Here is a 43081-nt window from a genome sequence, read left to right as displayed (position 1 = left end):
CGCCCGGTTACATTTCGAACCCGGAAGCTAAGCCTTACAGCGCCGATGGTACTGCAGGGGGGACCCTGTGGGAGAGTAGGACGCCGCCGAACAATTATTAGAAGGGTTGGTCCCGGAACTTCGGTTCCGGGACCAACCCTTTTTTGTTTTCCGTCACTTCGAGTTCACGTTGCGCCCCGACCATCCGACGTATGGGTACTGCAGCAATGCTCAGGGCCGCCGGCGTGGGCGTCGGTGACGAGGTCGTCGTGCCTGCCTTCGGGAACGTGGAAGTCGCCGAAGCCGTGGCCCTGGCGGGCGCGTTGCCGGTGTTCGCCGACATAGATCCGGCTTCGTACTGCCTGGACGCCTCTCTGGTGGAGGCCGCGCTGACGCCCCGGACCGCGGCCATCGTCGTCGTGCACCGGTTCGGTCGGCCGGCGGACATGGGCTCTCTGCACCGGATCGGGGAACGGCACGGGCTGCTCGTGCTGGAGCGGGGCGAGTCCGAGGCGCCGTACGACGAGATAGCGCGGCGCAGGCAGCGGGCAGCCTATCTCGACGGGAAGTTGAGAGGCGTGCGGACACCCGACGGGGGCGACGGGCACACCTATCAGCAGTACGTGGTGCGGGTGCCGGGGAACGGGCGACCGGACCGTGACGCGTTCGCCCGCGCGCTGCGGGGGAGGGGCATCGAATGCCGGGTGCCGGTGAAGACACCCGTGCACCGCATGCCTGGATTCCGGCGATGTGTGTCGCTGCCGGAGACGGAGCGAGCCGTCGACGAGACGCTCGCGCTGCCGGTCGAGGCCGCGTTGACCAAGCGGGACATGCAGCGGATCGTGTCCGCCTGCAATGCGCTCGGTGGGCTGCTGCAACCCGCGCGTTGAGGGCAAGTCCGTGGTTGGGAGCACCGGCTTGTTCGGGGTATGATCTATTCCGTTGCCGCGAGGGAAACCTCGAAAGCGACAGGCCCCTATAGCTCAGTCGGTAGAGCGTCTCCATGGTAAGGAGAAGGTCAACGGTTCGATTCCGTTTGGGGGCTCCAGTACGAAGGCCCCGCCCGATTGGGCGGGGCCTTTCGCATGCCTTGGTCAGTCCGCGTGGGGCTCCGGGACGCGCATCGCGAGGATCGCCATGTCGTCGGACGGGGCGTCGGAGGCGAAGCGCTCCACCGCGCGCATGATGCGGGCGGCCACCGCGCCCGCCGTCAGGCCCGTGCAGGTGGTCAGGACGTCGGCGAGGCCGTCGTCGCCCAGCATCCGTGTGCCCTCGCGGCGTTCGGTGACGCCGTCCGTGACACAGAGCAGGACGTCGCCCGGGTCGAGGGTGACCGTCTGCTCGTAGAGCTCCAGGTCCTCGATGACGCCGAGGAGGGGCTGGGGTTCGGCGGCAGGCTCGACCGTGCCGTCCTGGCGGAGGCGCAGCGGGAGCGGGTGGCCGGCGCAGACCACCTTGAGCTCGGCGCTGCCGTCCTCCTGCGGGCGCATCTCGCCGTACAGCAGCGTGAGGAAGCGGCTGCGGGCGCCCTCGTCGAGGATGGCGGAGTTGAGGCGCTGGAGCACCTCCGGGCCGCTGAGGCCCTCGCGGGCCAGCAGGCGCAGGGCGTGCCGGGCGAGGCCCGTGACGGCCGCCGCGTTGGGGCCCGTACCGCAGACGTCGCCGATGGCGAAGCCGTACGCGTCGTCGCTGATGGGGAAGAGGTCGTAGAAGTCGCCGCCGACCTCGTTGCCCTCGCCCGCGGCGCGGTAGATGACGTCGACCTCGACGCCGTCCACGACGGGGAGTTCCGGGGGCAGGAGGCTGCGCTGGAGGGACTGGCTGATGGCCGTGCGCTCCGAGTACAGGCGGGCGTTGTCCAGGGCCAGGGCGGCCCTGCGGGACAGGTCCTCGGCGAGTTCGAGGATCTCCTGGCGGAAGTGGTCGTCGGTGGGCTTGCCGAGGGTGAGCATGCCGATGACGCGGTTGCGGGCGACCAGGGGCAGGACGACGGTCTCGCCGCCGACGGCGGAGGCGGTGGCGAGGGTCGGGCCGATGCCGGTGCTCAGCTGGGGGGTCGGGCCGCCGCTGAGGCCGAGGTCGCGCATGGAGGTGCGCAGTGCCGCCTGGTGGGCCATCTCGGCGGGGGCCGTCCACACGCGGGCGCCCGGGGTGGGCACCGGGTCGGGCGGGGCGATCTTCGACAGCAGGGACTTGATGCCGTCGATGAGCTCCTCGTCCTCGTGCAGGACGTAGGAGAGGTACGGGTCCGAGGCCTGGTCGGCGATCGTGTAGACGGCGCACCAGGTGGCCAGGGTCGGGACCGTCATCTGGGCCATCAGGGCCAGCGTCTGGTCGCGGTCGAGGGTGCCGGCGAGGAGGTCGGAGGCCTCGACGAGGAAGCTGAGCGAGCCGCGGCGCAGCCGCTCAAGCTCGCCGAGGCGTGCCGACTCGACGGCCAGGGCGATGCGGTCGGCCGCGAACTGGAGGCGCAGCGCCTCCTCGTTGGAGTACCGGCCGGCGGCCTCGGCCGCGACGCCGAGGGAACCGGTGAGGCGGCCCTCGACCTTGAGCGGGACGGTGACGACCGAGCGCATGCCCGTGCTGTTGAGCAGCGGGACCGCGCCGGGGACGGCCTCCAGGTCGTCGTGGACGGCGGGCATGCGCGCCGAGCCGTAGCGGCCGGGTCCCGCCTCGACGGGGACGCGGGCGAAACGCTGACGCGCGGAGGGCAGGCCGGTGGAGGCGCGGACCTCCAACTCCGTTTCGTCGTCGGTCGCCAGGAGCAGGAAGGCGGCGTCGGCGTCGAGCATGTCGCGGGCGCGTTCGACCGTGCGCTGGAGGAGTCCGTCGAGGTCGTCCGGGGCGGGGGAGCCGATGAACACCTCGAAGGGGTCCGCGCTCTGCCCCTCGGAGGACGGGGAGTCGGAGGCCGGCACGCGCAACGGGGTCTGCAGTACCGCGCGTTCGTGGTCGCGGACGAGGAGGCAGACCGTGGAGGGCTCGCCGTCGGCGTCGCGGACGCGCAGGTGGGAGGCGTAGACCGGGGTGACGCGGCCGTTGGCGCCGCGCATGCCGTAGCTGCCCTCCCAGCGGGAGAGCTGGAGCGCCTCGGCGATGCCGGTGCTGGTGCCGGGGGTGTGCGGCCAGGCGGCGAGGTCGGTGAGCGGCTTGCCGGTGACCTGGTCGGCGGAGTAGCCGAAGAGGTCCTCGGCGTCCTCGTTCCACGATGTGACGGCGCCGGTGCGGTCGATCTGGACGACCGCGACGCGGACGCGGCCGTCGGCGAGCGGCAGCAGGGCGGCCGGGAGGGAGGGACCGGCGGCGCGGGTGCCGACCGGACGCTCGGGCAGATGGAGGTGGAACCAGACGTTCTTCAGCGTGGGCGTGTACTCAACGCCCCAGCGGTCGGCCAGGGCCGCGCACAGCTGGAGGCCGCGGCCGCCCTCGCGGTCGAGGCTGCCCATGGTGGCGGGGGAGCCCTGGAGGGGGACCTCGCGCTCCGGATAGTGGTCGGCGACCTCGATCCGTACGCCGTCGTCGCTGCGCAGGCACACGACGTCGGCGGTCGTGCCGGCGTGGACCACGGCATTGGTCACCAGTTCGCTGGTGAGCACCACGGCGTCGTCGACGATGTCCGCATGGCCCCAGCCCTGGAGCGTGTCGCGGACGAAGGACCGGGCGCTCGCCACGGATCGTCCGACGGGCTCGAAGCTGGCGGCCGCGCGCGCGGTGATCACAGAACTCCTCGACCCTCTCTCCCCGTGCACGGCCTCATGGCCGACCGGCTCGTGCCGCTGCTGCGGCAGCCCACCCGTCGGCCCGGGATCCGGGGGCTGCTCCCCCGGGATCAGTCCGGTGGTCATTCCGGCCGCCCCTCCGATGCCCGCTCGTCTCCGTGCCACCGCCCAGACCGGACGGACCGGTTTGGCTGGACAGCCGTATGCAAGGTTACTTACCTTCGCCGTCCATCCGAATGCCGGTCTGCAGTGTTTCCGCCCAGAGGGTGTGCGGACGATGTGCGAAGCTGCCGAACTGTTATGGCCTGGTTCGGCCGGGGTGAAACACTGGGCAAGCTGCTTATGAAGGTCCGGGCAGGTGAATGCGCGCCGAGTCGGGTGGGCAGCAGCCCTGGAAGCGGTCCGGCGCGCGCCGGACCGGATCGCCCGGCAGTACGGGAAGTAAGCGGCAGGAACCGGTCCGCCGAGCGTGGGCGGCCGGGCACAGCGGTATCGGTCGACCCCTGCGGGAGGGACACAGTGGAGTCTGGCGCAGCGACGCGGACCACGAAGACGCGCGCGAAAGGCGGACAGTCCCTGAGTAACCAGGGCAAATCGCGGGGTGGCGGTGCACGGACCGGCAGTACGACGGTGGACACGGCCGCGCTGAACCGGCTGCTCGCGGCGCTGGTGTCCATGCGCGAGGGGAACTTCCGCAGGCGGCTCACGGTGTCCGGCGACGGCGTGATGTCGGAGATCGCGGCGGTCTTCAACGAGGTGGCCGACCGCAATCTGCACCTCACGGGAGAGCTGGCGCGGGTGCGGCGCGTGGTCGGGCGTGAGGGAAAACTCACGGAGCGGCTGGAGACCGGCGCCTGCGAGGGCTCCTGGGCGGCCGCGATCGACCACTCGAACGCGCTGGTGGACGACCTCGTACGGCCCGTCTCCGAGGTCAGCCGGGTGCTGTCGGCGGTCGCGGACGGCGATCTGTCGCCCCGCATGGAGCTGCGCACGCAGAACGACGAGGGCACCGGGCAGCCGCTGCGCGGTGAGTTCCTGAAGGTCGGCCGGACCGTGAACAACCTGGTCGACCAGTTGTCGACTTTCACGGACGAGGTCACGCGGGTGGCCAGCGAGGTCGGCACCGAGGGCAAGCTGGGCGGTCAGGCCCGGGTGCGGGGCATGTCCGGGTCGTGGAAGGACCTGACGGACTCCGTCAACACGATGGCGTACCGGCTCACCGCCCAGGTGCGGGACATCGCGCTGGTCACGACGGCGGTGGCCAAGGGCGACCTGTCCCGGAAGGTCACGGTGCACGTGGCCGGCGAGATGCTGGAGCTGAAGAACACCGTCAACACGATGGTGGACCAGCTCTCCGCGTTCTCGTCCGAGGTGACGCGCGTCGCCCGCGAGGTGGGCACCGAGGGCGCCCTGGGCGGGCAGGCGCAGGTGCCGGGCGTGGCCGGGGTGTGGAAGGAGCTGACCGACTCCGTCAACACCATGGCCGGGAACCTGACGGCCCAGGTGCGGGAGATCTCGCACGTGACGACGGCGGTCGCCAACGGCGACCTGTCGAAGAAGGTGACGGTCCCGGCCCGGGGCGAGGTCGCGCAGCTCGCCGAGACGATCAACCAGATGACCGAGACGCTGCGGATCTTCGCGGACGAGGTCACGCGCGTCGCGAACGAGACGGGCGGTGAGGGGCAGCTCGGCGGGCAGGCGAACGTGCCGGGCGCGGCCGGGATCTGGAAGGACCTGACGGACTCCGTCAACACGGTCTTCCGGAACCTGACCACGCAGGTGCGGGACATCGCCGCCGTGACGACGGCCGTGGCCAGCGGCGACCTGTCGCAGAAGGTCACGGTGGACGTGGCCGGCGAGATGCTGGAGCTGAAGAACACCGTCAACACGATGGTGGACCAGCTGTCCGCCTTCGGTGCCGAGGTCACGCGGGTGGCCCGGGAGGTCGGTGTCGAGGGCGAGCTGGGCGGGCAGGCGCAGGTGCCGGGGGCGGCGGGGACGTGGAAGGACCTGACGGACTCCGTCAACACCGCGTTCCGCAACCTCACCGGTCAGGTGCGGAACATCGCCCAGGTGACGACGGCGGTGGCCAACGGCGACCTGTCGCAGAAGGTCACCGTGGACGTCTCCGGCGAGATGCTCCAGCTGAAGAACACCGTGAACACGATGGTGGACCAGCTCTCCAGCTTCGCCGACCAGGTGACGCGGATGGCCCGGGACGTGGGCACGGAGGGCCGCCTCGGCGGTCAGGCCCGCGTCGACGGCGTGTCGGGGACCTGGAAGGAGCTGACGGACTCCGTCAACTCCATGGCCGGCAATCTGACCTCCCAGGTGCGCAACATCGCGCAGGTGACGACGGCCGTGGCGCGCGGCGACCTGTCCCAGAAGATCGACGTCGACGCGCGCGGCGAGATCCTGGAGCTGAAGAACACCATCAACACGATGGTGGACCAGCTGTCGTCGTTCGCGGAGCAGGTCACGCGCGTGGCCCGCGAGGTGGGCACGGAGGGCCGCCTCGGCGGTCAGGCGCAGGTGCCAGGGGTCGCCGGTGTGTGGCGGGACCTGACGGACTCGGTGAACGGCATGGCCGGCAACCTCACCGCCCAGGTCCGCAACATCGCGCAGGTCGCCACGGCGGTCGCGCGCGGTGACCTGTCCCAGAAGATCACCGTCGACGCGCGCGGGGAGATCCTGGAGCTGAAGAACACGCTGAACACGATGGTGGACCAGCTGTCGTCGTTCGCCCAGGAGGTCACGCGCGTCGCCCGCGAGGTGGGTACCGAGGGCATCCTCGGCGGCCAGGCGGAGGTGCAGGGCGTCTCCGGCACCTGGAAGGACCTCACGCAGTCCGTGAACGGCATGGCCAACAACCTGACCATGCAGGTGCGCAACATCGCCGAGGTGACGACGGCGGTCGCCAAGGGCGACCTGTCGAAGAAGATCACCGTCGACGCCAAGGGCGAGATCCTCGAGCTGGTCACCACCGTGAACACCATGGTCGACCAGCTGTCGTCCTTCGCCGAGCAGGTCACGCGGGTGGCCCGTGAGGTGGGTACGGAGGGCATCCTCGGCGGCCAGGCGAGCGTGCCCGGCGTGGTGGGTATCTGGAAGGACCTCAACGACAACGTCAACCTGATGGCCAAGAACCTCACCGTCCAGGTGCGGAACATCTCCCAGGTGGCCGCGGCCGTCGCCAACGGCGACCTGACGCGGACGGTGACGATCGAGGCGCGCGGCGAGGTCGCGCAGCTCGCCGACACCTTCAACACCATGGTGCGGACGCTGCGGTCCTTCGCCGACCAGGTGACCAAGGTGGCCCGCGAGGTGGGCACCGACGGCATCCTGGGCGGCCAGGCGCAGGTGCCGGGCGTGTCGGGGACGTGGAAGGACCTCACCGAGTCGGTGAACCAGATGGCGTCGAATCTGACCGGTCAGGTGCGTAACATCGCCATGGTCACCACGGCGATCGCGAAGGGCGACCTGACCAAGAAGATCGACATCGACGCGCGCGGCGAGATCCTGGAGCTGAAGACGACCATCAACACGATGGTCGACCAGCTGTCGTCCTTCGCCGAGGAGGTCACCCGTGTCGCCCGTGAGGTGGGTACGGAGGGGCAGCTCGGCGGCCAGGCACGCGTGCGGGACGTCGACGGCACCTGGCGCGACCTGACGGAGTCCGTGAACGAGATGGCCGGGAACCTCACCCGGCAGGTGCGGGCCATCGCGCGCGTGGCGACCGCGGTGACCCGCGGCGACCTGAACCTGAAGATCGACGTGGACGCCTCCGGGGAGATCTCCGAGCTGCAGGACTACATCAACAAGATGATCGCCAACCTGCGCGACACCACGATCGCCAACAAGGAGCAGGACTGGCTGAAGGGCAATCTGGCCCGGATCTCCGGCCTCATGCAGGGCCGCCGCGACCTCCAGGACGTGGCCTCGCTGATCATGAGCGAACTGACACCGGTGGTCTCCGCCCAGCACGGGGCGTTCTTCCTGGCGATGCCCCTGGTCGACGGGCAGGAGCAGGCGGGCGCCGAGGGCGACGCGTACGAGCTGCGCATGCTCGGGTCGTACGGCTACTCGATGGGGTCCATGCCCACGTCCTTCCGGCCGGGTGAGGCGCTGGTCGGCACGGCCGCCGAGGAGAAGCGCACGATCCTGGTGGAGAACGCGCCGAGCGGTTACCTGAAGATCTCCTCCGGGCTCGGCGAGGCCCCGCCCGCGCAGGTGATCGTGCTGCCGGTGCTGTTCGAGGGGCAGGTGCTCGGCGTCATCGAGCTGGCGTCGTTCACGCCGTTCACGCACATCCAGAAGGACTTCCTGAACCAGATCGCCGAGATGATCGCGACCAGCGTCAACACCATCTCCGTGAACACCAAGACGGAGGTCCTGCTGAGCCAGTCGCAGGAGCTTACCGAGCAACTGCGGGAGCGGTCGGAGGAGTTGGAGCAGCGGCAGAAGGCGCTCCAGTCGTCCAACGCCGAACTGGAGGAGAAGGCCGAGCTGCTGGCGCAGCAGAACCGCGACATCGAGGTGAAGAACACCGAGATCGAGGAGGCGCGGCAGGTCCTGGAGGAGCGTGCCGAACAGCTCGCGGTCTCCATGCGGTACAAGAGCGAGTTCCTGGCCAACATGTCGCACGAGCTGCGTACGCCGCTCAACTCACTGCTGATTCTGGCCAAGTTGCTCGCGGACAACGCCGACGCGAACCTGACCCCGAAGCAGGTCGAGTTCGCCGAGACGATCCACGGCGCGGGCTCCGACCTGCTCCAGCTCATCAACGACATCCTCGACCTGTCGAAGGTCGACGCGGGGAAGATGGACGTCTCCCCGACGCGCATCGCGCTCGTCCAGCTCGTGGACTACGTGGAGGCGACCTTCCGGCCGCTGAGCGCGGAGAAGGGCCTGGACCTGTCGGTGCGGGTGTCGCCGGGACTGCCCGCCACCATGCACACCGACGAGCAGCGGCTGCTCCAGGTGCTGCGCAACCTGCTGTCCAACGCGGTGAAGTTCACCGACTCGGGCTCCGTCGAGCTGGTCATCCGGCCGGCCCGGGACGAGGTTCCGAAGGCCATCCGGGAGCAGTTGCTGGAGGCCGGTTCGATGAATGACCCGGACGCCGAGCTGATCGCGTTCTCCGTGAGCGACACGGGCATCGGGATCGCGGCCAGCAAGATGCAGGTGATCTTCGAGGCGTTCAAGCAGGCCGACGGCACCACGAGTCGCAAGTACGGCGGGACGGGCCTCGGGCTGTCCATCTCGCGGGAGATCGCGCAGCTGCTCGGCGGCGAGATCCACGCACAGAGCGAGCCGGGCCGCGGGTCGACCTTCACGCTCTACCTGCCGCTGCACCCCAGCGAGCTGCCCCCGCACGGCTACCAGCAGCCGCTGCCGTCCGTGGAGGCCGGTGAGCTGTCGGCGTCCTCGGGCGCCGTGGCCGAGCTGCCGGGTGCCGAGGCCGATACGCCGGCCGAGGTGAAGTCGTACCAGGCCTCGCAGAACGGCGCGGCCGCGCTGTTCCGGCGCCGTCGCAAGTCGGCCGCGGACACCGAGGACCGGCCCGGGGCGCAGGAGCGGCAGCCGGGCGCCGGGCAGGAGGCGGCACCGCAGGCGCACCGGGGGGTCCGGTTCGGCGGGCAGAAGGTGCTGATCGTCGACGACGACATCCGCAACGTCTTCGCCCTCACCAGCGTTCTGGAGCAGCACGGGCTGTCCGTGCTGTACGCCGAGAACGGGCGCGAGGGCATCGAGGTGCTGGAGCAGCACGAGGACGTGGCGGTCGTCCTGATGGACATCATGATGCCCGAGATGGACGGATACGCGACGACCACGGCGATCCGGCGGATGCCCCAGTTCGCCGGGCTGCCGATCATCGCGCTGACCGCGAAGGCGATGAAGGGCGACCGGGAGAAGGCGATCGAGTCGGGCGCCTCCGACTACGTGACCAAGCCGGTCGACCCCGACCACCTGTTGACGGTGATGCAGCAGTGGATGCGCGAGGAGTGAGTCCGGGGAGTCCGGCGGGTCCGGCGAATTGGGTGAGCCGGTGGCGCCGGCGGGGCGGGGCGGGAAGTGATCGGTACGCCCGGCCCCCGGGCCCGTAGTACGTTCGGGCAGGCTCTTCCCGTACGTACGGGCACCTTCCGTGCGGCTCGCTCGGGCGGTGTGCGAACGTGGGGTGTGTGTAAACGGCGGGAACCTTCGGGTGTCGCGCGAAGTCGCTGACCCAGCGTGCCCGAAGCCGTGTAGAAGTACGGGTTTCGGGGAACCTTCTGGTCTCCCGCCGCGTTTCTGCTACGAGCACAGTGACATCACGGTGACAGGGTGTGGCGACAGGCGGGGTGCGGCTACGATGACCGGCACAAGGACGGGCGGCGCAAGGGAGTCGTCCCCCGGGGCGGCACCCGCCGGTGCCGTGCCAAGTCCTGTGGACAGGGGAGGCCCCACGCCGGGGCGAGGAGGGCGGGCCATGGTGCAGAAGGCCAAGATCCTCCTGGTCGATGACCGGCCGGAGAATCTGCTTGCGCTGGAGGCGATCCTCTCGGCGCTCGATCAGACGCTGGTGCGGGCATCGTCCGGGGAGGAAGCGCTCAAAGCGCTGCTCACGGACGACTTCGCGGTCATTCTGCTGGACGTCCAGATGCCGGGCATGGACGGATTCGAAACCGCCGCGCACATCAAGCGCCGGGAGCGGACCCGGGACATTCCGATCATCTTCCTCACGGCGATCAACCACGGGCCCCACCACACCTTCCGCGGGTACGCGGCAGGCGCGGTGGACTACATCTCCAAGCCGTTCGACCCCTGGGTGCTGCGCGCCAAGGTCTCGGTCTTCGTCGAGCTGTACATGAAGAACTGCCAGCTGCGGGAACAGGCGGCCCTGCTGCGCCTCCAGTTGGAGGGCAACGACAAGGCCGCGGTGGGCGAGGCCAAGGAGCCCGCGGGGCTGCTCGCCGAGCTGTCGGCGCGGCTGGCGGCCGTGGAGGAGCAGGCGGAGGCGCTGTCCAAGCAGCTCGGCGACGAGTCGACGGACGCGGCCGCGGTGGCGACGGCGGCCCACCTGGAGCGCAAGCTCACCGGGCTGCGGCGGGCGCTGGACGCCCTGGAGCCGGGCTCGTCCGGCGGTCAGGCCGCCGTCAACTGACGCCGGGAGTGCCCCTGCTGCCCGTGATACTCGACGCGGTGGCCCGCGCGGCCGTCCGTGAAGTGGCCCGTGAGAGGGTCTGTGAGGACTTGTCAGGGGCTGTACCGGAGGCGTCAGTTCCGCCCCCATGGAGGGGCGACACGAAAGGGTGAAGCGGTAGGCACACGTGTCGACCGCCGTCTCCCCCGGTAACCTCACACCTATGGCCTCACGTCCCTCCGCAGCCAAGAAGCAGCCCGCGAAGAAGGCGGCCGCTCCCGCGAAGGGTCCGGCCAAGAAGGCCCCCGCGAAGAAGGCACCGGCGAAAAAGGCGCCCGCCAAGAAGGCCGCGGCGAAGAAGCCCGCGCCCAAACCGGCTCCGAACCCCACCGGCGGTGTCTACCGGCTGGTGCGGGCGCTCTGGCTGGGCCTCGCGCACGGAGTGGGCGCCGTCTTCCGCGGCATAGGGCACGGCGCCAAGAACCTCGACCCGGCCCACCGCAAGGACGGCGTCGCCCTGCTGCTGCTCGGCGTCGCGCTGATCGTCGCCGCGGGCACCTGGGCCGACCTCAAGGGCCCCGTCGGCGACCTCGTCGAGATCCTCGTGACCGGTGCCTTCGGCCGGCTCGACCTGCTCGTGCCGATCCTGCTCGGCGCCATCGCCGTACGCCTCATCCGGCACCCCGAGAAGCCCGAGGCCAACGGGCGGATCGTGATCGGCCTGTCCGCGCTCGTCGTCGGCGTGCTCGGCCAGGTGCACATCGCGTGCGGATCACCGGCCCGCAGCGAGGGCATGCAGGCCATAAGGGACGCCGGCGGCCTCATCGGCTGGGGCGCGGCCACCCCGCTGTCGTACACGATGACCGACATGCTGGCCGTGCCGCTGCTCGTGCTGCTCACCGTCTTCGGGCTGCTCGTCGTCACGGCCACCCCGGTCAACGCGATCCCGCAGCGGCTGCGGCAGCTCGGGGTGCGGCTCGGCGTGGTTCACGAGCCGGAGACGGACGAGTTCGCCGACGACGACGAGCGGTACGACGAGCAGTGGCGCGAGGCGCTGCCCGCCCGGTCCCGCAAGCGCGCCCAACCGGCCGCCGCCGAGCCGTACGACCCCGACGCGGCCGAGCAGGAGGCGCTCAGCCGGCGCCGCGGCAGGCCCCGGCGGTCCGCAGTGCCGCAGCCCGAGATGAACCGTCCGATGGACGCCGTGGACGTCGCCGCCGCTGCCGCCGCCGCGCTCGACGGCGCCGTGCTGCACGGGATGCCGCCCTCCCCGTTGGTCGCCGACCTCACCCAGGGCGTGAGCACCGGGGACCGCGAGTCCACGACCCCGACGCCCACCCCCGTGCCGGCCGCGCGGCCGCAGCCGGGGAAGCTCAAGAAGGACGCCGCGAAGGCGACCGGACGGGAATCGGAGGGCGGCGCGGTCCCCGACCTCACGAAGACGCCGCTGCCCAAGGAGCGGGACCTGCCGCCGCGCGCCGAGCAGCTCCAGCTCTCCGGTGACATCACCTACTCCCTGCCGTCCCTCGACTCCCTCACGCGCGGCGGACCCGGCAAGGCGCGCAGCGCAGCCAACGACGCCATAGTCGCGTCGCTGACCACCGTCTTCACCGAGTTCAAGGTCGACGCCGCCGTCACCGGCTTCACCCGCGGCCCGACGGTCACGCGCTACGAGGTCGAGCTGGGCCCCGCCGTGAAGGTGGAGCGGATCACCGCGCTGACCAAGAACATCGCGTACGCCGTCGCCAGCCCCGACGTGCGGATCATCAGCCCGATCCCCGGCAAGTCCGCGGTCGGCATCGAGATCCCCAACACCGACCGGGAGATGGTCAACCTCGGCGACGTGCTGCGCCTCGCGGAGTCCGCCGAGGACGACGACCCGATGCTGGTCGCCTTCGGCAAGGACGTCGAGGGCGGCTACGTCATGCACTCGCTGGCGAAGATGCCGCACATGCTGGTCGCCGGTGCCACCGGCTCCGGCAAGTCGTCCTGCATCAACTGCCTGATCACCTCGATCATGATGCGGGCGACCCCGGAGGACGTCCGGATGATCCTGGTCGACCCCAAGCGCGTCGAGCTGACCGCGTACGAGGGCATCCCGCACCTGATCACGCCGATCATCACCAACCCGAAGCGGGCCGCCGAGGCGCTCCAGTGGGTCGTGCGCGAGATGGACCTGCGCTACGACGACCTCGCCGCCTACGGCTACCGGCACATCGACGACTTCAACCGCGCGGTGCGCGAGGGCAAGGTCAAGCCGCCCGAGGGCAGCGAGCGCGAGCTCCAGCCGTACCCGTACCTGCTGGTGATCGTGGACGAGCTGGCCGACCTGATGATGGTCGCACCGCGCGACGTCGAGGACGCGATCGTCAGGATCACGCAGCTCGCGCGCGCGGCCGGTATCCACCTGGTGCTCGCCACCCAGCGCCCCTCCGTGGACGTCGTCACCGGCCTGATCAAGGCCAACGTGCCCTCCCGGCTCGCCTTCGCCACCTCCTCGCTCGCCGACTCCCGGGTCATCCTCGACCAGCCCGGCGCCGAGAAGCTGATCGGCAAGGGCGACGGCCTCTTCCTGCCGATGGGCGCGAACAAGCCGACCCGCATGCAGGGCGCGTTCGTGACCGAGGAGGAGGTGGCGACCGTCGTCCAGCACTGCAAGGACCAGATGGCGCCGGTCTTCCGCGAGGACGTCACGGTCGGCACCAAGCAGAAGAAGGAGATCGACGAGGACATCGGGGACGACCTCGACCTGCTGTGCCAGGCGGCCGAGCTGGTCGTCTCCACCCAGTTCGGGTCCACCTCGATGCTCCAGCGCAAGCTGCGGGTCGGCTTCGCGAAGGCCGGGCGGCTGATGGACCTGATGGAGTCGCGGAGCATCGTCGGGCCGAGCGAGGGTTCGAAGGCTCGTGACGTTCTTGTGAAGCCTGATGAGCTGGACGGCGTGCTCGCGGTGATCCGTGGGGAGTCTGAAGGGTAGGGACGGGTAGGAGAAGGGTTCCGCCGACGATCCGCCGACGTTTCGCCGACGGAGGGTCACGACGGACGTGCGGCGTCATGACGGCCGGGCGGCCGATCGTGACTCACCCGTTAGGGATCATTGAGCAACCGTTTCCCCAGGCCCTACGTCAAGTTGAGGGAAGTGACAAACAGGTAGTCCACCATCGGGGTGCCGGGCCATTCCGATGGCGTAAAGGTCGTACCGCCCGGTTGCCCCACCCGTTTGCACCCCCCCTAGACTGAACGCCCAGCACAGGCGGCTAAACGCTCGAAAGGCGCCCCCGTGTCCAACGGCAACTCCCCTGAAGACGAGCGTCCGATCGAAGACGTGTCCCAGGACGCCCCTGACGACGTTTCCGAGGAAGCCCGCCCCTCCGTCGGCCACGCCCTCAAGCAGGCCCGGATCGCCGCCGGGCTGACCGTCGACGACATCACCACCGCCACCCGGGTCCGCATCGCCATCGTGCACGCCATCGAGGCGGACGACTTCGCGCCCTGCGGCGGCGACGTCTACGCGCGCGGGCACATCCGCACCCTGGCCAAGGCCGTCGGGCTCGACCCGGCCGAGCTGCTCGCGCAGTTCGACGCCGAGCACGGCGGACGCCCGGCGCCGACCCCCGCCGCGCCCCTGTTCGAGGCGGAGCGCATCCGTCCCGAGCGGCGCGGACCCAACTGGACCGCCGCCATGGTCGCCGCGATCGTCGCGGTGATCGGTTTCGTGGGTTTCACCTTCGTCAAGGGCGGCGACGACGGCGGCAACGAGGCGAGCGTCGCCGAGGGCGCCCAGCCCTCGTCCGGCGAGTCCGCCTCGTCGAGCGCCAAGCCCAAGAAGCCCGCCGACCCCAAGCCCGAACCGAGCGACAGCGCCATCGCCGCCGCGCCCGCGGACAAGGTGACCGTCAAGGTCAGCGCCACCGAGGGCCGCAGCTGGATCTCCGCCCAGGACCACAACGGCCGGCTGCTCTTCGACGGACTGCTCAAGCAGGGCGACTCCAAGACCTTCCAGGACAACGAGAAGGTCAAGCTCGTCCTCGGCGACGCCGGAGCCATCCAGCTCTACGTCAACGGCAAGAAGATCGAGGACGACTTCCAGCCCGGCGCCGTCGAGCGCCTGACGTACACGAAGGGCGACCCGCAGGTCGGATAGGGGACGCGGAGGACGAGTCTCCACGGGGTTGGCCAAGATCGGCCAACCCCGTCGACGTGGGCTGTCGGCGGGACGAAGTAGTCTTGAGCCCATGCCTGAAAGCCGTACCGTCGCACTCGTCACCCTTGGCTGCGCCCGTAACGAGGTGGACTCGGAGGAGCTCGCAGGCCGTCTGGAGGCGGACGGCTGGAAGCTCGTCGACGACGCCGAGGAAGCGGACGTCGCCGTCGTGAACACGTGCGGCTTCGTCGAGGCCGCCAAGAAGGACTCCGTCGACGCCCTCCTGGAGGCCAACGACCTCAAGGGCCACGGAAGAACGCAGGCCGTCGTGGCGGTGGGCTGCATGGCCGAGCGGTACGGCAAGGAGCTGGCCGACGCCCTCCCGGAGGCCGACGGCGTCCTCGGCTTCGACGACTACGCCGACATCTCCGACCGCCTGCAGACCATCCTGAACGGCGGCATCCACGCCGCCCACACCCCGCGCGACCGGCGCAAGCTGCTGCCGATCAGCCCCGCCGAGCGGCAGGAGGCCGGCGCCTCGGTCGCCCTGCCGGGACACGGTCCGACCGACCTCCCCGAGGGCGTCGCCCCGGCCTCCGGGCCCCGCGCGCCCCTGCGCCGCCGCCTGGACGGCTCCCCGGTCGCCTCGGTGAAGCTGGCCTCCGGCTGCGACCGGCGCTGCTCCTTCTGCGCCATCCCGTCCTTCCGCGGCTCCTTCATCTCGCGCCGCCCCAGCGACGTGCTGAACGAGACGCGGTGGCTGGCCGAGCAGGGCGTCAAGGAGATCATGCTGGTCTCCGAGAACAACACCTCCTACGGCAAGGACCTCGGCGACATCCGCCTGCTGGAGTCGCTGCTGCCGAACCTGGCCGAGGTCGACGGCATCGAGCGGGTGCGCGTCAGCTACCTCCAGCCCGCCGAGATGCGCCCCGGCCTCATCGACGTGCTGACCTCCACCGAGAAGGTCGTGCCCTACTTCGACCTCTCCTTCCAGCACTCCGCGCCGAACGTGTTGCGCGCGATGCGCCGCTTCGGCGACACCGACCGCTTCCTGGAGCTGCTCGACACCATCCGGAGCAAGGCACCCGAGGCCGGTGTGCGCTCCAACTTCATCGTCGGCTTCCCCGGCGAGTCCGAGGCGGACCTCGCCGAGCTGGAGCGGTTCCTGAACCACGCCCGCCTCGACGCCATCGGCGTCTTCGGATACTCCGACGAGGAGGGCACCGAGGCGGCGACCTACGGCGACAAGCTGGACGAGGACGTCGTCGCCGAGCGACTGGCACGTGTCTCCCGCCTGGCCGAGGAACTGGTCTCGCAGCGGGCCGACGAGCGCGTCGGCGCGACCGTGCGGGTACTCGTCGAGTCCGTGGACCCGGCCGACGAGGGGGAGGGCGTCCGCGGCCGCGCCGAGCACCAGGCGCCGGAGACGGACGGCCAGGTGCTGCTCACGAGCGGCGCGGGCCTGAGTGTCGGTCGTATGGTCGACGCGAAGGTGGTCGGTACGGAGGGTGTCGACCTGGTGGCCGAACCGCTGCCGGGCGCGCCCGAGTGGAGTGAGGAGGCCGGCAGATGACCGGAGTCCCGGCGTCCGCGGCGGGCGGCTCCTCCAGTGCGCGCAGGACCGGCCCGCGCGGCGCCACGGGCGCGGCACAGGAACCGGCCGGGCGCACGACTTTGGGGGGCGCCGTGGAACGGGATGCGGGAGAGCGGCGAGGGGCCACCGAGGGTGGCGTCGGCGCGCGCGGCGGCAAGATCGCGGCGGCCGCCGTCAACCAGGCGAGTGTCTGGAACGTCGCCAATCTGCTGACGATGCTCCGGCTGCTCCTGGTGCCGGCCTTCGTCGCGCTCATGCTCGGCAACGGCGGGTACGACCCGGCCTGGCGCTCCTTCGCCTGGGCCGCCTTCGCCATCGCCATGATCACCGACCTCTTCGACGGGCACCTGGCGCGCACCTACAACCTCGTCACCGACTTCGGGAAGATCGCCGACCCCATCGCCGACAAGGCGATCATGGGTGCGGCGCTCATCTGCCTGTCCGCGCTCGGCGACCTGCCGTGGTGGGTGACGGCCGTCATCCTCGGCCGGGAACTCGGGATCACCGTCCTGCGTTTCGTGGTCATCCGGTACGGCGTCATCCCCGCCAGCCGGGGCGGCAAGCTCAAGACGCTCACCCAGGGCATCGCCGTCGGCATGTACGTCCTGGCGCTGACGGGGCCCCTGGCCACCCTGAGGTTCTGGGTGATGGCGGCGGCGGTCGTCCTGACCGTCGCGACCGGCCTGGACTATGTGAAGCAAGCCATTGTGCTGCGCCGCCGGGGAATCGCCGAACGCAGAGCGGCGTTGAAGGGGACGGAAGTTTGAGTTCCACGGCCGCCGACGTGGTGCGACTACTGACGGTCAGGGGCGAGACCCTCGCGGTCGCCGAGTCACTGACCGGTGGAATGGTCGCCGCTGCGCTCACGGCGGTCCCCGGAGCGTCCAAGGCCTTCCGGGGCTCAGTCACCGCGTACGCGACGGAGCTGAAGCGGGAGGTGCTCGGCGTCGACGGCGAGCTGCTCGCGGCGCGCGGAGCGGTGGATGCGCAGGTCGCCGCCCAGATGGCGGCAGGCGTACGCACGGCGCTGGGCGCCGACTGGGGCATCGCGACGACGGGCGTCGCCGGTCCGGACCCGCAGGACGGGCAGCCCGTGGGGACGGTTTTCGTGGCCGTGGACGGGCCCTTGGGGGCGGAGCAGGGTTGCGCCGATGGCGGAAAAGTGGAGGCGCTGCGGTTGAACGGCGACCGCGCGGAAATTCGTATGGAGAGTGTACGGAGCGTACTCGCACTTCTTTTGAGGGAGCTTGCGAGCGAACAGACCGGGAATGAGCGGGCACAGGATACGGAACGGAACGGGGGGTTTTGATGTTTGCAGCCCTGAGTGAACACGACATCGCTCCCCGCACGGCCGCGGCGCGAGGCGGTACGGTGGGGCGTGAAGGATGCGGTTACACGGTCCGAGGAGGGAGCCACCGATGATTCTGCTCCGTCGCCTGCTGGGTGACGTGCTGCGTCGGCAGCGCCAGCGCCAGGGCCGTACTCTGCGCGAAGTCTCCTCGTCCGCCCGAGTCTCACTCGGCTATCTCTCCGAGGTGGAGCGGGGGCAGAAGGAGGCTTCTTCCGAGCTGCTCTCCGCCATCTGCGACGCGCTGGACGTACGGATGTCCGAGCTCATGCGTGAAGTGAGCGACGAACTCGCCCTTGCCGAGCTGGCCCGGTCCGCCGCGGCGACGCCCAGCGAGACCGTTCCGGCACCGGTGCGCCCGATGCTGGGTTCCGTCTCGGTGACCGGTGTGCCGCCGGAACGGGTCACCATCAAGGCGCCCGCCGAGGCAGTGGACGTCGTCGCCGCCTGAGCGCCCGAGAACGTGTGCGTGTGAGGCCCCGGCCAGGGGTCGCTCCGGAGACCCGGAGCGACGAGGTCGGGGTTTTCGCATGCCCGGGGGCGTCCGGCGGGCGGGCGTGAGTGCCCTCGGCGGTGCCGCCGCCGGTTTGCCGGTCCGTGTGGGGGCGGTCATCGTGGAGGGAGATGGCCGGGGGGCGAACCGACGGAGGCGTGGATGTACGTCGTGAAGAGCCCGTTGTCCGACGCGGACCTGAAGACCGTCTCCGAGGCGTTGCAGGGCGCCCTCGTCGACCTGGTCGACCTGGCCCTGGTGGCGAAGCAGATCCACTGGAACGTGGTCGGCCCGCGCTTCCGCTCCGTACACCTCCAGCTGGACGAACTCGTCGGCACCGCCCGCACGCACTCGGACACCGTGGCGGAACGTGCCTCGGCGCTCGGCGTCTCCCCGGACGGGCGGGCCGCGACGGTCGCCGTCGGCAGCGGAATCGACGTGACCCCCGAGGGCTGGGTCGACGACACCACCGCCGTGCAGACCGTCGTGGACGCGCTGGGCGCCGTGATCGGGCGGATGCGCGAGCGGATCGCGGCGAGCGGTGAGCCCGATCCGGTGAGCCAGGACATCTTCATCCAGATCACGGCCGACCTCGAGAAGCAGCACTGGATGTTCCAGGCCGAAAACGGATGACGCGGGATGGTCGCGGCGCGGACGGCTCGCCGGGCGGCCGCGCTGGGCGTCGGCGTGCTGTGGTGGTGGGCCGTGCTGCGTCTGGCGCTGGAGCCCGGGGCCGGGGTGCTCGAAGGGGCGGTCGCGGTCGGCGGCTGGGGGCTGAGTGTGCTGCCGGTGCACTGCGTGCCACGGCGCCGGGCCGCGGGGGCGCTGGGAGCCGGGCGGTGGCGACGGGCCCTGCGCGGGACGCGGACGCGGGCAGCGGCCACGCGACCCGCCCGGACGGGCACTGACCTTTACGAGGGGCGCCTGGGGGAGTAATGTACAACCAAATGGTTGTAGATGAAGTGGTTGAAGAGGCGGAAGCGGGCAGGGACCGCCTGTTCCAGGCCCTGGCCGACCTGACCCGCCGCGACATCCTGCGTCGCTGTGTGCGGGACGACCTGTCGGTGTCACGGCTGGCCGAGGCCTATCCGATGAGCTTCGCCGCGGTGCAGAAGCACGTCGCGGTACTGGAGCGGGCCGGTCTGGTGGTCAAGGAGCGCCGTGGACGGGAGCAGCTCGTGCGGACCGATCCCGACGCCCTGGGCCGGGCCCGCCGTGCTCTGGACGAACTGGAGGCCGCCTGGCGCGGACGGGTGGAGCGGATGTCCGGCCTGTTCGCCGAGGCGCCGGAGGCCGGATCCGAAGCGCAGCAACCGACGGAAGGACAGAGCCGATGAGTGTCACCAGCCTGGACAGGGATCTCGACAACCTGACCCTCACCCTGGTCGCCGACTTCGCCGCTCCGGTGGAACGGGTGTGGCAGCTGTGGTCCGATCCGCGGCAGCTGGAGCGCTGGTGGGGACCGCCGGCCTACCCGGCGACGGTGGAGGAGCACGACCTGACCCCGGGCGGGGACGTCACGTACTTCATGACCGGCCCGGAGGGCGAGAAGTTCCGCGGCTGGTGGCGGGTGGCCACGGTCGACGCCCCCAGGTCGCTGGAGTTCACCGACGGATTCGCCGACGAGGACGGGGTGCCGAACGCCGCGATGCCGACGACCGCGAACCGGGTGACGCTCACCGAGCGCGACGGCGGCACCCGCATGGAGATGCGGGCGGTCTTCGACACCCGGGAGCAGATGGAGCAGCTCATGACGATGGGCATGGCGGAGGGCCTGCGCGAGGCGGCCGGCCAGATGGACGCTCTGCTCGCCGCCTAGAGGTGTCCGTCCTGCGGCCTCCCGCCCCCCCCGGCCGCTCGCTCAGCGCCGTGTCCGGGCACCCGTGCGGCCGCCCGGACGCGGCGCGGGCCCGGCCTGGCAGGTCGGGCACCAGTACGTGGGGCGCTCACGGGAGCCGTCGCCCTGGTCGGCCACCCGGACCGACGTGCCGCAGCGCAGGCAGGGGCGGGGCGCCCGGCCGTACACGAACAGGTCCTGGCCGCGCAGGCCCGTCGTGCGGCGGACCGGGCGGTCGCGGTTGGCCTCCAGGAGCTTCTTCGCGAGGGTGGGCAGCAGCGTGGCCCGGTCGGCGGGCAGCTCGCCGACCGGCAGCCAGGGGGTGACGCCGAGCAGGAAGCACAGCTCGCTCTTGTAGACGTTGCCGATACCGGCGAGATTGCGCTGGTCGAGCAGGGCCTCGCCGAGCGCGCGTGACGGGTCCGCGCGCAGGTGGTCCAGGGCCAGCCCCGGGTCCCAGTCGGGGCCGAGCAGGTCGGGGCCCAGATGGCCGACGGCGCGTTGCTCGTCGGCGGTGCGCAGGATGTCGAGCACCGGGAGGCGGTAGCCGACGGCCGTGCGGTCGGCGGTGCCGAGGATCACCCTGATCTGGTGCGCCGGGCCGCCGCTCCAGCGCTGACCGGGCGCGAACACCTTCCAGGAGCCGTCCATCCGCAGGTGCGAGTGGACCGTCAGACCGCCCTCGACACGGGCCAGCAGATGCTTGCCGCGCGGGGTGACGTCCAGGACGGTGCGGCCGGTGAGGTCGACCGTGGCGTACCGGGGGACGCGGAAGTCGCTGCGGGTCAGCACCCGGCCCGCGAGGGCGTCGTGCAGCCGTCGCGCCGCCTGCCAGACCGTGTCTCCTTCGGGCATGGCTCAAGGGTGACAGGGTCACGCCCTGATGCGCAGGCCGCGCGGGGTGGCGATGAACCCCGCGCCCTCCAGGAGAGGGCCGAACGGGGACGTCAGGGCCGCCGTGCCGTTGACCCGCTCCACCGTGACCGTGCCGAGGGAACCGGCGCGGGCGGCCTCCGCGAGCGCTTCGGCGGCGGCGCGCAGCCGTGGGTCCTCGGTCGGCAGCCGGTCGTGGTCGGAGGGCCACAGCAGGAGGGTCTTGCCGCCGCGCTCCATGTAGAGCGCCGGTTCGCCCTCGACGAGCACCACCAGGGAGCCCGCCTTGCGGCCGGGCTTGTGCGTGGCACCGGCCGGCGGTTCGGGCCAGCCCAGGGCCGCACCGTACGCGTTCGCCGGGTCGGCGGCGGCCAGCACGACGGCCCGCGGCCCGACGGAGGTGCGGTCGCGACGGCCGGGGAAACCGGTGTCGTACGCCCCGCGCGGGCCCTCGGAGCGGCCGTGCGCGCCGCCCCCGCGCGGACCGCCGGCGCCCGGCTCGGCGTAGTCGCGAGGTGAGATGTAGTCGCCCCGGGAGGGGGAACGGCCCAGACGGTCGGGGTCGGCGAAGACGTCGTCGAGGGGGCGGCCGGGCCCGATGTCGCCGAAGGCGTCCTGGGGGTCGAAGGGGGCGAAGGGGTCGAGGGAGGAGTCGTCGGCGGGGCCGGAGGAGTCGTGAGGTCCGGCGGGGCCGTCGGTCCCGGGCCGGGGCCCGGAACCAACGGGCCCGCCCTCGGGCCCCGCCCCGTTCGCCGAGCCAACGGTCCCGCGGCGGTTCGCCGAGCCGTCGCGCGGGAAGTCCTCCGGCCTGGCCGGGCCGTCACCGCGCTCGCGTGCGTTCGCGACCGCGCGCAACCGGTCCACGGCGCCCTCCATGGCGAACTGTGCCGCCCCGAGCCCCTCCACCACGTACCCGCGCCGGGCCTGACCGCTCTCCTCGAACGCGGCCAGGATCCGGTACACCGCCGAGAAGCCGCCCTCGACGCCCTCCGCGGCGACGGCGCCGCGGGTCACCACGCCGTGCCGGTCGAGAAGTGTGCGGGCCAGCGCATGGGCCCGTACGGTGCCGTCGGCCTCGCGGTCGGGCAGCAGCGACCAGCGGCCCGCGACCGTCGGCGGGCCCGTGCGGGACGCCGGACGGGCGGCGGCCGACAACGAGCCGTACCGGCCGCGGGGCACCGCGCGCTTGGCACGGTGGGCCGTGGAACCCGCGGTGCGGCCGGAGCCCAGCAGGGAGCGCAGGGGCGCCAGCGTGTCGTTGGTCAGCCGTCCGGACCAGGCCAGGTCCCACAGGGCGTCGGCCAGTTGCGGATCGGTGGCCTCGGGATGGGTGGTGGCGCGGACCTGGTCGGCGATCTGGCGGAAGAACAGGCCGTACCCGCCCGAGAGCGTGCTCAGGACGGACTCGTGCAGGGCGGTCGTCTCCAGGGGGTGCGGGGGCGGCAGGAGCAGCGGGGCCGCGTCCGCGAGGTAGAGCGAGACCCAGCCGTCCTTGCCCGGCAGCGAACCCGCTCCGGCCCACACCACCTCGCCGGCGGCCGTCAGCTCGTCCAGCATGGCCGGGTTGTAGTGCGCCACGCGGGAGGGCAGGACCAGCTTCTCCAGGGCGGAGGCGGGCACGGAGGCGCCCTGCAACTGCTCGACGGCGCGGACCAGCCCGTCGATGCCGCGCAGCGTGTGCCCCTTGCCGATGTGCTGCCACTGGGGGAGGAACTGGCCGAGGGCGGCCGGTGCCACCGGCTCCAGCTCGTGCCGGAGCGCGGCCAGGGAACGGCGGCGCAGCCTGCGCAGGACGGTCGCGTCGCACCACTCCTGGCCGATACCGGCCGGATGGAACTCGCCCTGCACGACCCGCCCCGTGCCCGCGAGCCGCTGGAGGGCGCCCTCGGTGACCGCGACGCCCAGACCGAAGCGGGCCGCCGCGGTGACCGACGTGAAGGGACCGTGGGTGCGGGCATGGCGGGCCAGGAGGTCGCCGAGCGGGTCCTTGACCGGCTCGGTGAATGCCTCCGGCACACCGACCGGCAGCGCCGTGCCCAGCGCGTCGCGCAGGCGGCCCGCGTCCTCGATCGCCGCCCAGTGGTCGGCGCCGGCGATCCGCACCCTGATCGCGCGGCGGGAGGCGGCCAGCTCGGGCGCCCACTGCGGCTCGGCACCCCGCTCGACCAGCTCCGCGTCCGTCAGCGGGCCGAGCACCCGCAGCAGGTCGGCGACGCCCTCGGGATCCTTGATGCGACGGTCCTCGGTGAGCCACCGCAGCTCGCGCTCCAGCTCGGTGAGCACCTCCGCGTCGAGCAGCTCGCGCAGCTCCGCCTGGCCGAGCAGCTCGGCCAGCAGCCGCGAGTCCAGGGACAGGGCGGCGGCCCGGCGCTCGGCGAGCGGCGAGTCGCCCTCGTACAGGAACTGGGCGACGTAGCCGAAGAGCAGGGAGCGGGCGAAGGGGGACGGCTCCGGGGTGGTGACCTCGACCAGGCGGACCTTGCGGGCCTCCACGTCACCCATCAGCTCGACCAGGCCGGGGACGTCGAAGACGTCCTGGAGGCACTCGCGGACCGCCTCCAGGACGATCGGGAACGAGCCGTACTCGCTCGCCACCTCCAGCAACTGCGCGGCCCGCTGGCGCTGCTGCCACAGCGGGGTGCGCTTGCCGGGGCTGCGGCGCGGCAGCAGCAGCGCACGGGCCGCGCACTCGCGGAAGCGGGACGCGAACAGGGCCGAGCCGCCCACCTGGTCGGTGACGACCCGGTCGACCTCGCCCTTGTCGAAGACGACGTCGGCCGCGCCGACGGGAGCCTTCTCCGCGTCGTACTCGAGGCCCGGCTTCGCGGGGTCCTGGTCGAGGAAGTCCAGACCCATCAGGTCGGCGTCCGGCAGCCGCAGCACGATGCCGTCGTCGGCGTGCATGACCTGGGCGTCCATGCCGTACCGCTCGGACAGGCGGGCGCCCAGGGCGAGGGCCCAGGGGGCGTGGACCTGGGCGCCGAAGGGGGAGTGGACCACGACCCGCCAGTCGCCCAGCTCGTCGCGGAAGCGCTCGACGACGATGGTGCGGTCGTCGGGGACGTGGCCGCAGGCCTCGCGCTGCTCGTCGAGGTACGACAGCACGTTGTCCGCGGCCCAGGCGTCAAGGCCCGCGGTGACCAGGCGCAGCCGGGCGTCCTCCTTGGACAGGGAGCCGACCTCGCGCAGGAACGCGCCCAGCGCGCGGCCCAGCTCCAGGGGGCGGCCCAGCTGGTCGCCCTTCCAGAACGGCAGCCTGCCCGGCACCCCCGGCGCCGGGGAGACCAGGACCCGGTCGCGGGTGATGTCCTCGATCCGCCAGGAGCTGGTGCCGAGCGTGAAGACGTCCCCCACGCGGGACTCGTACACCATCTCCTCGTCCAGCTCGCCGACCCGGCCGCCACCCTTCTTCGGGTCGGCACCGGCGAGGAACACCCCGAAGAGTCCGCGGTCGGGAATCGTGCCCCCGGACGTCACGGCGAGCCGCTGCGCGCCCGGGCGACCGGTGACCGTGCCCGCGATCCGGTCCCACACCACGCGCGGGCGCAGCTCGGCGAAGGCGTCGGAGGGATAGCGGCCCGCGAGCATGTCCAGGACGGCGGTGAAGGCCGACTCCGGCAGCGAGGCGAAGGGTGCGGCGCGGCGGACGGTGGCGAGGAGGTCGTCGACCTGCCAGGTGTCCAGCGCCGTCATCGCCACCAGCTGCTGGGCCAGCACGTCCAGCGGGTTGGCGGGGATCCGCAGCGCCTCGATGGCGCCGCTGCGCATCCGCTCGGTGACCACGGCGGACTGCACCAGGTCGCCGCGGTACTTCGGGAAGACCACACCCGTGGAGACCGCGCCGACCTGGTGTCCCGCGCGGCCCACGCGCTGGAGGCCGGAGGCGACGGAGGGCGGCGACTCGACCTGGACCACCAGGTCGACGGCGCCCATGTCGATGCCCAGCTCCAGGCTGGAGGTCGCGACGACGGCGGGCAGGCGGCCCGCCTTCAGGTCCTCCTCGACGAGGGCACGCTGCTCCTTGGAGACCGAGCCGTGGTGGGCGCGGGCGATCACGGGCGGGGCACCCTGGGCGGCGCCCGAGCCGCCCATCAGCTCGGCGGGGGAGTGGTGCTCGTCCAGGGGCTCACCGGTCGCGCGTTCGTACGCGATCTCGTTGAGCCGGTTGCACAGGCGCTCGGCGAGCCGCCGGGAGTTGGCGAAGACGATCGTGGAGCGGTGCGACTGGACCAGGTCGGTGATCCGCTCCTCGACGTGCGGCCAGATCGACGGGCGCTCGGCGCCCTCGTTGCCGTCCGCGACCGGGGAGCCGCCCAGCTCGCCGAGATCCTCGACGGGGACGACGACGGACAGGTCGAACTCCTTGCCCGACTCCGGCTGGACGATCTCGACCCGGCCGCGCGGGGCGAGGAACCGGGCGACCTCGTCCACCGGGCGGACCGTCGCCGACAGGCCGATGCGGCGGGCCGGCTTCGGCAGCAGCTCGTCCAGCCGCTCCAGGGTGAGCGCGAGATGGGCGCCGCGCTTGGTGCCCGCGACCGCGTGCACCTCGTCCAGGATCACCGTCTCGATGCCGGTCAGCGCGTCGCGCGTGGCCGACGTCAGCATCAGGAAGAGGGACTCAGGGGTGGTGATCAGGATGTCCGGCGGCCGGGTGGACAGGGCGCGGCGCTCTGCGGCCGGGGTGTCGCCCGAGCGGATGCCGACCTTGACCTCGGGCTCGGGCAGGCCGAGGCGCACGGACTCCTGGCGGATGCCGGTCAGCGGGCTGCGGAGATTGCGCTCGACGTCGACGGCCAGGGCCTTCAGCGGGGAGACGTACAGGACGCGGCAGCGCTTCTTGGGGTCGGCGGGCGGGGGTGTCGAGGTCAGCTGGTCCAGCGCGGCGAGGAAGGCGGCCAGCGTCTTGCCGGAACCGGTGGGGGCGACCACCAGGACGTCCGAGCCCTGCGAGATGGCCTGCCACGCGCCTGCCTGCGCGGAGGTGGGCGCGGAGAAGGCCCCCGTGAACCAGCCGCGGGTCGCGGGTGAGAAGCCGTCCAGTGCTCGGTGTGCGGAGCTGACCATGGCTCCATCGTGCACCCGGCCACTGACAATCGGCCCGGGCCGGGCACGGGGCCCGGCGCCTTCGCCACCGGTGTCCCCCGGTCGCCCGCCGGGACCGCCCGCCCGAGCCAGGGGCTGAGCCGTGGCCGGAGCCGGGAGCGGCGGGTGTGGAGGCGGGTGTGTCCCAGCGGGGCCAGGAGCCGGGTGTCCGCGGGGAGGGGCGTGGCCTGGGCCGGGTGTCCGAGGGGAGGGGCGTGGCCCCGGGCCGGGTGTCCGAGGGGAGGGGCGTGGCCCCGGGCCGGGTGTCCGAGGGGAGGGGCGTGGCCCCGGGCCGGGTGTCCGAGACGTCGGTCGTGGCTGCGCCCGAGACGTCGGTCGTGCCCGTCGTGTCCGGCGTGCGGGGCGGTGGGCGAGGTGGTCCGGGGCGTCTCCGGAGTCCGCTGCGGGTGACGGAGAATGGGGGCATGGCGGGATCGGGCGAGCGGGCGAGGCACTGGCGGTACGCGGAGCTGCCCGACGTCGACCTTCTCCGCGCCCAGTACATACGCAAGACCTTCGTGCGCCACACGCACGAGCACTTCGTCATCGCCGCCATCGCCGACGGTGTGGAGGTCTTCCACCACGGCGGGAGCGACCAGTACGCCGGGGCCGGCTCCCTCGCCCTGGTCAACCCGGACACCCCGCACACGGGGCGGGCCGGGGTGCCGGAGGGGTGGCGGTACGGGGCCGTCTACCCGGCGCCCGAGCTGGTGGCCGGGATCGCGGCGGAGACGACGACGCTGCGCGGGACGCCGGGGTTCGTCCGGCCGGTGCTCGACGACCCGTACACCGTCGAGCTGGTGCACCGCGTGCTGCGGGCCGCCGACGACGGGAACGCGCTCGCCGCCGACACCCTGCTGCGGGTGGCCGTCACCCGGCTGCTGCGGCTGAACGGCGGTCCGCTGCCCCCGCGCCGGGTGCGTACCGCAGGGGCCAGGACGGCGGCACGCGCGCGTGCCGTGCTGGAGGAACGGATGGCCGACCCGCCGAGCCTGGAGCGGCTCGCCGGGGAACTCGGGAGCAGCCCGTTCGCGCTGTTGCGGGCCTTCAGGGACGCCTATGGCATGCCGCCCCACACCTGGCTGACGGACGCCCGGGTGCGTCGGGCGCGTCGGCTGCTGGACACCGGGACCCCTCCGGCCGAGGCCGCCGTCGCCGTGGGGTTCACCGACCAGCCGCACCTGAACCGGCACTTCGCGCGGATCGTCGGTGTGCCGCCCGGTTCCTACCAGCGCGAGCGCAAGAACGTACAAGACGCACGGCAGGGGCCGCTCCTACCGTTCGAGGCGTGACAGAACAGACAGCCCTCCCCGACGCCCCCGGCACAGCAGGCGCCGGTGCCAAGCCGGACGCCGCCGTCGTACGGGACGCCCTCGGGGTCGGAGTCGCCGTCGGACTGTCGGGGTTCGCCTTCGGGGTGACCTCGGCCGGCAGCGGACTCACCCTGGCCCAGACCTGCGCCCTCAGCCTCCTGGTGTTCACCGGGGCGTCCCAGTTCGCGCTCGTCGGCGCGCTCGCGGCCGGCGGCAACCCGCTCACCGCGGCGGCGGGGGCCTTCTTCCTGGGCGTCCGCAACGCCTTCTACGGGCTGCGCCTGTCGCAGTTGCTGGCCCTCCCGCGCGCGGTGCGGCCGCTGGCCGCGCAGTGGGTCATCGACGAGACGACGGCCGTGGCGCTCGCACAGCCCACGCGGCGCGGCGTCCGTATCGGCTTCACCGTCACCGGACTCACCCTGTACGTCCTGTGGAACCTCACCACCCTGCTCGGCGCGCTGGGTGCCGAGGCCATCGGGGACACCGACGCCTGGGGCCTCGACGCGGCCGGTCCGGCGGTCTTCCTCGCGCTGCTCGCGCCGATGCTGAAGAACACCACCGAGCGCGCGGTCGCCGCCCTGGCCGTCCTCCTGGGGCTCGGCCTGCTGCCCGTGCTGCCCGCCGGCGTGCCCGTCCTGGTGGCCGCGCTCGCGGCGCCGCTCGTCCTGTGGGCGCGCGGACGCCGCACGGGCGACGCCGAGGACGGCGCGGTCCGCGCGGCCGCCGAGGGGGAGGGCGAGCGATGAGTGTGTGGATCGCGATCGGCGTGACCGCGGTGGGCTGCTACGCGGTCAAGCTCCTCGGGCTGCTGGTGCCCGCGGGCGCCCTGGAACGGCCTCTGGTCCGGCGGCTCGCCGCGCTGCTGCCCGTCGCCCTCCTCGCGGCGCTCACCGCCCAGCAGACCTTCGCCGACGGGCAGCAGCTCGTGCTGGACGCGCGGGCCGCCGGAGTCGCCGCGGCCGCCGTCGCACTGCTGCTGCGCGCCCCGTTCCTGCTCGTCGTCGCCGCGGCCGTCGTGGTCACCGCGGGCGTACGGGCCATGGGCGGCTGAGCCGACGGATCAGCCCAGGGGACGGCCGTACGCCCGGAGTGTGCGCAGGGCCTCCAGCGTCACCCGGCCGCGGGCCTCCAACGCTGGGACGGGCGCCCACCGACGTCGGCGCACGGGCCAGCCGCCGTCGTCCTCCTGCCCGGCCGCGAGGAAGTCGAGGGAACGGGCCATCTCGTCGTCCGTGAACCACGCGCGCGCGAGCGAACGCGGATCCCGCGCGTAGTCGTGCGGGAAGCGGTGCTCGCCCGGGGCGTGGCCGGGAGGGACCGGACACGCGTCGAGATCGTCCGGGTCCAGCACGGCGAGCCGCCGCTCGCGCACCAGGCGGCCCAGCCGGTCGGCCGCCGCCTGCGCGCGCGGACGGTCCGGAGCGGTGTCCAGGAAGGCCACGGCGGCTTCGACCTCGTACGGGTGCGAGGGGCCCAGCGACTCGACCGCCTGCCAGCAGAAGTCCGTGGCCCGGAACAGCCAGGCGTGCCAGACCTCGTTGCGGTGCAGCAGGCCGACCACCGGCCCGGTGACGAGCAGCTCGCCGGGCGGGTCGGCCACGACCGGCAGGAAAGGCGCGGCCGGATACCCGTCCCGGCCCGCACGGGTCACCGGCAGGGCACCGTCCGGGGTGGACACGGCGGTCAGATAGCGGCAGACCCGCTCGGCCCGCTGCCCGCCGCAGCGGCCGACGGCGTCCAGGACGCGCAGCGCGTGCGCGGTGTGCAGCGGCTGACTGACCGGGCCGCGCAGATCGGGCTCCAGCGCGTGGCCGTACCCGCCGTCCTCGTTGCGGTAGGCCTCCAGCGCGGTCTCCACCGGGCCGGGGTCCCCGCCGCGGAAGTGGTACGCGAACAGCCGCTGCTCCAGTACGCGCGCGGTGAGCCAGACGAAGTGCTCCGCGCGCGCGAGCGGTGAGCGCGGGCCCGGGGTGCGGGGGGACGCGGGCGGTGGGATCGCGGGGAGTGGGGACGCTCCGGTTTCGGCCATGGGACAGACCGTAGGCCGAAAGGCGGTTCCGGCAGGTGGTCCCGGCTCGGGGCCCACTCTCAGGGGCGGGATACTGGGGGCATGCGGTTGACGGTCTTCTGGGAGCGGATGACGGATCACTTCGGTCCGGGGTACGCCGACACCTTCGCGCGTGATCACGTGATGGCGGAGCTGGGCGGGCGTACGGTGCACGAGGCGCTGGACGCCGGCTGGGACGCGAAGGACGTGTGGCGCGTGGTGTGCACCGTCATGAACGTGCCGCGGGAACAGCGGTGAGGGTTCACGAAGATCGCCGTACCGGGCTCCCCTGTCGGTGGCGTGGGCGAGACTTGCTCCGTGGCATCCACTGACGAGACCGGGCAGGCCGCCCGGCACGCAACCCCGGCCGGCACCGCGCCGCCCGCCGGCCCCCCGGCCGACGGCTCCGTGGCGGGGCCGGGCGCCCGCATGCCGCGCTGGCTGCCGCGCGCCATGGTGCTGGCCCTCGCGCTCATCGCCGCCTTCCAGCTGGGCAGCTGGGCCTTCCACCAGCTCACCGGGCTGCTGATCAACGTCCTCATCGCGTTCTTCCTGGCCCTGGCCATCGAACCCGCGGTGAGCTGGATGGCCGGACGCGGCATGCGCCGGGGACTCGCCACCTTCCTCGTCTTCCTCGCCGTGCTGATCGCCGCCGCCGGGTTCGTCACCCTGCTCGGCTCCATGCTCGCGGGCCAGATCGTCAAGATGGTCGAGGAGTTCCCGGACTATCTCGACTCCGTCATCAACTGGGTCAACGGCCACTTCCACACCGAGCTGAGACGGGTCGACATCCAGGAGGGCCTGCTCCGCTCCGACTGGCTGCGCAACTACGTGCAGAACAGCGCGACGGGCGTCCTGGACGTGTCGGCACAGGTCCTCGGTGGCCTCTTCCAGCTGCTGACGGTGCTGCTGTTCTCGTTCTACTTCGCCGCCGACGGCCCCCGGCTGCGGCGCGGGCTCTGCTCCGTCCTGCCGCCCGCCCGCCAGGCGGAGGTCCTGCGCGCGTGGGAGATCGCCGTGGACAAGACCGGCGGCTACCTGTACTCACGCGGGTTGATGGCGCTGGTCTCCGGCGTCGCGCACTACATCCTCCTGGAGATCCTCGAGGTGCCCTACGCGCCCGCGCTCGCCGTGTGGGTCGGTCTGGTGTCGCAGTTCATCCCGACCATCGGCACCTACCTCGCGGGCGCCCTGCCCATGCTGATCGCGTTCACGGTCAACCCCTGGTACGCGCTGTGGGTGCTGATCTTCGTGGTGATCTACCAGCAGTTCGAGAACTACGTGCTGCAGCCCAAACTGACGTCGAAGACCGTGGACATCCACCCCGCGGTCGCCTTCGGCTCCGTCATCGCGGGCACCGCCCTCCTCGGCGCCGTCGGCGCGCTGATCGCCATCCCGGCGGTCGCCACGCTGCAGGCGTTCCTCGGCGCGTACGTCAAGCGCTACGACGTCACGGACGATCCCCGCGTCCACGGGCGCCGGGACCGCCGGTCGGTGTCCGGGACGTCCATGCGTCTGCGCAAACTGTGGGCCCGGCGCCCGGAGCCGGGGCGCCCGGGGCCGGAGGGAACGGAGCACAGGGAGGGCACGGAGGGCACGGAGGGCACGGAGGGCACCGGGGACGGTAGTTCCTCCTGAGGCGCGGCGCACCCTCCTGAGGGATGCCCCGCGGGCTCAGTAGGTGAGACCGGCCCAGACACCGGCGCCGGCGACGGCCGCCGCGTAGCAGCACACCGCCCCGGTCACCGCCCGCCGCCGTACCGTCTCGCTCCACGGGGTGAGGGCCAGCAGGCGGGCCAGCACCGGCAGTACCAGCACGGCGTGCAGGGACACGCCGTGCAGCGGCTTGAGCCACGCCGTGGAGTGGTAGGCGGCCTCCTGGTGACCGGTGCGGGTGAGCACCACACCGCGCGCGATCATCGCGGCGCCCGAGGCGAGCCCGACGAGCAGCACCGCGAAACCGGAGCGCACCGCCAGGGCCATGCCCGCCGGTCCCGTGGGACGACGGAGGAAGGAGGCGAGGGCGAACGCGGTGAGCAGCACGACCAGGACACCTCCGCCCACCGCGAGCGTCATGGACACGGCGGTGTCGAAGGGGGTCTCCATGTTGAGGTGAGAGGGCACCTCGCGCCATGCCTGGAGGGTGATCCCGGCCACCTCGACGACGCAGTCGGCCGCGAACACCGTGAGCAGCACCGCGCGCAGCCGCGGCCGGAGGTCCAGGTGCGAGGTGACCCAGGTGACCGCGATCAGCGTCACCCCGAAGGACAGCCCGAACGTCACCGGCTTCCGCCAGGACACCGGCCCGTCCCAGGGCCCGCCGTCCACCGTGAACACCGCCAGGTGCGCGAGGCCGGAGAGGATGAGCACGAGACCCGTCGCGCGGCACAGGCGTGGTACGGCGGAGCGGTCGGTGGGGGCGGTCTGCATGGGAGGAGCCTGGCAACGGCCGCCCGCCCCGTCGTCGTCCGGCTGGAGGCACCCGCCGTACGCCGACGGGAGCAGGGTCAGCCCTGCGGTTCCTGCGGCTTGGCGTCGATCTCCCGCAGGTTGCGGTCCTTGAACTCGGTACGGGTCTCGGTGCGGTGACCGCGGGCGATGTAGTCCCGCACCACCGCCTCGACGGCGTCCTGGGGTGAGCCGATACCGGCCAGGACCATCACTTCCACCACGAGTTCGGCGTCGAGATCGATGGTGATCCTGGCCATGGTGTCCCCTCTCCGACCTCTCCCGGTGTCGCATCCGCATCCAACCACCTGGCTCGCCGGCCCGGGGACGTACGCTCGGAAGTGCCGCGTGGTGCGCTTGACACAAAAATCGAACATCCATTCTTATGGAGGCTCCGGCGGGGCTCGTGACGGGTGATTCGAGTGGGTTCGGGTGGAGATGCACCCGAGTTGTCCACAGGCCGGACCCGCATCGGGGCCCATTGTCAGTGGCAGGCATTAGCGTCTTTGACGTGAAGCGATCGAATCAAGCAAACCGGGTGGAACCCATGGCAGGAACCGACCGCGAGAAGGCCCTCGACGCCGCGCTCGCACAGATTGAACGGCAATTCGGCAAGGGCGCGGTCATGCGCATGGGTGACCGGACCAACGAGCCCATCGAGGTCATCCCGACCGGGTCCACCGCGCTCGACGTGGCCCTCGGCGTCGGAGGCATCCCGCGTGGCCGCGTCGTGGAGGTCTACGGCCCCGAGTCCTCGGGCAAGACGACCCTGACCCTGCACGCGGTGGCGAACGCGCAGAAGGCCGGCGGCCAGGTCGCGTTCGTGGACGCCGAGCACGCCCTCGACCCCGAGTACGCGAAGAAGCTCGGCGTCGACATCGACAACCTGATCCTGTCCCAGCCGGACAACGGCGAGCAGGCCCTGGAGATCGTGGACATGCTGGTCCGCTCCGGTGCCCTCGACCTCATCGTCATCGACTCCGTCGCCGCGCTCGTCCCGCGCGCGGAGATCGAGGGCGAGATGGGCGACAGCCACGTCGGCCTGCAGGCCCGGCTGATGAGCCAGGCCCTGCGGAAGATCACCAGCGCGCTGAACCAGTCCAAGACCACCGCGATCTTCATCAACCAGCTTCGCGAGAAGATCGGCGTGATGTTCGGCTCCCCGGAGACCACGACCGGTGGCCGGGCGCTGAAGTTCTACGCCTCGGTGCGACTCGACATCCGGCGCATCGAGACGCTGAAGGACGGCACCGACGCGGTCGGCAACCGCACCCGCGTCAAGGTCGTCAAGAACAAGGTCGCGCCGCCCTTCAAGCAGGCCGAGTTCGACATCCTCTACGGCCAGGGCATCAGCCGCGAGGGCGGCCTGATCGACATGGGCGTGGAGAACGGCTTCGTCCGCAAGGCCGGCGCCTGGTACACGTACGAGGGCGACCAGCTCGGCCAGGGCAAGGAGAACGCGCGCAACTTCCTGAAGGACAACCCCGACCTGGCCAACGAGATCGAGAAGAAGATCAAGGAGAAGCTGGGCGTCGGCGTGCGTCCCGAGGAGTCGGCCACCGAGCCCGGCGCGGACGCCGCCTCCGCCACCCCGGCCGACGCCGCGCCGGCGGTGCCCGCACCCACGACCGCCAAGGCCACCAAGTCCAAGGCCGCGGCAGCCAAGAGCTGACCCGTGACCCGACGAACCGACTGGGCCGAGTACACCGACGGCTCCGCCGGACCGGGCGACGACGCGTACGGGGCGGCTGCGGCCCCGTACGAGACGGACCCCTCCGCCGTCGGTCCCCGCGAGGACGGCGCGGCACGCCACGGTGACGGCGAGGTGCGCCGCGGAGGCGGGCGGAGCCGTGGCGCGGGCGGCGCGCGCGGGCGCCGGAGGCGCGAGCACGCGGAGCCGTCCGCCGAGGACGGAGGTGCCACTTCCTCGTCGAGGGCCGAGAAGGGGGAGCCTCCGCGGGACCCGGTCGAGCAGGCACGGGCGATCTGCCTGCGCCTGCTCACCGGGACCCCGCGCACCCGCAGACAACTGGCCGACGCCCTGCGCAAGCGGGAGATCCCCGACGAGGCCGCGGAGGAGGTGCTGTCCCGGTTCGAGGAGGTCGGCCTGATCAACGACGGCGCCTTCGCCCAGGCCTGGGTGGAGTCCCGGCACCACGCCCGCGGGCTGGCCGGGCGCGCCCTCGCCAGAGAACTGCGCACCAAGGGCGTCGACGCGACGCTCATCGACGCGGCGGTGTCCCAACTGGACACCGAGCAGGAGGAGGAGACCGCGCGCGACCTGGTCGCCCGCAAGCTGCGCGCCACCCGGGGCCTCGACCGCGACAAGAGACTGCGCCGCCTCGCCGGCATGCTGGCCCGCAAGGGCTACCCCGAGGGCATGGCCCTGCGGGTGGTCCGCCAGGCGCTGGAGGAGGAGGGCGAGGACCCGGAATACCTCGGCGACGAGGGGTTCTGAGCAGGCGTCCGGCCCGAGGATGCTCCGGGGCGGACCGGGAAGGCGGGCAGGCGCAGACCGCGCGGGATCACCTTCCACTCCCGGAAGGGTGAATGCCCGCCGCACGGCGGTACCGTCTGCGCCGTCGCGTGGCCGCACGTGCCGCGGCCACCGCGCCTACACCGCTGCCGGAAGACCGCGGCGGACGGACCCGCGTGGACACCCCTCCAGCACGCCTCGGAAGGGCGGCCCCGCCATGCCCCCGCCCGCCCGCCACCGAAGAGCCGCCCGTCTTCTGCTCCTGGGCACCGGCCTGTCGCTGAGCGGCTGCGGCCCCCACCCGGCCGACTCCGGTCCATCCGGTTCGGCAGACGACGAACCGCTCACCCTCGCTCGGGAACACCGCAACGCGGACACGGCGCCCCTGTACCGCCCCGCCGACTACTGACCCCGTGCGGTCACCGGGAGGCCCGCCGACCGCCAGGCCTGGAAGCCGCCGATCAGGTCGGTGGCCCGGTGCAGTCCCAGACGGTGCAGCGACTCCGCCGCCAGGCTGGAGGCGTAACCCTCGTCGCACACCACGACCACCCGCACGTCGTGGTCCGTCGCCTCGGGGACGCGGTGGCTGCCCAGCGGGTCCAGCCGCCACTCCAGTTCGTTGCGCTCGATCACCAGCGCGCCGGGAATCACACCGTCCCGCTCGCGCAGGGCGGCGTACCGGATGTCGACCAGCAGTGCCGTGCCCGCCTCGGCGGCGTCGTACGCCTCGTCCGGCGCGATCCGCCGATACCCCGCGCGTACCCGCTCCAGCAGGGCGTCGATTCCGGTGGGCCCGCTCACTGCCAGTCCTGCGGGCGCTCGACCTGCTCCAGGCGCAGGGTCTGTCCGCTGCGGCTGTAGCGGCGGATCTGCGGCAGGGGCGGGTAGTAGGCGTGCACGGACACCGCGTGGCGGTCGGACGACTCGTTGAGGACCTCGTGCACGTGGTGCCGGCCGAAGGCGCGCCCCTCGCCGACGGGCAGCCGGCGCTCCCGGTCCACACCGTCGCTGAGTTCGAGCGTCTTCCAGCCGTCGGTGGGCAGGCGGGCGGCGAGCGCGTTCTCCCTGAGCTCGCCCGCGGCCGTGACGAAGGCGCCCACGGAGTCGGCGTGATCGTGCCAGCCGGTGCCCGTGCCGGGCGGCCAGCCGATCAGCCAGGCCTCGCTGCCACCCGGCCCGGCCAGCCGCATCCAGGTGCGGCCCTCGGGGTCGAGCGGCAGGGAGGCGATCAGTTCGGCGTCGGCCGCCGCCCGCCGTACGAAGTCGAGGAGCCGGCCCTGCGTCGGGGCGGGCGTGGACGTGGACGCGGGAGAAGGAGAAGCAGGAGAAACGGAGGGGAGGGACACGGGTACCGTCCTGGGAGTTCGCGAGGGAGCGCGCGGCGGCACGTCGGACCGGCGGCGCGCGCGAAGGAAAGGGGAGGCGAATTCAGCAGGACGGACGACACACGCAGCCCGCATAGCGGACGAGGTCCATATGGACCCTCCGCCACAGGCGCACACAGGTGTCGGTCACGATCCGGAGTAGACCATGACGGTGCGGGCCGGTCAACTCAGCGTCACCATGCGGACAGTGACCGCGTCTCCGGCGTCCGGCCGGGCGGCGGGACCGGCACCCGGCCGGACGCACCGACCGACGCGCCCGCTCACCGCGACCCGGCCGCCGCCCCCGCCCCCTCCTCCGCCTCGGTCGCCGCCCTGGCCGTCGCCCCGCCCAGCGCGCTCTCGGCAGCCGCGTAGAGGTCGGCCGGGCGCACCCCGTTCAGCGCCGTGACCAGGTGGCCGTCGGGCCGCACGAGCAGCACCGTGTGGGCCGCGGCACCCGGGTAGCTCTCGGCGACCAGCAGCTCGGCGTGGTGGGGCAGTGCCGTCACCGCGGCCGCCAGCCGCGGCATGATCCCGGCCGTCACCCAGTGCTTGCGGTCCCACACCCCGGTGCCCGGCGCGATCAGCACCACCAGCAGCGCCCCGCGCCCCAGCCGGTCGCCCAGCCGTACGAAGGTGCCGTCCTCCGCCGTGACCCGCACATCGGTGACGGGTGTCCCCGGCGGTGTGCCCACGGACACCTCCCCGACGAGGTCCTCGGGGGCGAGCGGCGAGTCGGCGTACGTCCCCTGCGCGCCCAGCGTGCCGCGGCCGAGGTGACCGTCCGTCAGCAGCGCGTCGTTGCCGCGGGCGGAGCCGGGTACGTAGGAGCGCAGTCCGCCGCCGCCCCGCACCAGCGGGAGCAACTGGTCGGCGGCGCGCAGCCGCGCGGAGATCGCCGCCCGCCGTTCCTGCTGGTAGCTGTCGAGCAGTGCTTCGCGGGGCCCGTGGTGCCAGGCCACGGCCAGCTTCCAGGCGAGGTTGTCGGCGTCCAGCAGCCCCTCCTCCAGGCCCTGCGTGCCCAGCGCGCCCAGCAGGTGCGCCGCGTCCCCGGCCAGCAGCACGCGGCCCACCCGCCAGCGGCGGGCGAGGCGGTGGTGGACCGTGTGGACGCCGGTGTCGAGGAGTTCGTATGCCGGGGTCGAACCGTCGGCCGCCCATCCGGTGAGGGTCTCGCGGACCCGGTTCACCAGCAGTTCGGGCGTGACCAGGTCCTTGCCGGGCGGCAGCAGCCAGTCCAGGCGCCACACGCCGTCCGGCAGCGGGCGGCCGACCACCTCGCCGGCCGACGGCCCGGTCGTCCGCCACGGCGGCATGCGGTGGAGCAGCGCCTCGTCGGTCCACGGGAGTTCGGTGCGCAGTGCGGCGACGGCGTATCGTTCCACCGCCGTACGGCCGGGGAAGCGGATGTCCTGGAGCTTGCGGACGGTGGAGCGCGGGCCGTCGCAGCCGACCAGGTAACTGCCGCGCCACCACGTGCCTGCGGGGCCCCGGGTGTGGGCCGTGACGCCGGACTTCTCCTGCTCGATGCCGTCCAGTCGGCTGTCCACGGCGATCTTGACCAGCCGCTCGCGGGCGAGCGCCGTGCGCAGGACCCCGGCCAGCTCGTGCTGGGCGATGTGCAGGGGGGCCGGGTCGGCGTCGCCGAACACGACCTCGCGCGTCACCTGCTTGCGCCGCATCGACCGCCATCCGGCCCAACGCGAACCCAGTCCCGCCAGCGGTGCGCCGGTCAGCCGCTCGACGAGTGCGACGGCCTCCTCGCGCAGGACGACGGTGCGCGCGGGGCGCGGTTCTTCCTTGCCCGGTCCCTCGTCGAGGACGACACAGGGCACCTCCTGCCGCGCCAGCGCCAGGGCGAGCGTGAGCCCGACGGGCCCCGCTCCGGTGATGATCACCGGGTCCACGGTGCGGCGCCCCCTGCCCGTGGCGGTGTCCCGGGGGACGTGGGTGAACAGGACATTGGAGCAGGGTGCACGGTCACAGAACGTATGCAACCTATTGCCGCTGCTTGCGTCAAGTGATGGAGGCCGTGGCGATCATGCCACGGCCTCCGTTGATGGTCATACGAGATGACCGAGTGTCAGGTGTGCTAGACCTTGCCGACCGTTCCGGCGTCGGCGGTCTCCACGTCGTCCGCGCTGAGCACCGCACCGGTCGACTTCTTCGCCCGCCGCAGCCGGCGCTCCAGCCAGCTCGCGAAGGTGGTGAGGGAGAAGTTGAGCGCGATGTAGAGCACCGCGACCACGGTGAAGCTGGCGATCACGTTGGCGCCGTAGTAGCCGCTCATCGTGTTGGCCGAGGCGAGCAGCTCGGGGAAGGTGAGGACGGCACCACCGAGCGCGGTGTCCTTCAGGATCACGACGAGCTGGCTGACGATGGCCGGGAGCATCGTCGTGACCGCCTGCGGCAGCAGGATCAACCGCATCGACTGCCCCTTGCGCAGCCCGATCGCCATCGCTCCCTCGGCCTGGCCCTTGGGCAGCGCGAGGATGCCCGCACGGACGATCTCCGCGAGGACCGAGGCGTTGTACAGCACCAGACCGGTGACGACGGCGTAGAGCGGACGGTCGTCCGAGCTGACGTTGGTGTACTCGGCGAACAGGGCCAGGCCGAAGATCATCAGCACCAGCACCGGGATGGAGCGGAAGAACTCCACCACGACCGCGACCGGGATCCGTACCCACGCGTGGTCCGACAGCCGGGCGATACCGAGCACGGCACCGAGCGGCAGGGCGATGACCATCGCGAGGGCCGCTGCCTTGAGGGTGTTCTGCAGACCGGGCCAGATGTACGTCGACCAGGGCTCGCTGCTGGTGAAGAACATCTTCCACTTGTCCCAGTCGAGCTGCCCCTTCTCGTCCAGGGTCGTGTACACCCACCACAGCAGGGCCGCGATGGCCACCACGAAGACGGCCGTGAACACGACGTTGCGTCGCTTGGCGCGTGGCCCCTGCGCGTCGTAGAGAACGGAACTCATCGCTTCACCGCCACCTTCTTGCCCACCCAGCCGAGGATCAGACCGGTCGGCAGCGTCAGGATCACGAAGCCGACGGCGATGATCGCGGAGATCAGCAGCAGCTGCGCCTCGTTCTCGATCATGTCCTTCATCAGCGCGGCGGCTTCGGCGACGCCGATGGCCGCGGCGACCGTGGTGTTCTTGATGAGCGCGATCAGTACGTTCGCCAGCGGGCCGACCGTGGAGCGGAACGCCTGCGGCAGCACCACCAGGCGCAGCACCTGACCGAAGCTGAGCCCGATCGCCCGGGCCGCCTCCGCCTGACCGACGGGCACGGTGTTGATGCCGGAGCGCAGGGCCTCACACACGAATGCCGAGGTGTAGAGGATCAGACCCAGGACGGCGAGCCGGAAGTTGATCGTCTCGAAGTTGTCGCCGCCGCCGAGTGTGACGCCGAGGGTCTGGTTGAGACCGAGGGACGCGAACAAGATGATGACGGTGAGCGGGATGTTCCGCACGGTGTTCACGTACGCGGTCCCGAGGCCGCGCATCAACGGCACCGGGCCGACGCGCATGGCGGCCAGTATGGTGCCCCAGATCAGGGAGCCGACGGCTGAGAGTACAGCGAGCTGCACTGTCGTCCAGAAGGCTCCCAACAGGTCGTAATCCTGAAGAAAGTCGAACACGATCTCCCGCGCTTCCGCGTGTAGGGATGCCCGCCCCGGTGCGCGGCCCCTTCCGGAGGGCGGCGCACCGGGGCGGGCCCGGCCTCAGCTCTTGACGTCGCCGATCTTCGGCGCCGGCTCGTTCTTGTAGTTGGCCGGACCGAAGTTGTCCTTCACGGCCTTGTCCCAGGCTCCGTCGGTGGCCATGGCCTCGAGCGCGTCGTTGATCTTGGCCTTGAGGTCACTGCCCTTCTTGACGCCGATGCCGTAGTTCTCGTTGGTCATCTTGAAGCCGCCGAGCTTGAACTTGCCCTTGAACTGCGACTGGGCGGCGTAACCGGCGAGGATCGAGTCGTCCGTGGTCAGCGCGTCGATGGCGCCGGTCTGCAGGCCGTTCAGACAGGCGGAGTACGTCGGGTACTTCTGCAGCTGGGCCTTGGGCGCGAGCTTGTCCTTGACGTTCTGCGCCGAGGTCGAACCGGTGACCGAGCAGAGCTTCGCGTCGTTCAGGTCCTCCGGCGACTTGATCTTGTCGTCGTCGGCGCGGATCAGCACGTCCTGGTGGGCCAGCAGGTACGGGCCGGCGAAGTCGACCTTCTCCGAGCGCTCGGGAGTGATCGAGTACGTGGCGGCGATGAAGTCGACGTCACCGCGCTGCAGCATCGTCTCGCGGTCGGCGCTCTTCGACTCCTTCCACTCGATCTGGTCCTCGGTGTAGCCGAGCTTCTTGGCGACGTACGTGGCGACGTCCACGTCGAAGCCCGCGTAGCCGTCCGGGGTCTTCTGGCCGAGGCCGGGCTGGTCGAACTTGATGCCGATGGTGATCTTCTTGCCGTCACCACCGGACGAGCCGCTGTCCTTGTCGTCGCCGCCGCAGGCGGTGGCGGTCAGGGCGAGGGCGAGCACGGCGGCCGAGGCGGCGGAGACCTTGCGAAGCTTCATGGTGGACATCCTTTGGCTGTGATCGAGCTGCGATCGGACGATCAGAGGATCAGGCGATCAGGTGCGGCTCCGGGGAACGGGCCGCCGGTGCGGCCGGCGCGGGGCGCCGGAGCCGCTCCGAAATCTCAGTGGTGCAGGATCTTCGACAGGAAGTCCTTGGCACGGTCGCTGCGCGGATTGCTGAAGAACTGGTCCGGCGTGGCCTCTTCGACGATGCGGCCGTCCGCCATGAACACCACGCGGTTGGCGGCGGAGCGCGCGAAGCCCATCTCGTGCGTGACCACGACCATGGTCATGCCGTCCTGCGCGAGCTGCTTCATCACCTCGAGCACCTCGTTGATCATCTCGGGGTCGAGGGCCGAGGTCGGCTCGTCGAAGAGCATGACCTTCGGGTCCATGGCCAGCGCACGCGCGATGGCGACACGCTGCTGCTGACCGCCGGAGAGCTGCGCGGGGTACTTGTCCGCCTGGGCGCCCACGCCGACCCGGTCGAGCAGGGCGCGGGCCTTCTCGTCGGCCTTCTTGGCGTCGACCTTGCGGACCTTGACCTGGCCCAGGGTCACGTTCTCGAGCACCGTCTTGTGCGCGAAGAGGTTGAACGACTGGAAGACCATGCCGACGTCGGCACGCAGCCGGGCCAGCTCCTTGCCCTCGGCGGGCAGCGGCTTGCCGTCGATCGTGATCGAACCGTCGTCGATGGTCTCCAGACGGTTGACGGTGCGGCACAGGGTGGACTTGCCGGACCCAGAGGGTCCGATGACCACGACGACCTCGCCGCGGTGAATCGTCAGGTCGATGTCCTGGAGCACGTGCAACGCGCCGAAGTGCTTGTTGACACTCTTCAGGACGACCAGTTCGCCGGTCCCAGCCTTGTCTTCCTTGGCCACCGATACTTCGGTCATCGCTCTCGGGCTCCGTCCTCCTGGGTTTCGCAGGACAGTAGTGACCCGGGCCACGTCACGTCTCTACATCTGAGCGAGATCTGAGCATCACGATCCGATAGCAATCGGACACGAGTCGTAGCACTTGTGAGCTGGGCGCATATCGGCCGGATAACTTCGAGCGGCCGCAACCGGAAGCCTCTTGACGCCGTCCCCCTCCATCGGCGTCACTGCACAGGGCGCACGCGCGCGTGCCCGTCCATGAGCCCGTCCCGATTTCTACCCGCCCCGAGCGTACGGCCGATGAACCGAAGGGAGCCCGGATGAGACTGCTGCTCGTCGAGGACGACAACCACGTGGCCGCCGCCCTGTCCGCGATCCTGGCACGGCACGGCTTCGACGTCACCCACGCGCGCAGCGGCGAGGAGGCGCTCCAGGCGCTCGTCCCCGAGGTCGACGGCTTCGGCGTCGTCCTGCTCGACCTGGGCCTGCCCGACCAGGACGGGTACGAGGTCTGCGGAAAGATCCGCAAGCGCACCAGCACCCCGGTCATCATGGTCACCGCGCGTGCCGACGTGCGCTCCCGCATCCACGGCCTCAACCTCGGAGCCGACGACTACGTGGTCAAGCCGTACGACACGGGGGAACTGCTCGCCCGGATCCACGCCGTCAGCCGGCGCACCGCCCACGAGGACGCCACCGGGAGCACCGAGACCGTGGTCCGCCTCGGCGCGGTCCGCATCGAGCTGCCGACACGCCAGGTGAGCGTGGACGGTTCGGTTGTCCAACTCACCCGCAAGGAGTTCGATCTGCTCGCCCTGCTCGCCCAGCGCCCCGGTGTGGTCTTCCGCCGCGAGCAGATCATCAGCGAGGTGTGGCGCACCAGCTGGGAGGGGACCGGGCGCACCCTGGAGGTGCACGTCGCCTCCCTGCGCTCCAAGCTGCACATGCCCGCGCTGATCGAGACCGTCCGCGGCGTCGGCTACCGCCTCGTCGCCCCCACCGCCTAGCGGGGCCGGGTGAGCACCCGCCTGCTCCCGCTGCTCATCGTCCTGATGGCATCCGTCCTGCTCGCGCTCGGCGTGCCGCTCGGCGTCAGCGTCGCCCGCGCGGAGCAGCAGAAGGTCGTCATCGACCGCATCGACGACACGGCGCGCTTCGCCGCGCTCGCCCAGTTCGTCACGGAGGACGGGTCGGGCGGCTCACGCCGGACGGACACGGACGAGCGCCTGGAGACCCTGCAGACCGAGCTGACCAGCTACTACGAGGTCTACGGCATCAAGGCCGGGGTCTTCTACCGCAACCACATCCCGATGGCCAACGCGCCCACGACCTGGTTCCTGCCCCAGACCGGTGAGGTCCGCGACTCCTTCGACGAGGCGCTGCTCAGCCGCCGCAGCCACGACCCCGAGCAGGTGTGGCCCTGGCAGGACGGCCGGCTCGTGGTGGCCTCGCCGGTCATCCGGGACGGCGACGTGGTCGCGGTCGTGGTCACCGAGTCGCCGACCGACTCGATGCGGTCGAGCACCCTGCGCGGCTGGCTCGTCATCGGCGCCGGGGAGTTCGCCGCGATGCTGCTCGCCGTCGGCGCGGCGCTGCGGCTGACCGGCTGGGTGCTCAGGCCGGTGCGGGTACTCGACGCCACCACCCACGACATCGCCACCGGGAGGCTGAAGTCCCGGGTCGCGCCGTCCGGGGGACCGCCGGAGCTCAGACGCCTGGCCCGGTCGTTCAACGAGATGGCCGACCACGTGGAGGACGTGCTGGAGCAGCAGCGGGCCTTCGTCG

General features: G+C 71.8%; 37 protein-coding genes, 1 tRNA gene and 1 rRNA gene (1 of these 39 only partly in view). 25 read left to right on the top strand and 14 right to left on the bottom strand.

The window, feature by feature from the left end; all coding sequences use genetic code 11:
- The 3 genes from rrf to ACFYZ3_RS33140 all read left to right on the top strand — a co-directional run.
- Positions 1 to 92, top strand: a 5S ribosomal RNA gene (gene rrf / locus ACFYZ3_RS33150); the annotation flags it as partial.
- Positions 93 to 206: 114 nt separating this feature from the next.
- Positions 207 to 869 carry a DegT/DnrJ/EryC1/StrS family aminotransferase gene (locus ACFYZ3_RS33145; protein ID WP_388525572.1) on the top strand — a complete coding sequence of 221 codons (663 nt, stop codon included), beginning with the start codon at positions 207 to 209 and terminating at the stop codon, positions 867 to 869.
- 82 nt (positions 870 to 951) lie between these two features.
- Positions 952 to 1027: transfer RNA gene (locus ACFYZ3_RS33140), tRNA-Thr, on the top strand.
- Between the two features lie 46 nt (positions 1028 to 1073).
- Here the strand turns inward: ACFYZ3_RS33140 and ACFYZ3_RS33135 are convergent.
- Complete coding sequence (locus ACFYZ3_RS33135; protein WP_388525568.1) at positions 1074 to 3824, bottom strand: SpoIIE family protein phosphatase; 2751 nt, start codon at positions 3822 to 3824, stop codon at positions 1074 to 1076.
- A 393-nt stretch (positions 3825 to 4217) separates the two neighbouring features.
- Between ACFYZ3_RS33135 and ACFYZ3_RS33130 the strand changes: the two genes are divergently transcribed.
- From ACFYZ3_RS33130 to ACFYZ3_RS33075, 12 genes are all read left to right on the top strand, one after another.
- Entirely contained in the window at positions 4218 to 9707 is a 5490-nt protein-coding gene (locus ACFYZ3_RS33130) for a HAMP domain-containing protein (protein WP_388525565.1), read from the top strand.
- 463 nt (positions 9708 to 10170) lie between these two features.
- Positions 10171 to 10845 (top strand): two-component system response regulator, encoded by a 675-nt coding sequence (locus ACFYZ3_RS33125; protein WP_003973275.1) that lies wholly within the window; start codon positions 10171 to 10173, stop codon positions 10843 to 10845.
- A 202-nt stretch (positions 10846 to 11047) separates the two neighbouring features.
- Positions 11048 to 13801, top strand: coding sequence for a DNA translocase FtsK (locus ACFYZ3_RS33120; protein WP_388525561.1), 2754 nt, complete (start codon positions 11048 to 11050; stop codon positions 13799 to 13801).
- Positions 13802 to 14104: 303 nt separating this feature from the next.
- Entirely contained in the window at positions 14105 to 14968 is an 864-nt protein-coding gene (locus ACFYZ3_RS33115; protein ID WP_361007139.1) for a helix-turn-helix domain-containing protein, read from the top strand.
- Positions 14969 to 15059: 91 nt separating this feature from the next.
- A complete protein-coding gene (gene rimO / locus ACFYZ3_RS33110; RefSeq protein WP_388525556.1) occupies positions 15060 to 16541 on the top strand; it encodes a 30S ribosomal protein S12 methylthiotransferase RimO in 1482 nt (493 codons plus the stop codon).
- Entirely contained in the window at positions 16538 to 17329 is a 792-nt protein-coding gene (pgsA, locus tag ACFYZ3_RS33105; RefSeq protein ID WP_388525553.1) for a CDP-diacylglycerol--glycerol-3-phosphate 3-phosphatidyltransferase, read from the top strand. Before rimO ends, pgsA begins: the two co-directional genes overlap by 4 nt.
- Positions 17326 to 17871 carry a CinA family protein gene (locus ACFYZ3_RS33100; protein WP_388525550.1) on the top strand — a complete coding sequence of 182 codons (546 nt, stop codon included), beginning with the start codon at positions 17326 to 17328 and terminating at the stop codon, positions 17869 to 17871. Before pgsA ends, ACFYZ3_RS33100 begins: the two co-directional genes overlap by 4 nt.
- Positions 17872 to 17980: 109 nt before the next feature.
- Positions 17981 to 18361 carry a helix-turn-helix domain-containing protein gene (locus ACFYZ3_RS33095; RefSeq protein WP_003973269.1) on the top strand — a complete coding sequence of 127 codons (381 nt, stop codon included), beginning with the start codon at positions 17981 to 17983 and terminating at the stop codon, positions 18359 to 18361.
- Positions 18362 to 18565: 204 nt separating this feature from the next.
- Positions 18566 to 19036 carry a Dps family protein gene (locus tag ACFYZ3_RS33090; RefSeq protein ID WP_003973268.1) on the top strand — a complete coding sequence of 157 codons (471 nt, stop codon included), beginning with the start codon at positions 18566 to 18568 and terminating at the stop codon, positions 19034 to 19036.
- 6 nt (positions 19037 to 19042) lie between these two features.
- Entirely contained in the window at positions 19043 to 19339 is a 297-nt protein-coding gene (locus ACFYZ3_RS33085; RefSeq protein WP_388525547.1) for a hypothetical protein, read from the top strand.
- Between the two features lie 11 nt (positions 19340 to 19350).
- Positions 19351 to 19740: an ArsR/SmtB family transcription factor gene (locus ACFYZ3_RS33080; RefSeq protein WP_388525544.1), complete on the top strand. Its 390-nt coding sequence runs from the start codon at positions 19351 to 19353 to the stop codon at positions 19738 to 19740.
- Complete coding sequence (locus ACFYZ3_RS33075) at positions 19737 to 20222, top strand: SRPBCC domain-containing protein (RefSeq protein ID WP_388525541.1); 486 nt, start codon at positions 19737 to 19739, stop codon at positions 20220 to 20222. Before ACFYZ3_RS33080 ends, ACFYZ3_RS33075 begins: the two co-directional genes overlap by 4 nt.
- A gap of 42 nt (positions 20223 to 20264) precedes the next feature.
- Here ACFYZ3_RS33075 and ACFYZ3_RS33070 read toward each other — a convergent pair whose 3' ends face one another.
- Together ACFYZ3_RS33070 and ACFYZ3_RS33065 are read right to left on the bottom strand one after the other, a co-directional pair.
- On the bottom strand, positions 20265 to 21095 hold the full coding sequence (locus tag ACFYZ3_RS33070; protein ID WP_388525538.1) for an Fpg/Nei family DNA glycosylase: 831 nt from the start codon (positions 21093 to 21095) through the stop codon (positions 20265 to 20267).
- 18 nt (positions 21096 to 21113) lie between these two features.
- Entirely contained in the window at positions 21114 to 26180 is a 5067-nt protein-coding gene (locus ACFYZ3_RS33065) for an ATP-dependent helicase (protein ID WP_388525535.1), read from the bottom strand.
- 443 nt (positions 26181 to 26623) lie between these two features.
- Between ACFYZ3_RS33065 and ACFYZ3_RS33060 the strand changes: the two genes are divergently transcribed.
- From ACFYZ3_RS33060 to ACFYZ3_RS33050, 3 genes are read left to right on the top strand one after another with little or no spacing between them, the layout of a single operon-like run.
- Positions 26624 to 27490: an AraC family transcriptional regulator gene (locus ACFYZ3_RS33060; protein WP_388525532.1), complete on the top strand. Its 867-nt coding sequence runs from the start codon at positions 26624 to 26626 to the stop codon at positions 27488 to 27490.
- Complete coding sequence (locus ACFYZ3_RS33055) at positions 27487 to 28257, top strand: AzlC family ABC transporter permease (protein ID WP_388525529.1); 771 nt, start codon at positions 27487 to 27489, stop codon at positions 28255 to 28257. The genes ACFYZ3_RS33060 and ACFYZ3_RS33055 overlap by 4 nt, the downstream gene beginning before the upstream one ends.
- Complete coding sequence (locus tag ACFYZ3_RS33050; RefSeq protein WP_356862288.1) at positions 28254 to 28562, top strand: AzlD domain-containing protein; 309 nt, start codon at positions 28254 to 28256, stop codon at positions 28560 to 28562. Before ACFYZ3_RS33055 ends, ACFYZ3_RS33050 begins: the two co-directional genes overlap by 4 nt.
- Positions 28563 to 28571: 9 nt before the next feature.
- Here ACFYZ3_RS33050 and ACFYZ3_RS33045 read toward each other — a convergent pair whose 3' ends face one another.
- Entirely contained in the window at positions 28572 to 29540 is a 969-nt protein-coding gene (locus ACFYZ3_RS33045; RefSeq protein ID WP_388525525.1) for a hypothetical protein, read from the bottom strand.
- 81 nt (positions 29541 to 29621) lie between these two features.
- On the opposite strand from ACFYZ3_RS33045, the gene ACFYZ3_RS33040 reads away from it, so the two are divergent.
- Positions 29622 to 29816 (top strand): DUF3046 domain-containing protein, encoded by a 195-nt coding sequence (locus ACFYZ3_RS33040; protein WP_007445009.1) that lies wholly within the window; start codon positions 29622 to 29624, stop codon positions 29814 to 29816.
- 60 nt (positions 29817 to 29876) lie between these two features.
- Positions 29877 to 31196, top strand: a complete 1320-nt coding sequence (locus ACFYZ3_RS33035; RefSeq protein ID WP_388525521.1) for an AI-2E family transporter — start codon at positions 29877 to 29879, stop codon at positions 31194 to 31196.
- A gap of 36 nt (positions 31197 to 31232) precedes the next feature.
- Here ACFYZ3_RS33035 and ACFYZ3_RS33030 read toward each other — a convergent pair whose 3' ends face one another.
- Entirely contained in the window at positions 31233 to 31988 is a 756-nt protein-coding gene (locus tag ACFYZ3_RS33030; protein WP_388525518.1) for a hypothetical protein, read from the bottom strand.
- A 77-nt stretch (positions 31989 to 32065) separates the two neighbouring features.
- A complete protein-coding gene (locus tag ACFYZ3_RS33025) occupies positions 32066 to 32266 on the bottom strand; it encodes a type II toxin-antitoxin system VapB family antitoxin (RefSeq protein ID WP_003973256.1) in 201 nt (66 codons plus the stop codon).
- Positions 32267 to 32553: 287 nt separating this feature from the next.
- Here ACFYZ3_RS33025 and recA point away from each other — a divergent pair, with 287 nt between their 5' ends.
- The 3 genes from recA to ACFYZ3_RS33010 all read left to right on the top strand — a co-directional run bounded on the left by recA (position 32554) and on the right by ACFYZ3_RS33010 (position 34891).
- A complete protein-coding gene (gene recA / locus ACFYZ3_RS33020) occupies positions 32554 to 33678 on the top strand; it encodes a recombinase RecA (protein WP_388525514.1) in 1125 nt (374 codons plus the stop codon).
- Positions 33679 to 33681: 3 nt separating this feature from the next.
- Entirely contained in the window at positions 33682 to 34464 is a 783-nt protein-coding gene (gene recX, locus ACFYZ3_RS33015; protein ID WP_388525511.1) for a recombination regulator RecX, read from the top strand.
- 235 nt (positions 34465 to 34699) lie between these two features.
- A complete protein-coding gene (locus ACFYZ3_RS33010; protein ID WP_388525508.1) occupies positions 34700 to 34891 on the top strand; it encodes a hypothetical protein in 192 nt (63 codons plus the stop codon).
- Here ACFYZ3_RS33010 and ACFYZ3_RS33005 read toward each other — a convergent pair.
- From ACFYZ3_RS33005 to ACFYZ3_RS32970, 8 genes are all read right to left on the bottom strand, one after another.
- Positions 34885 to 35283 carry a rhodanese-like domain-containing protein gene (locus ACFYZ3_RS33005; protein WP_388525505.1) on the bottom strand — a complete coding sequence of 133 codons (399 nt, stop codon included), beginning with the start codon at positions 35281 to 35283 and terminating at the stop codon, positions 34885 to 34887. The two genes, ACFYZ3_RS33010 and ACFYZ3_RS33005, sit on opposite strands and share 7 nt — an antisense overlap.
- The gene (locus ACFYZ3_RS33000) at positions 35280 to 35828 is read right to left on the bottom strand and encodes a cysteine dioxygenase (RefSeq protein ID WP_388525503.1); all 549 of its coding nucleotides are present in this window, start codon (positions 35826 to 35828) and stop codon (positions 35280 to 35282) included. The genes ACFYZ3_RS33005 and ACFYZ3_RS33000 overlap by 4 nt, the downstream gene beginning before the upstream one ends.
- A gap of 82 nt (positions 35829 to 35910) precedes the next feature.
- The gene (locus ACFYZ3_RS32995) at positions 35911 to 35982 is read right to left on the bottom strand and encodes a putative leader peptide (protein WP_309544753.1); all 72 of its coding nucleotides are present in this window, start codon (positions 35980 to 35982) and stop codon (positions 35911 to 35913) included.
- Between the two features lie 145 nt (positions 35983 to 36127).
- Positions 36128 to 37753 carry an FAD-dependent monooxygenase gene (locus ACFYZ3_RS32990; RefSeq protein ID WP_388525500.1) on the bottom strand — a complete coding sequence of 542 codons (1626 nt, stop codon included), beginning with the start codon at positions 37751 to 37753 and terminating at the stop codon, positions 36128 to 36130.
- A gap of 185 nt (positions 37754 to 37938) precedes the next feature.
- Complete coding sequence (locus ACFYZ3_RS32985) at positions 37939 to 38826, bottom strand: amino acid ABC transporter permease (RefSeq protein WP_388525497.1); 888 nt, start codon at positions 38824 to 38826, stop codon at positions 37939 to 37941.
- Entirely contained in the window at positions 38823 to 39491 is a 669-nt protein-coding gene (locus ACFYZ3_RS32980; RefSeq protein ID WP_054099804.1) for an amino acid ABC transporter permease, read from the bottom strand. The genes ACFYZ3_RS32985 and ACFYZ3_RS32980 overlap by 4 nt, the downstream gene beginning before the upstream one ends.
- Before the next feature lie 84 nt (positions 39492 to 39575).
- Positions 39576 to 40412 carry a glutamate ABC transporter substrate-binding protein gene (locus ACFYZ3_RS32975; protein ID WP_388525494.1) on the bottom strand — a complete coding sequence of 279 codons (837 nt, stop codon included), beginning with the start codon at positions 40410 to 40412 and terminating at the stop codon, positions 39576 to 39578.
- A gap of 125 nt (positions 40413 to 40537) precedes the next feature.
- Complete coding sequence (locus ACFYZ3_RS32970) at positions 40538 to 41314, bottom strand: amino acid ABC transporter ATP-binding protein (RefSeq protein ID WP_356862318.1); 777 nt, start codon at positions 41312 to 41314, stop codon at positions 40538 to 40540.
- A 302-nt stretch (positions 41315 to 41616) separates the two neighbouring features.
- Here ACFYZ3_RS32970 and ACFYZ3_RS32965 point away from each other — a divergent pair, with 302 nt between their 5' ends.
- Complete coding sequence (locus tag ACFYZ3_RS32965; RefSeq protein WP_003973245.1) at positions 41617 to 42303, top strand: response regulator transcription factor; 687 nt, start codon at positions 41617 to 41619, stop codon at positions 42301 to 42303.
- Positions 42304 to 42312: 9 nt separating this feature from the next.
- Positions 42313 to 43081 carry the 5' portion of an ATP-binding protein gene (locus ACFYZ3_RS32960; RefSeq protein ID WP_388525489.1) on the top strand. 677 nt of this gene lie beyond the right edge of the window, so the window shows 769 of its 1446 coding nt (coding positions 1–769); the start codon lies at positions 42313 to 42315; its stop codon lies off the right edge, out of view.

It is taken from the genome of Streptomyces sp. NPDC001599, from assembly GCF_042893535.1.
GTDB lineage: Bacteria > Actinomycetota > Actinomycetes > Streptomycetales > Streptomycetaceae > Streptomyces.
Note: the sequence above shows the minus strand (reverse complement) of the source record. Positions and strands in the feature narration are given on the sequence as shown.

Bases quoted from the DNA above. Each gene is read 5' to 3' on its own strand.
- ACFYZ3_RS33145 (WP_388525572.1), top strand. From the start codon at position 207: ATGCTCAGGGCCGCCGGCGTGGGCGTCGGTGACGAGGTCGTCGTGCCT.
- ACFYZ3_RS33135 (WP_388525568.1), bottom strand. From the start codon at position 3,824: ATGACCACCGGACTGATCCCGGGGGAGCAGCCCCCGGATCCCGGGCCG.
- ACFYZ3_RS33125 (WP_003973275.1), top strand. From the start codon at position 10,171: ATGGTGCAGAAGGCCAAGATCCTCCTGGTCGATGACCGGCCGGAGAAT.
- ACFYZ3_RS33120 (WP_388525561.1), top strand. From the start codon at position 11,048: ATGGCCTCACGTCCCTCCGCAGCCAAGAAGCAGCCCGCGAAGAAGGCG.
- rimO (WP_388525556.1), top strand. From the start codon at position 15,060: ATGCCTGAAAGCCGTACCGTCGCACTCGTCACCCTTGGCTGCGCCCGT.
- pgsA (WP_388525553.1), top strand. From the start codon at position 16,538: ATGACCGGAGTCCCGGCGTCCGCGGCGGGCGGCTCCTCCAGTGCGCGC.
- ACFYZ3_RS33095 (WP_003973269.1), top strand. From the start codon at position 17,981: ATGATTCTGCTCCGTCGCCTGCTGGGTGACGTGCTGCGTCGGCAGCGC.
- ACFYZ3_RS33090 (WP_003973268.1), top strand. From the start codon at position 18,566: ATGTACGTCGTGAAGAGCCCGTTGTCCGACGCGGACCTGAAGACCGTC.
- ACFYZ3_RS33085 (WP_388525547.1), top strand. From the start codon at position 19,043: ATGGTCGCGGCGCGGACGGCTCGCCGGGCGGCCGCGCTGGGCGTCGGC.
- ACFYZ3_RS33080 (WP_388525544.1), top strand. From the start codon at position 19,351: ATGGTTGTAGATGAAGTGGTTGAAGAGGCGGAAGCGGGCAGGGACCGC.
- ACFYZ3_RS33075 (WP_388525541.1), top strand. From the start codon at position 19,737: ATGAGTGTCACCAGCCTGGACAGGGATCTCGACAACCTGACCCTCACC.
- ACFYZ3_RS33070 (WP_388525538.1), bottom strand. From the start codon at position 21,095: ATGCCCGAAGGAGACACGGTCTGGCAGGCGGCGCGACGGCTGCACGAC.
- ACFYZ3_RS33065 (WP_388525535.1), bottom strand. From the start codon at position 26,180: ATGGTCAGCTCCGCACACCGAGCACTGGACGGCTTCTCACCCGCGACC.
- ACFYZ3_RS33060 (WP_388525532.1), top strand. From the start codon at position 26,624: ATGGCGGGATCGGGCGAGCGGGCGAGGCACTGGCGGTACGCGGAGCTG.
- ACFYZ3_RS33050 (WP_356862288.1), top strand. From the start codon at position 28,254: ATGAGTGTGTGGATCGCGATCGGCGTGACCGCGGTGGGCTGCTACGCG.
- ACFYZ3_RS33045 (WP_388525525.1), bottom strand. From the start codon at position 29,540: ATGGCCGAAACCGGAGCGTCCCCACTCCCCGCGATCCCACCGCCCGCG.
- ACFYZ3_RS33040 (WP_007445009.1), top strand. From the start codon at position 29,622: ATGCGGTTGACGGTCTTCTGGGAGCGGATGACGGATCACTTCGGTCCG.
- ACFYZ3_RS33030 (WP_388525518.1), bottom strand. From the start codon at position 31,988: ATGCAGACCGCCCCCACCGACCGCTCCGCCGTACCACGCCTGTGCCGC.
- ACFYZ3_RS33025 (WP_003973256.1), bottom strand. From the start codon at position 32,266: ATGGCCAGGATCACCATCGATCTCGACGCCGAACTCGTGGTGGAAGTG.
- recA (WP_388525514.1), top strand. From the start codon at position 32,554: ATGGCAGGAACCGACCGCGAGAAGGCCCTCGACGCCGCGCTCGCACAG.
- ACFYZ3_RS33010 (WP_388525508.1), top strand. From the start codon at position 34,700: ATGCCCCCGCCCGCCCGCCACCGAAGAGCCGCCCGTCTTCTGCTCCTG.
- ACFYZ3_RS32985 (WP_388525497.1), bottom strand. From the start codon at position 38,826: ATGAGTTCCGTTCTCTACGACGCGCAGGGGCCACGCGCCAAGCGACGC.
- ACFYZ3_RS32975 (WP_388525494.1), bottom strand. From the start codon at position 40,412: ATGAAGCTTCGCAAGGTCTCCGCCGCCTCGGCCGCCGTGCTCGCCCTC.
- ACFYZ3_RS32970 (WP_356862318.1), bottom strand. From the start codon at position 41,314: ATGACCGAAGTATCGGTGGCCAAGGAAGACAAGGCTGGGACCGGCGAA.
- ACFYZ3_RS32965 (WP_003973245.1), top strand. From the start codon at position 41,617: ATGAGACTGCTGCTCGTCGAGGACGACAACCACGTGGCCGCCGCCCTG.